The organism is Microcoleus sp. K5-D4 (assembly GCF_036704575.1).
Lineage (GTDB): Bacteria > Cyanobacteriota > Cyanobacteriia > Cyanobacteriales > Microcoleaceae > Microcoleus.
Genome location: NZ_JAUBSD010000030.1, coordinates 1 through 57,671 on the forward strand (window position 1 = coordinate 1; position 57,671 = coordinate 57,671).

Annotated in this window: 42 protein-coding genes (1 of these 42 running past the window's edge); 27 read left to right on the forward strand and 15 right to left on the reverse strand. The window is 46.4% G+C overall.

Going from position 1 to position 57,671, the window contains the following annotated elements; genetic code table 11:
* Nucleotides 1-277: 277 nt before the first annotated feature.
* The gene (locus tag QUA77_RS11995; RefSeq protein WP_333042238.1) at nucleotides 278-892 is read right to left on the reverse strand and encodes a hypothetical protein; all 615 of its coding nucleotides are present in this window, start codon (nucleotides 890-892) and stop codon (nucleotides 278-280) included.
* Nucleotides 893-1,793: 901 nt separating this feature from the next.
* Between QUA77_RS11995 and QUA77_RS12000 the strand changes: the two genes are divergently transcribed.
* From QUA77_RS12000 to QUA77_RS12025, 6 genes are all read left to right on the forward strand, one after another.
* The gene (locus QUA77_RS12000; protein ID WP_333450271.1) at nucleotides 1,794-3,365 is read left to right on the forward strand and encodes a serine/threonine-protein kinase; all 1,572 of its coding nucleotides are present in this window, start codon (nucleotides 1,794-1,796) and stop codon (nucleotides 3,363-3,365) included.
* Nucleotides 3,366-4,251: 886 nt separating this feature from the next.
* Entirely contained in the window at nucleotides 4,252-4,584 is a 333-nt protein-coding gene (locus tag QUA77_RS12005) for a DUF6825 family protein (RefSeq protein ID WP_190660406.1), read from the forward strand.
* 111 nt (nucleotides 4,585-4,695) lie between these two features.
* Nucleotides 4,696-6,462, forward strand: coding sequence for an AarF/ABC1/UbiB kinase family protein (locus QUA77_RS12010; protein ID WP_333042236.1), 1,767 nt, complete (start codon nucleotides 4,696-4,698; stop codon nucleotides 6,460-6,462).
* 415 nt (nucleotides 6,463-6,877) lie between these two features.
* A complete protein-coding gene (locus QUA77_RS12015) occupies nucleotides 6,878-7,609 on the forward strand; it encodes a PP2C family serine/threonine-protein phosphatase (protein WP_333042235.1) in 732 nt (243 codons plus the stop codon).
* 68 nt (nucleotides 7,610-7,677) lie between these two features.
* A complete protein-coding gene (locus QUA77_RS12020) occupies nucleotides 7,678-8,880 on the forward strand; it encodes an anhydro-N-acetylmuramic acid kinase (RefSeq protein ID WP_333450272.1) in 1,203 nt (400 codons plus the stop codon).
* An 80-nt stretch (nucleotides 8,881-8,960) separates the two neighbouring features.
* Nucleotides 8,961-9,410 (forward strand): hypothetical protein, encoded by a 450-nt coding sequence (locus QUA77_RS12025; protein ID WP_333042233.1) that lies wholly within the window; start codon nucleotides 8,961-8,963, stop codon nucleotides 9,408-9,410.
* A gap of 433 nt (nucleotides 9,411-9,843) precedes the next feature.
* Here QUA77_RS12025 and QUA77_RS12030 read toward each other — a convergent pair whose 3' ends face one another.
* The 8 genes from QUA77_RS12030 to grpE form a co-directional block, all read right to left on the reverse strand.
* Nucleotides 9,844-10,041, reverse strand: coding sequence for an NblA/ycf18 family protein (locus QUA77_RS12030; RefSeq protein WP_006635253.1), 198 nt, complete (start codon nucleotides 10,039-10,041; stop codon nucleotides 9,844-9,846).
* Nucleotides 10,042-10,672: 631 nt separating this feature from the next.
* Nucleotides 10,673-11,401, reverse strand: a complete 729-nt coding sequence (locus tag QUA77_RS12035) for a biopolymer transporter ExbD (protein ID WP_333450273.1) — start codon at nucleotides 11,399-11,401, stop codon at nucleotides 10,673-10,675.
* A 15-nt stretch (nucleotides 11,402-11,416) separates the two neighbouring features.
* Nucleotides 11,417-12,202: a MotA/TolQ/ExbB proton channel family protein gene (locus QUA77_RS12040; RefSeq protein ID WP_333042229.1), complete on the reverse strand. Its 786-nt coding sequence runs from the start codon at nucleotides 12,200-12,202 to the stop codon at nucleotides 11,417-11,419.
* Between the two features lie 240 nt (nucleotides 12,203-12,442).
* Nucleotides 12,443-13,693 carry a ribosome small subunit-dependent GTPase A gene (rsgA, locus tag QUA77_RS12045; protein ID WP_333450274.1) on the reverse strand — a complete coding sequence of 417 codons (1,251 nt, stop codon included), beginning with the start codon at nucleotides 13,691-13,693 and terminating at the stop codon, nucleotides 12,443-12,445.
* On the reverse strand, nucleotides 13,690-13,980 hold the full coding sequence (locus QUA77_RS12050; protein WP_333042225.1) for a sulfurtransferase TusA family protein: 291 nt from the start codon (nucleotides 13,978-13,980) through the stop codon (nucleotides 13,690-13,692). Before QUA77_RS12050 ends, rsgA begins: the two co-directional genes overlap by 4 nt.
* 291 nt (nucleotides 13,981-14,271) lie before the next feature.
* Complete coding sequence (gene dnaJ / locus QUA77_RS12055; protein WP_333042223.1) at nucleotides 14,272-15,399, reverse strand: molecular chaperone DnaJ; 1,128 nt, start codon at nucleotides 15,397-15,399, stop codon at nucleotides 14,272-14,274.
* A gap of 132 nt (nucleotides 15,400-15,531) precedes the next feature.
* On the reverse strand, nucleotides 15,532-17,685 hold the full coding sequence (gene dnaK, locus QUA77_RS12060) for a molecular chaperone DnaK (RefSeq protein WP_333450275.1): 2,154 nt from the start codon (nucleotides 17,683-17,685) through the stop codon (nucleotides 15,532-15,534).
* Between the two features lie 293 nt (nucleotides 17,686-17,978).
* On the reverse strand, nucleotides 17,979-18,773 hold the full coding sequence (grpE, locus tag QUA77_RS12065) for a nucleotide exchange factor GrpE (protein WP_333450276.1): 795 nt from the start codon (nucleotides 18,771-18,773) through the stop codon (nucleotides 17,979-17,981).
* A 1,292-nt stretch (nucleotides 18,774-20,065) separates the two neighbouring features.
* Between grpE and QUA77_RS12070 the strand changes: the two genes are divergently transcribed.
* The 3 genes from QUA77_RS12070 (at nucleotide 20,066) to QUA77_RS12080 (ending at nucleotide 24,474) form a co-directional block, all read left to right on the forward strand.
* Complete coding sequence (locus QUA77_RS12070; protein ID WP_333450277.1) at nucleotides 20,066-22,072, forward strand: GspE/PulE family protein; 2,007 nt, start codon at nucleotides 20,066-20,068, stop codon at nucleotides 22,070-22,072.
* Between the two features lie 89 nt (nucleotides 22,073-22,161).
* A complete protein-coding gene (locus QUA77_RS12075; RefSeq protein WP_333042216.1) occupies nucleotides 22,162-23,259 on the forward strand; it encodes a type IV pilus twitching motility protein PilT in 1,098 nt (365 codons plus the stop codon).
* Between the two features lie 87 nt (nucleotides 23,260-23,346).
* Nucleotides 23,347-24,474 carry a type II secretion system F family protein gene (locus tag QUA77_RS12080; protein WP_333342058.1) on the forward strand — a complete coding sequence of 376 codons (1,128 nt, stop codon included), beginning with the start codon at nucleotides 23,347-23,349 and terminating at the stop codon, nucleotides 24,472-24,474.
* 713 nt (nucleotides 24,475-25,187) lie between these two features.
* Here QUA77_RS12080 and QUA77_RS12085 read toward each other — a convergent pair.
* Nucleotides 25,188-25,457, reverse strand: a complete 270-nt coding sequence (locus QUA77_RS12085; RefSeq protein WP_333450278.1) for a transposase — start codon at nucleotides 25,455-25,457, stop codon at nucleotides 25,188-25,190.
* Between the two features lie 60 nt (nucleotides 25,458-25,517).
* Here QUA77_RS12085 and QUA77_RS12090 point away from each other — a divergent pair, with 60 nt between their 5' ends.
* Nucleotides 25,518-26,639, forward strand: coding sequence for a glycosyltransferase family 4 protein (locus QUA77_RS12090; protein WP_333450279.1), 1,122 nt, complete (start codon nucleotides 25,518-25,520; stop codon nucleotides 26,637-26,639).
* 11 nt (nucleotides 26,640-26,650) lie between these two features.
* On the forward strand, nucleotides 26,651-26,884 hold the full coding sequence (locus QUA77_RS12095) for a hypothetical protein (protein WP_333043063.1): 234 nt from the start codon (nucleotides 26,651-26,653) through the stop codon (nucleotides 26,882-26,884).
* A gap of 123 nt (nucleotides 26,885-27,007) precedes the next feature.
* Here QUA77_RS12095 and QUA77_RS12100 read toward each other — a convergent pair whose 3' ends face one another.
* Complete coding sequence (locus QUA77_RS12100) at nucleotides 27,008-27,943, reverse strand: exopolyphosphatase (RefSeq protein ID WP_333450280.1); 936 nt, start codon at nucleotides 27,941-27,943, stop codon at nucleotides 27,008-27,010.
* A gap of 66 nt (nucleotides 27,944-28,009) precedes the next feature.
* Here QUA77_RS12100 and bioF point away from each other — a divergent pair, with 66 nt between their 5' ends.
* The 6 genes from bioF to QUA77_RS12130 all read left to right on the forward strand — a co-directional run bounded on the left by bioF (nucleotide 28,010) and on the right by QUA77_RS12130 (nucleotide 37,077).
* A complete protein-coding gene (bioF, locus tag QUA77_RS12105) occupies nucleotides 28,010-29,182 on the forward strand; it encodes an 8-amino-7-oxononanoate synthase (RefSeq protein ID WP_333450281.1) in 1,173 nt (390 codons plus the stop codon).
* A gap of 288 nt (nucleotides 29,183-29,470) precedes the next feature.
* Nucleotides 29,471-29,620 (forward strand): arginine synthesis PII-interacting regulator PirA, encoded by a 150-nt coding sequence (gene pirA / locus QUA77_RS12110; protein ID WP_172185012.1) that lies wholly within the window; start codon nucleotides 29,471-29,473, stop codon nucleotides 29,618-29,620.
* A gap of 1,109 nt (nucleotides 29,621-30,729) precedes the next feature.
* Entirely contained in the window at nucleotides 30,730-33,654 is a 2,925-nt protein-coding gene (locus QUA77_RS12115; RefSeq protein WP_333450282.1) for an ATP-binding protein, read from the forward strand.
* Between the two features lie 12 nt (nucleotides 33,655-33,666).
* Nucleotides 33,667-34,038: a response regulator gene (locus QUA77_RS12120; RefSeq protein ID WP_333041608.1), complete on the forward strand. Its 372-nt coding sequence runs from the start codon at nucleotides 33,667-33,669 to the stop codon at nucleotides 34,036-34,038.
* Between the two features lie 152 nt (nucleotides 34,039-34,190).
* Nucleotides 34,191-35,528 carry a response regulator gene (locus tag QUA77_RS12125; protein ID WP_333041606.1) on the forward strand — a complete coding sequence of 446 codons (1,338 nt, stop codon included), beginning with the start codon at nucleotides 34,191-34,193 and terminating at the stop codon, nucleotides 35,526-35,528.
* A gap of 157 nt (nucleotides 35,529-35,685) precedes the next feature.
* The gene (locus tag QUA77_RS12130) at nucleotides 35,686-37,077 is read left to right on the forward strand and encodes an ATP-binding protein (protein ID WP_333450283.1); all 1,392 of its coding nucleotides are present in this window, start codon (nucleotides 35,686-35,688) and stop codon (nucleotides 37,075-37,077) included.
* A gap of 241 nt (nucleotides 37,078-37,318) precedes the next feature.
* On the opposite strand, the gene QUA77_RS12135 is transcribed toward QUA77_RS12130, so the two are convergent.
* Complete coding sequence (locus QUA77_RS12135) at nucleotides 37,319-38,686, reverse strand: TldD/PmbA family protein (protein WP_333450284.1); 1,368 nt, start codon at nucleotides 38,684-38,686, stop codon at nucleotides 37,319-37,321.
* 460 nt (nucleotides 38,687-39,146) lie between these two features.
* Between QUA77_RS12135 and QUA77_RS12140 the strand changes: the two genes are divergently transcribed.
* From QUA77_RS12140 to QUA77_RS12155, 4 genes are all read left to right on the forward strand, one after another.
* Nucleotides 39,147-43,409, forward strand: a complete 4,263-nt coding sequence (locus tag QUA77_RS12140; protein ID WP_333450285.1) for a PAS domain S-box protein — start codon at nucleotides 39,147-39,149, stop codon at nucleotides 43,407-43,409.
* A 188-nt stretch (nucleotides 43,410-43,597) separates the two neighbouring features.
* Nucleotides 43,598-44,455 (forward strand): DUF1361 domain-containing protein, encoded by an 858-nt coding sequence (locus QUA77_RS12145; protein ID WP_333041599.1) that lies wholly within the window; start codon nucleotides 43,598-43,600, stop codon nucleotides 44,453-44,455.
* Nucleotides 44,456-44,665: 210 nt separating this feature from the next.
* Nucleotides 44,666-46,630 (forward strand): ABC transporter ATP-binding protein/permease, encoded by a 1,965-nt coding sequence (locus QUA77_RS12150; protein ID WP_333450286.1) that lies wholly within the window; start codon nucleotides 44,666-44,668, stop codon nucleotides 46,628-46,630.
* A 419-nt stretch (nucleotides 46,631-47,049) separates the two neighbouring features.
* Nucleotides 47,050-48,693, forward strand: a complete 1,644-nt coding sequence (locus QUA77_RS12155; RefSeq protein ID WP_333450287.1) for an NB-ARC domain-containing protein — start codon at nucleotides 47,050-47,052, stop codon at nucleotides 48,691-48,693.
* Between the two features lie 67 nt (nucleotides 48,694-48,760).
* Here QUA77_RS12155 and QUA77_RS12160 read toward each other — a convergent pair whose 3' ends face one another.
* The 3 genes from QUA77_RS12160 to QUA77_RS12170 all read right to left on the reverse strand — a co-directional run bounded on the left by QUA77_RS12160 (nucleotide 48,761) and on the right by QUA77_RS12170 (nucleotide 52,594).
* Nucleotides 48,761-50,491 carry an NAD(P)H-quinone oxidoreductase subunit 4 gene (locus QUA77_RS12160; protein ID WP_333041595.1) on the reverse strand — a complete coding sequence of 577 codons (1,731 nt, stop codon included), beginning with the start codon at nucleotides 50,489-50,491 and terminating at the stop codon, nucleotides 48,761-48,763.
* Between the two features lie 291 nt (nucleotides 50,492-50,782).
* Nucleotides 50,783-51,562 (reverse strand): Uma2 family endonuclease, encoded by a 780-nt coding sequence (locus QUA77_RS12165; RefSeq protein WP_333041593.1) that lies wholly within the window; start codon nucleotides 51,560-51,562, stop codon nucleotides 50,783-50,785.
* A 102-nt stretch (nucleotides 51,563-51,664) separates the two neighbouring features.
* On the reverse strand, nucleotides 51,665-52,594 hold the full coding sequence (locus QUA77_RS12170; RefSeq protein ID WP_333450288.1) for an ADP-ribosylglycohydrolase family protein: 930 nt from the start codon (nucleotides 52,592-52,594) through the stop codon (nucleotides 51,665-51,667).
* A gap of 170 nt (nucleotides 52,595-52,764) precedes the next feature.
* Between QUA77_RS12170 and minC the strand changes: the two genes are divergently transcribed.
* The 6 genes from minC to QUA77_RS12200 form a co-directional block, all read left to right on the forward strand.
* Nucleotides 52,765-53,568: a septum site-determining protein MinC gene (gene minC / locus QUA77_RS12175; protein WP_333450289.1), complete on the forward strand. Its 804-nt coding sequence runs from the start codon at nucleotides 52,765-52,767 to the stop codon at nucleotides 53,566-53,568.
* 427 nt (nucleotides 53,569-53,995) lie between these two features.
* Nucleotides 53,996-54,802: a septum site-determining protein MinD gene (gene minD, locus QUA77_RS12180; RefSeq protein WP_333041590.1), complete on the forward strand. Its 807-nt coding sequence runs from the start codon at nucleotides 53,996-53,998 to the stop codon at nucleotides 54,800-54,802.
* A gap of 220 nt (nucleotides 54,803-55,022) precedes the next feature.
* Nucleotides 55,023-55,394 (forward strand): cell division topological specificity factor MinE, encoded by a 372-nt coding sequence (gene minE, locus QUA77_RS12185; protein ID WP_333041588.1) that lies wholly within the window; start codon nucleotides 55,023-55,025, stop codon nucleotides 55,392-55,394.
* A gap of 616 nt (nucleotides 55,395-56,010) precedes the next feature.
* Nucleotides 56,011-56,586 (forward strand): TerD family protein, encoded by a 576-nt coding sequence (locus tag QUA77_RS12190; protein ID WP_333041587.1) that lies wholly within the window; start codon nucleotides 56,011-56,013, stop codon nucleotides 56,584-56,586.
* 12 nt (nucleotides 56,587-56,598) lie between these two features.
* Nucleotides 56,599-57,201, forward strand: coding sequence for a TerD family protein (locus tag QUA77_RS12195; RefSeq protein WP_333041586.1), 603 nt, complete (start codon nucleotides 56,599-56,601; stop codon nucleotides 57,199-57,201).
* Nucleotides 57,202-57,324: 123 nt separating this feature from the next.
* On the forward strand, nucleotides 57,325-57,671 hold the 5' portion of the coding sequence (locus QUA77_RS12200; RefSeq protein WP_333041584.1) for a VWA domain-containing protein. The gene runs 1,018 nt beyond the window's last position; only the first 347 of its 1,365 coding nucleotides appear in the window; its start codon is at nucleotides 57,325-57,327; its stop codon lies beyond the right edge, outside the window.

A 57,671-nucleotide genomic window follows, 5' to 3' on the forward strand; every position in this document is an offset into this window, starting at 1 on the left:
ATGCTTGTTGCAGAGTTTCCTTTGTCTCGGAACTGAGGAAGTTTTTAGTAGGCATTGACTTTTTATAAATATCATTAGATTATACTATACAATATGCGTTTTAGATGCCAAACAGCTTAGCTAACCAGAATTTCGTATAACAACGCACTTAGGGCTTCACAAACATCAATATTTCTCTCTTTTCTCTTTCTCTGCGCCAAGAGCGCCCTCTGCAGTTAGTTGAAAAAAATCTACTTTATTTCAAGCAATAGGATGGCTATAGGCGATCGCACCCACCCTACAAATCAAAACTCTCTTCACCAATACTTCCCAGTTCCCCGCTACCCAGAAACTCTTCCTCCTCTACTTCTTCACTCCCCGACTCGAAACTTTCCACCACAAACGGCAAACCAGCCGCCATCAAACCCCGTTGAATCAGTTCCGGCGTTTCCTCAAACAAAACAAATAGCGGATGAACAGCCTCAGCTTCATCGCTGTAAATATGTCTGTAGCGCTGCGGCATCACCCATTCGTAACCTTTATCCAGCCAAACTTGAGACTGCCGCCAGCGGCCGAGCAACTCAGAAAACTCTTCGCCCGGACGATGAATGAAAATCAAAATTTCCACTCCAATTTTAACTTTCCATTCAGGATCGCACATCAAAATCGCCAAATCGCAGGGCAAACAAACTGCCTGTCCGGGCGATATGCTAGTGCCGCTGCTTCCGGCATACGAAACCCCGTCCCGCAAGCGCGCAATTGGCAAAGGAATTGTGATTAAACTCTCATGGGCGCGGCGAATACTCGGAATCATTTCCATGTAAACCCGATATTTTTTCAGCAGGGCGATCGCGGCCGAAGATTCGCTGTACTCTGCTAGTAAAGTTTCGTAATGTGATTGTTTAACAGACATTTTCAAACCAAAGAATAAGTAATTACTAATTGCTGCTAATTGCTAATCGATCGCTTCTCGTTACCAGGAAGACCCCATTGGTGACAACTTAAGCTCAAGTTCCCCCCTTCGGAGAACTTGAGCTTGCCTCCAGGCCTTGCTGTGTAACGCGAACAGCGATTGAAGCTTTTATGGCTCTGGGCTACCAATGTCTGGAGAATGCTTACAGCCTTTTTATTTACAAGGTTTGAGCCATTTGCAGTCTCAAGATTAAGCCCGATACGATGCCTCTTTCTCATTTTATGCCGCTCGCCTGAACTTCATCTGAGCCAAAAAGGTAATTTGGTCTGTAAGGTGTGACTCTGGGAGCAGCAGGGGAAAACGACGTATTATAAATCCAGATCATATTCGCCATCGGAATGTACCAGTTCGCCTCAACTGAAGTGATCGCAGCCAGATTGCAAAAATTGCTCTCTCCCCTAGTCTATTCAAGAATCGAGCCTCTCTTCAGACCTGAGAGTCTCAATTTCCCAAGCTCAAGAGCGCGATGCGGCAATCTTCAATCCCATAAAATTGATTATAAGTCAACATAAAACCTAAATTTTTACAAAAATCGACTAATTTTAAAGACTTGTTAAAGCAATGAGGGGTTGTACCCCCCAGAAGTTAGAGTCAGATCAGATATTTATAGATGCACCCTGATGGCTTTCCCGTTCCACAAGAGCGGGATTTTTATTATTGGAAAGCCGGAGCGTTAATTTTCACAATACCTACGACAGATAAAATGACGTGGGGATGCCAAGATTAAAGATATAGCAGAGCTAAAGCTCAAACTAGGGCGCCGATCGCTCAAACCTCACCCCTAACTCTGCGAAATAACCCAAAGGCGGTAGCATAGTTTGGGAAACGGCATCAACTGAAGATGAACTTAGCGCCAGCAACAGTCCTGCAACAGGGCAAATACAAAATTAACGCGACTTTAGGGATAGGAGGGTTCGGCATCACTTACCGAGCTATCCACACCCATTTAAACCAAACCGTCGTACTCAAAACCCTCAACGAAAGTCTGCGCCAACACCCAGAATCTGCCCAATTTCAGCAGCAGTTTATTGCCGAAGCCCAACGCCGCTCGCGGTGTCAGCATCCCAACATAGTCAGGGTAATTGACTTTTTTGAAGAAGCCGGACAGTCTTTTATTGCAATGGACTACATTCCGGGCCAAACTCTCGCCCAAATAGTCGAAACCGATCAGCCGCTGCCAGAACCCCAGGCCCTGCACTATATTCGGCAAATAGCCTCAGCCGTAAGTACAGTTCACCACAGCGGATTGCTGCACGGAGATATCAAGCCAGAAAATATTATCCGGCGAGCCGATTCTCACGTAGTAATGTTAATAGATTTCGGAATTCCCCGCGGCTTTACCGCCGGCACCAAACAAACCCACACTAACTTGCTCTCCCCCGGGTACGCGCCGATCGAACAATACCTCTATGACGGTAAATGTACACCGGCCACTGACATCTACGCGATCGCAGCCACCCTCTACTACTTACTCTCCGGCGTGGCGCCCGTAGCAGCACCCCTGCGCGATCGCATTCCCTTGACTGAGTTACGGCAATTTCAGCCCAACCTCAGCCCAGGAATCGAGCGAGCCATCCTTCAGGGACTCGAAATCGACCCCCAAAACCGCCCTCAGACAGTCGAAAATTGGCTCACCATGCTGCAAGAAACAGAGCGAGTATCAGTAAAAAGAAAAGGCAAGCAAAGTCTAAGATTGCCCGCACCTCCCCCGCCGCAGTTGACTTTTCTGGCGTTTGTGGTAACGGCTGCAATTGCAGGCTGGATGGGTTTTGACCTAGCATGGCACTACAACAGCACCAGTCTCAGCAATCGCCCCAAAATTGAATCCTTCCCATCTCTGGAAGATTTGCTCAAATCCCGCGATTTGTCAGGGCCGATGTTCGGGCAGCCGTCTGTCGAAAGCAGCCCTCTCTATCCGATCGAACTCAACAAGCGCCCCAAACCCCCCTTAGACAGCACCAACATTCCCGAACAGATCGAAGATCCCTCAGAAACTAGCGCCGTACCTTCTGAGTCTCCAAGCCAGGAAACTCCCGCCCCAGAACCCGAACCGGAACCTGAGCCATCGCCGACGCCCGAACTCGCACAGGAGCCTTCTGAGTCCCCCATTCCAGAGCCTCAAACCGAAATCGAGCCAGATCCCCAACCAGAAGCCGCACCAGTACCAGAAGTTGCGCCCCTGCCTGCAGAACCGCCCGCCGCGCCCGCCCCGCCTGCCCCTGAGAGTGCTAGCGCTGAAACCCTGCCGCCGTCGGAATCCCCGTCGCCAGTAATAGCGTCGCCGATCGAGCGATCGCCTGATCCTGCGATACCAAATCCCAGTGGCAACAATTCAGATAGTTCGATCGCACCTGATTCACCACCGCCTGTGGCAGATCCCACGATACCTTTTCCCGAACCTGCGACAAATTAGTATGGTTTTTGTTGGTTCAAAGTGCGGACAAATACTTGGTTTTATGAGTCAGCAAATATCTGCTCATTAGTTTAGATAATAAGGCCCTACCTAGCCAACCACTATCTTCCAAAAACTTCCGTCTAAGCTGAAAATCCCAACAGTCGTCCTCTGAGTTTATCGAATATTTCCTATTCCCTCTGCAATCCAAATGCCCGCCAAAAAATGCAGGACTGTTTTCTATTTGGATTTAAATTATGTTAGAATATGTGCGTGGCGCTGAGGTGGTGTGATGTCGCGTATTAATACTGCCAAGCTGCAAACATTTTGGTACAAAGCAACCCCAACCTCGAATTTGAGCCAGTGTAAGCGACGCTTTAGGGCTACGCCGTGGCGCGTTAGACTGTTCTAAATCTCAAGAATCCCATCTCCGACACTCGGGGTGGGAGTGTCAATTCCCCCAAAATTCCTTCCTTTGGGAGCAAGCATCATCGGGGACAAGCAAGTTATAATTTGTTGCGGAAGCGCACAGAGATTTTTTGTCAGGAACTCAGGGCTAAAGCCACTGAGCTTGTAAGAAATTACAAGCTGTTCTGACCAGACCCCTCTCAGGAGGAGACGTTATTCAGGTCACGACACCGGAGAGTGCGACGCCAGTTTTCCGCTCTGTCATCTGCAATTAAACAGTTTTAAAGTCACTGAAACAGTGTTGCAGGTCTAACAAGCCTTTATAACCAGGTCGAGGCGAACATTACCCCGCAAGGGAGGAAGGAGACAACTGTATCTCCATTGGAGGGGCAACCATACCCCTCTAACCCCGCAAGGGGATTCAAGGCGGTTGAAACCGCCGAGTCGTTTTCCTCTCAGGTCTAAAGACTCTGAGTTTCCCACTTACCGAATATTTTTTATGAGTAAACCCCCAGTTCATGCTTTTTTTGTAGGCAGAGCACTTGCCGAAGCACTGTACGAGCAATTAGAAAGCGCGGCCACCAACGCTTTCTCTGAACTCGGCAAATTTGACGCAGAACAAAGAGAACGCCTGCGGCAGTTCACCGATCGAGTTGTGGAACGGGCAAATCGAGCTTCGGATGAGGCGATGCAGACCAGAACTGGCACTGCAAGCACCACCACCATTCAAGACATCCATCCTGCAGATTTGCAAGCGACTATTGACGAGCTGCGCGCCGAAGTAGCTCTGGTGCGATCGGAATTGCAGCGCTACCGCAGCAGTTTGCCCTAGCGATCGATTCGACCACAACTATTATTTACTAGGTGAGCGCATTGCTTTGCGCTCCTGCGCTCCTACTTTCAATCAAAGCAACAACATAAAATAAGCAATTTGGGAACCCAAGTGTCTGCTCTCCTTGATGACTCTGTTAATCGCCAGCGCTCCCCCAAGCCCACTGGCGAAGCCGATGAGCCAAAAACTGCTAGTAAATCCTACAAAAGTAAAGCTTATCGCTGGAACCGCGAAAAATATTCCCGGAAGCGGCGCTTCTTCGACATTTGGGCCTTTGTTTTGCTCTGGCTCGCTTCCCTCTGGCTCGACAGCAAAAATTGGAGCTACTGGGGAGGCGTGACTGAAGAAAAGAAAGTTGCCAGACGCCGCTTTCAAGCTATCTGGGTTCGAGAAACACTCTTGGATTTGGGGCCAACTTTCATTAAAGTTGGGCAGTTATTTTCCACCCGCGCTGATTTGTTCCCGGCAGAGTTTGTCGAGGAACTTTCTAAGCTGCAAGATAAAGTGCCTGCTTTCAGCTACGAGCAGTTAGAGGTAATTGTCGAGCAAGATTTGGGCAAGACTGTTCAAGAACTCTACCGCAGCTTTGACCCGGTGCCCCTGGCGGCTGCAAGTCTGGGTCAGGTACACAAAGCTCAACTGCATTCGGGCCCGGAAGTGGTGGTTAAGGTGCAGCGACCGGGACTGCGGAAGCTGTTCGAGATCGATTTGCAAATTCTTAAGGGAATTGCCCGTTACTTTCAAAACCATCCTAAGTGGGGCCGCGGCCGAGATTGGATGGGGATTTATGAGGAATGCTGTCGCATTCTGTGGCTGGAAATTGACTATCTCCATGAAGGCCGCAATGCTGATACTTTTCGCCGCAATTTTAGCAACTGTGACTGGGTGCGGGTGCCGAGGGTTTATTGGCGGTATGCGGCTCCGCGAGTGCTGACTTTGGAATACCTGCCGGGGATTAAAATCAGCCACTACGAAGCTTTGGAAGCAGCCGGTATCGATCGTAAATTAATCGCTCAGTTGGGTGCAAAAGCTTATTTGCGCCAGTTGCTCAACGACGGCTTTTTCCACGCTGACCCACACCCCGGCAACATCGCTGTTAGTGCTGACGGTTGTCTGATTTTCTACGATTTTGGCATGATGGGGCAAATCCAGTCGAACGTCCGCGAAGGACTGATGGAGACGCTCTACGGCATTGCTTCCAAGGATGGACAGCGGATTATGGATTCTCTGATCAATTTGGGAGCTTTGGTGCCTACGGGTGATATGAGTCCGGTGCGCCGCAGCATCCAGTATATGCTGGACAATTTCATGGACAAGCCTTTTGAAAATCAGTCTGTGAGCGCGATTACCGACGACCTTTACGATATTGCCTACAACCAACCTTTTCGCTTCCCAGCTACTTTTACTTTTGTAATGCGAGCTTTTTCCACAATCGAAGGGGTGGGCCGCGGTTTAGATCCCGAGTTCAACTTTATGGAGGTGGCACAACCTTTTGCCATGCAGCTTATGACTAATGGAAATGGCCATGATACAAGTAGCAGCATTTTTAACGAAATCGGTCGTCAGGCGGCTCAGGTGAGTTCGAGTGCTTTGGGTTTGCCCCGCCGGATTGAGGAGACTATTGATAAACTCGAACAGGGAGATTTGCGGATTCGCGTCCGTTCTGCAGAAACAGAGCGCTTGCTCCGTCGCATGAGCAGCGCTCAAATGGGCACGAATTATGCTTTGCTGATGAGTGCTTTTACTTTGTCGGCGACAATTTTGTTTGTCAGCAATCAAGTCTGGCCTGCTGTCGCTGTGGCAGTGCTGGCGGCGGGTGCAGGGTTTGCTATGCTGCGTTTGTTCAAGCGGATCGATCGTTTAGACAGGATGTCATAATTGTGCAATTTGCGATTTGAAATTTCAGGTTTGAAATTTCTCGCCAGCCCAAATTTGACATCGAATGTTAAGTTTTGGCTGGCTGAACACAGATTGCTGAAATTTACAACACTTACGCGCTTTGAGACTAAAAACCCGGTTGCTGCCTAGATTTCTCGCCAGCAAAACCTCTAATTTTGGGTAGAAATCCAGTTTTTTTTGGCAGGTGCTGCTTAATTTACTAGATTTACGGAAATTTTAAGATGGGATTACCATCATACGATCTACAATATGAGGTCAAGGAAGTGCAATTTTTCCAAAACTCGCGATCGCGGGCTGCAGAATTTCAAGTCCGTTCGGGATTTAAGTTTTGGAATAAAAAATCGCACCCCATTAAATCAAGCTTTCAAGTTCGATGAGTCCAATCACCCAATCTATGAAACGCTCTTTCGCAGGTAAGACAGACACAGGGCTAGTTCGTTCCGTAAATCAGGATTCGTACTACATAGACTCTGACGGGCGATTTTTCATAGTGGCCGATGGAATGGGAGGACACGCCGGAGGTCAAGAAGCCAGCCGGATTGCGACTCAGGCGATTCAATCTTATTTGCTCGAACATTGGGAAGGGCCAGAGGATTCTCCGCTGTTGTTGGAAAAGGCTTTTTTAATTGCCAATCAAGCAATTTTGACGGATCAGCTCGACCACCCGGAGCGTGCTGATATGGGAACTACGGCTGTGGTTCTAATGTTTAGGGATGAGGGCCGACCCTGGTGCGCTAATATCGGTGACTCTCGCTTGTATCGGCTACACGGCTCTCGCTTGGAGCAGATTACTGAAGACCAGACTTGGGTGGCTCAGGCTGTGAAAAGAAAGGCTCTAACTCCTGACCAGGCTCGCACTCATCCTTGGCGTCACGTTTTGTCCCAGTGTTTGGGCCGCGATGATTTGCGGGAGATAGATATTTTGCCGGTGGACGTGCAGCCTGGGGATCGCCTGCTACTCTGCAGCGATGGCTTGACTGAAGAACTTTCCGATCCTTTGATTGCTTCGCCTCTGAAGTCGATTCGCGCCTGCGAGGGCGCTGCAAATGCTTTAATTCAAGCAGCTAAGGATAAAGGTGGACGCGATAATATTACTGTGGTGATCGTGACGCTCGACCTCAAATAATATTTGATCGCCCGATCGCACCCCACTATCTAAAATCTAAAAATCTAAAATCTAAAATCTAAAATTGAATGACCCGCGTTATCGGTTTGATCAGCGGCACGTCGGTGGATGGCATTGATGCTGCTTTGGTGGATGTGGTCGGTTCCCAAACAGACTTGAAAGTGCAATTGGTGGCAGGCAAGACTTTCCCTTATCCTGCTAATTTGCGATCGCAAATTCTCTCGGTTTGCAGTGGTTCAGCTTTGTCAATGGCTGAACTAGCCCAATTAGATGATGCCATTGCCCAAGAATTTGCCACGGCAGCATTGACAATTCAAGCAGAATATGATAAAGCCGAATTAATCGGCTCTCACGGTCAAACCGTCTACCACCGACCTGCTGGCAAAGCCCCCAAAGACAGCGCCGGTGCGTTAATGGGCTACAGCTTACAACTTGGGCGGGGCGCGCTAATTGCGGAATTGACAGGAATTACTACTGTCAGTAACTTTCGCTCTGCAGACATTGCTGCAGGGGGTCAAGGAGCACCCTTAGTGTCCATAGTTGATGCCTGCCTGCTGGCGGAACCCAACATCAGCCTCTGCATCCAAAATCTGGGGGGAATTGGCAATGTTACCTATCTCCCTGCCAGAGGAAAAGGGGAAAACAATGACGAGTCTGAGATTTTCAGTCTGGGGAATGGCATATCGGGCTGGGATACAGGCCCGGCGAATTCCCTGTTAGATTTGGCAGTACAGCACTTCTCAGGCGGCACTAAGACGATCGACGAAGGTGGAGCTTGGGCGGCATCGGGCACTCCCTGTCAAGCTTTAGTCGAGGATTGGCTCGCATCAGAGTTCTTCCGCCAAGCACCGCCGAAATCAACGGGGCGAGAGCTATTTGGTGTAGACTATTTTGACAGGTGTTTGGTCGAGGCCCAAGGTTACAACCTCAGTCCTGCTGACGTGCTGGCTACTCTGACAGAACTGACTGTTGCCTCGATCGTTCACAGTTACCAAACTTTTTTACCGGCTATGCCCGATCGAGTTTTACTATGTGGGGGCGGAAGCCACAATCTCTACTTAAAACGCCGATTGCAATCTCAATTGCATCCAGTGCAAGTGTTGACTACTTCTGAGGCAGGCTTGAATGTAGATTTTAAAGAGGCGCTCGCATTCGCGGTTTTAGCCGCATGGCGGGTTCGGGGCATTCCCGGCAATCTGCCTCAAGTTACTGGTGCCCGGACATCGGTACTTTTAGGAGAAATTAACTCTTGTTGGCACAGTTGGGCGTGATAGCATAGAGTCTGAGGGACAACGGCTGTGCGTTGTTGCACCAGCATTGTAGCCAGCAGGAAAAGCATAGGAACAGCACTGTGGCTCACACGTTTTTAATGGAATCTGGCCAATGGACGCTCGAAGGAAGCTGGATTGAGCGCAATGGCGTGCCAATTACGGTTAAAGGCAAAACTTTAGTGAGCTGGAACCGAACAGATTGGTTCAGTATGGTGACAAAGCTCGTATTTCCTGGAGGCGATCGCGAAGAGATTATTTTGCAGTATCGAGGACACCTCAACAGCGATGAACGGCAGTATACTTTTGTACTCCAACACAGCGAACTCGCCCGCGTCGAGGGCGAAGGTTGGATTGCTCCCCAGTCGATCGTCCAGCGTTATTGGGTATTGGGAGACGAACGCCAGCGGCGGACGGGTTTTGATACCCTTCACCGGGTTGATGACAACCGCTACTACCAATCTAGCGGCATCATGTCTGGTCATTACTTGACGAGTACAATGGAGGCGACTCTGGAACGTCAGCCGGAATAACTCTTTCTAGAGTCCACAGTTGCCAGTTCTAGGGATTGATGTGAAAACTGAAGGTTTTGCTAGTCGGAGGTCGCGCTCAGATGTCCGACTAGCGCCATTGTTGTCAAACCTCATCCGCTGCAAATAAACACAAATATATTTAATTTGTTAAAAATTTTAAGTGGTTAAAAAATTAACACTTTTTATTAATAGTTATCTAATTTTCGAGTCGAGGCGCGATAAATTGTCTTTGCGCTCTCCGGTGGTGTCGATCGACAAACTGCTTAGCTCGACTCCCACATTGAGTTAAATCCACAAAGAAATTGTCAGATTTTCCTCACCTCTGTACGGAGGTGTTCTAGCTTCTGCCTTCGAGTGACGCCCCATCACCCCCAACTCCTTTCCGCCTGAGGGAAGAGAGTAAGAGACGGAGGTCGCCGACTGCGACTCTTGGTTACTCAACACCTGGGTTAGGTTCTAAACCCCAGTGGTGTTTCAGAAAATGGCGGTACATGGTTTCCCGTAGCATCATTTGCTCGTAAAGCTTGACCAAAAACTCCTGAGCTTGTTCGCGGCTCATGTCACTTACCTGTGTTTTGAATGAACACAGGCTAAATTGCTGTTCCAAAGACAATTCTGCTGGTTGGCTCATGACTTTGACTCCTCTGTAAGTAAAGGTGACTTAAAAGTGAACACCTGGATTAACCAGATTTGTAAATTGTTTCAGCGATCGACCGTTGGTTTCGGGATGCCCGATTGCCCATTTGGCTTTAGTCTATATTACAAAAGGTAACAATCATTTGACAAAATTACCATCTGTCCTAAGAAATACCTTATTTATGGATAGAGATGGCGAGATGTCTGCAAAAGTTCCTTCCGCAGGCATATACAAGTGTATCTACTTGTCAAGAGAAAAAAGGCTCAGTACGAACCAAAAGAATTGAAGCCGTTTATACCAAATCCGGCGGAGATTCTTTCCGCGATGAGGAGAGCGGAAGAGCGGGAGAGCGGGAGATGAGGAGAGGGGGAGAGGCCCAGAGGGAGAGATTGAAAGATGAGGAGAGCGGGAGAGGGAGAGAGGCCCAGAGGGAGAGATTGAAAGATGAGGAGAGCGGGAGAGGGGGAGATGAGGAGAGCGGAAGAGCGGGAGAGCGGGAGATGAGGAGATTGGGAAAATTTCTATTTCTCTGTTCTCCCTTCTTCCTTCTCCCTTCTTCCGACGGACATCCGTTACATCCGTTACATCCGTTACACAATCCGTTGCCGAACCTTCTTCCTTCTAACTAATTCGAGGGCCCGCCATCCTGCGGTGGAGTAGCGATTCCGGGGCTCAAATTGGGAGCAGCGGGTGCAGGCGAAACAGGAGGAATACCCAAATTAGCCCCAGAGTTGCTAGGCTGCTGTGGAGCCGGGAGAGGAGATTGAAACTGATTGGGATTGAACTGCTGCTGCCCGGGAGCGGGGAGAGGAGATTGAAACTGATTGGGATTGAACTGTTGCTGCCCCGGAGGCACAGGAGACGGCAGAGGTTGACCGGAATTGCCGATCGCAGGTGCCGCAGGAATGCCCGAATTGGGAAGCGAGGTATTGGGCGATGGGGAGGAAGCCGAACTAGGAAGAGTTGCCAGGGCAACTCGATCGCCCCCTACCTCTCTCAATTTGTCTAAAACCTCCACAACTTTGGCATATCTCGCATTTTGAGGAGCGTACAGCACCATCAACCCCGTAGGATTTTTACTTTGGAAACTCTTTAAAACTCGATCGAGTTGTTGGTAATTAACAGGCAATTGGTCGATATAAGTTTGACCGAAATCGTCAATGCTGACAATCAGCATCTCTCGCATCTGTACTTGTCCTGTCTTCGCTTTAGGCAAATCAACATTAATGGCTTGCTGCCGAGTCAGTTGCAAAGCCGCCAGGAGAAAAAACGTCAGAATGCAAAAGATCACGTCAATTAAAGGCACCAGTTCAATCCGAGCCTCTTCAGCAGGAGTATCTAGATTAATCTTCATCAGTTCTCCTTGGTTCTAATTATTAGAAGGTGAATCTTCAGCCGGATCGGAACCTTTCAATTTCGGCTCCCGATTCCGTTCTCCCGATTCTTGAGAATTGAGAGAACGCCTGTTCAAACCATCTGCACCAAAAGAAGAATTGCTGTATTCTGCACCGGGTGCTCGACCCTTAGCATTAGCTGCAGGCCAGTATTGCCTGTAAAGCAATTCCAATTCATTTCCAGCTTTGCGAAATATTTTTGCCTGGTTGAACAAAAAAGCTTGAAAGATCCGATAAAACGCCAAGCTAAAAATTGCTACTATCATTCCAGTAGCAGTCGTGATCAGCGCCTCGCTAATCCCCAAAGTTACGCCAGTTGTTGCCGACGTGCCGATGTCGCCCAGACGGATGGAACTGAGCGAGTTAATCAAGCCCAAAACTGTTCCCAGCAAGCCCAGCAAAGGGGCTAGAGCGATCGTAGCTTCTAAGATTTTGTCACCGCGACGCATCGAAGCCAACTCTTCATCGGCTGCTGCTTCGAGTGCGAGTCGAAATAAATCTGGTTCGGGATTGTAGAGCCGCAGAGGTGCAGAAAGAAATCGCCCGATCGGCTGTCGGTTAGCTTGTCTGGCAATCTCGTTAGCCGCCCCCCAATCGCTGCGAGCCGCTTCCAGAATGCGGTTAACTATCTGCTTTTCTTTGCTCAGGAGGCTCGCCCAAAACCACAAGCGCTCGATAATGGTACTCAAAGATAGAATCGATAACAGCAACAGGGGCCACATGGCGGGGCCGCCTTTTTCAAACAGTTCTTGAATATTCACAATATTTTTGCTCCTGCAGTACCCGCTAACTTTTGCTTCTGTTCTACTTTTTTTAACAAATCTAAGGCCATTTAATTTTAGCTATTAATGTACTCAGGACTTACGCACTCGCGACTAAAGAACGCCGGTTTTGCGAAGGGGCATCCGGGTACAACGAAGTATTTTCGTCGAGGAAACCCGGTTTCTGGGTAAGTCTTGGTACTGTTTTCTAGTGCCTACGGGCGATGGGCGGCGACTTCCTCACAATTCCTCTAAGTCTTGACACATATCTTGGAGTGACTGGTGTTGAAGGCGGCGGGAAGAACGGCGATATTTTTTAGTTTGCAGCTTCGGTTCGTAATGCTGCGTACCATCAGACTTGGTTTGCTGCTTCAAACTCGATTCGGCGCTACTAGAGTTTTGCTCTTGTTGCTGGCGGACGATCGCCTCTTCGAGAAAATTCAAGTAATACTCGTAGCGCTCCCAAGAGCCCCGCACGACACAGTTAGGTTCGTCTCGGTGCGAACAGTCGCTAAACTGGCAGCTACCCAAAGACAGCCTCTGGCGCGCTTCTGGAAAATATTCCGCTAACTCTGAGGGTTCGCATTCGAGAGCCGGCTGATTAAAGCCCGGAGTATCGGCCAAAAGTCCGCCGCCGGGGAGTTCAAATAGTTCGACGTGGCGAGTCGTATGGCGCCCGCGGCCGAGTTTGCCGGAAACAGCGTTCACTCGTAGGTTCAGCGCCGGGATCAGTTGGTTGATCAAGCTGGACTTGCCAACCCCAGAAGGGCCACAAATTACCGTTATTTTCCCTTGCAGGTGGTCTAGAAGCAAGTTCGGCAACGGGCTATGTACGGGGTTTAACGGATGTAACGCCTTGACCGAATTTGGAACTTGGGGGTTGTCCTCATAACTCATCAGAGATGGCTCTATTTCTTCCACTAAGTCATGGGAACAGGGTTCTAACGGAGAAATTTCATTTTTAGCATTAGCGGGGGCTTCCTGAACTCCTGCACCGCTGCGGACGCTAATAAACATTGGTTCGTAGCCCCAGCCTGAAAGTCGATCGCGCCACTGTTGCAACTCTTGGGGCGTGACCAAATCGCATTTGTTCAGGCACAAACTCACCTCTAAACCTGTAGATTCGGCCTTGACTAAAAACCGAGTTAATGATGCGGGATCTAAGTCGGGTTCGGCGAGGGCAAAAACGAGGAGAATGCGATCGGCATTAGCTACAGGCGGGCGGTTGAGTTCTGTTTGGCGCGGGAAGACTTCAGAAATTGCACCCCGGCGGTCAGTCCAGTCCGGTTCGTCTACCACCACGCGATCGCCCACCATCACCTGTTGGCCAATTTTTTTCAGTCGAGTGCGACGAGTGCACAGGAGAACCGGAGAATCAGCGAGGGGAGCCTTTTTCCCGTCAATGGAGACTTCGGGATCTAACCTCACTTGGTAGAAGTTAGCCTGAACAGCAATTACAGTACCCACGATCGAGGGTGAATTCAGGCTCATCCTGCTTCCTTGTCTTCTGGGCGCTGCACTTTCATTGAAAAAAAGCCCGACTCCGGCTCATCCGCGACAAATTGCGTTTCAAGTATCTGGTAGCCTTCCATTTTGAGACTATCGGGCACTTGTTCGATCGGCTCCCCAGCATCCAGCCATACCTCCAAAACAGCACCCGGTGCCATTTGCTCCAAGCGCAGTTTAGTGCGGACAAAATTCAGAGGACACGGAGTACCCCGCAGATCGATTTTGGCATCTGGGGATTTGGGATTTTCAATTTTCGATGTTGAATTCATAATGCTTTTTGCAATCTCAAATCCTGAAAGCCTTACTTTTTTAAACAAGTTGCCTGGAAACTGGAGAATCTAAAATTTTCTTTCCAATTGGACACAGACTATTATTCTTTCTGAAAAAAGTGAGCGCAATTGCGCTCACTTTTTTGAGCGCTGCTGAGACGCAATGCCCAGGAAGCGTCCCACCTGAGATTTTTGTGAGCAATTGCACACAATTTTTTGACCGATACTGAAACAAATTGCCTGGGAATCCTCAAACAGGAAAATTTGACACCAATTGGTGTCAAAAATTGCTTATTTCTGAAACAAATTACCCAGAAATCCTTCCAAGCCGCCTTTACCGGTACGATCGCCCTTCAGCTTAGCAAGCTGCATCAGCAATTCCCGTTCCTCAGCCGTCACCTTAGTCGGAATGTCAATAGACACCGTAATCAAATGATCGCCGCGACTGACTGGATTTCCCAACCGAGGCACCCCTTTTTTCTCAAGAGTCAGAACAGTATTTGCCTGAGTTCCGCTAGGAATCAACAATTCCGTCGGCCCGTCTACGGTTTCCACTTCCAACCGGCATCCCAAAATTGCTTGCAAATAACTAATCTTAACTTCCGAGCTAACGTTAGTCCCGTCGCGCTTAAATAGCGGGTCTTCATTCACCGCCAAGAACACGTAAAGATCCCCAGGTGGCCCGCCCAGTTTGCCGGCATCCCCTTCATTGGAAACCCGCAAGCGAGTACCGTTGTCAACCCCAGCCGGAATTGTGATTTTCAGCTTTTTCATCACTTCTTTCTGGCCTCGGCCGCCGCAAGTTTCGCACTTATCCTCAATCACTTGCCCGGTGCCGTTGCAAGTGGGGCAAACTGAAACTTGAGTAAAGCTGCCGAAAGGAGTGCGGGTAGCGCGTCGGACTTGACCGCTACCGGTACAAGTCGAGCAGGTTTGGGGTCGGGTTCCCGGTTTCGCGCCAGTCCCGGTGCAAGTTTCGCAGGTTTCTAGATGCTTGATGCGGAGTTCTTTTTCCCCACCAAACACTGCTTCCCGAAAATCCAGCCGCAAATCGAGGCGCAAATCGTCTCCGCGCACCGGCCCGCTGCGCCTGCGACCTTGCTGTTGTTGGCCGACACCTCCCTGAAAGCCCTGAAAGAAGCTTTCAAAAATATCGGCAAAGCTGTCACCAAAGTCTTGGAACCCAGGTGCGCCTGCACCGCTGACGCCTGCTTCACCGAAACGGTCGAAACGGGCGCGAGTTTCGGGTTCTGAGAGTACCTCGTAGGCGCGGTTAATTTCTTTAAACCGCTCCTCGGCACCGGATTCTTTGTTGACATCTGGATGGTACTTGCGAGCTAGGCGGCGGTAAGCACGCTTAATTTCTTCTTTGTCTGCGCTGCGAGAAACGCCTAATATTTCATAGTAATCACCGGCCATAGAGCTGCTTGCCTGGAGGTAAATAACAAAAAGTGTACGAAAAAGAAACGGGCGACCTTTCCTGAAATTACAGATTAAAAATCAAAAATTCTCATTGTTAATTTTTAACTTTTAATTTTTAGCTTTTCCGTTTTAAAGGAAAGGATTCATATCATCAACTTCTGGTTCGGGAACCTTCTGTTTTTGTTTTGACTGTGGATTTGACTGTGGACTGGACTGTGGATTTGGCTGTGGATTTGACTGTCGTTTTGACTGTCGTTCCGGCTTGGGCTCCGACTTTGATTCCGGCTTTGATTCCGGCTTTGGTTCCGGCTTTGGTTCCGGCTTTGGTGTCGGCGGAGCTTGGGGCGCCACCAGCAGCTCTTCTTTCAGCAAAATACTGTCGTCGTCCGCTTTAACCTCTTCTGGTTCTGATGATTCTACTTCTGACATCATCTCGCTTTCAACAACAGCTCCTGACGGGGCTACCCCGCTGCGGGCTTGGTCGTAGACTGCTGTCCCCAGCGAGTATAGCAGTTGCTTGAAAGATTCGATTGCGGGCGTTAGTTCCTCGATTGTGATGTCGGGGTTAGTCATCGCTGCCCGCAAGGCTGCTGTGGCTGTTTCCGCTTCGGCCTTGAGCTCGTCACTCAACAGTTGCGCGTTGGTTTTTAAAGTTACACCACAATTATAGACGAGGGAGTCAGCTTGATTTTTGAGTTCGACGAGTAGAGCGCGCTTGATGTCCTCGTCGGCGTAAAGTTCGGCTTCTTGTCGCATCCGCTCGACTTCGGTTTCGCTCAATCCCCCTGTATTGGAAATTTGGATGCTTTGTTCTTTTCCGGTGCCTTTGTCTTCAGCAGCCACTTTGAGAATCCCGTTGGCATCGATTTCAAAGGTAACTTCGATTTGAGGTACGCCGCGGGGAGCTGGGGGAATGCCTTTGAGCAAGAACTTGCCGAGACTTTTATTGTCTTTAACCAATGCCCGCTCGCCTTGGAGCACGTGAATTTCTACCGAGGTTTGCCCGTCTGCCGCCGTGCTGTACATTTGCGATCGACTGGTGGGAATAGTTGTATTGCGCTCGATTACTTTGGTGAATACCCCGCCCAAGGTTTCGAGTCCCAAGGAGAGCGGCGTCACATCGAGCAGCAGCAAGTCTTTGACTTCACCACCCAACACCCCGGCTTGAATTGCCGCGCCTACGGCTACAGCTTCGTCGGGATTGACGGATTTATCGGGAGAAACCCCCCCAAAATACTTGCTAATTGCCTTTTGAACTGCCGGAATCCGGGTTGAGCCTCCCACTAAAATAATTCTGTCTATGTCTTTGGGGGTCAAACTTGCGTCTTTGAGGGCTTGAGTCACCGGATCGATCGTGGCTTGCACCAAATGAGCCACCAGTTTTTCAAACTGAGCTTTGGAGAGTTCCATTTCCAAATGCTTCGGCCCTTTTTCGTCAGAGGAGATGAAGGGCAGATTGATTGAGGTGGATTCCCGGTTGGAGAGTTCGATTTTCGCTTTTTCGGCAGCTTCTCGGAGGCGCTGCAAAGCCATTTTGTCTTGTGAGAGGTCACTGCCTTCTTGAGTCCGGAAAGCTTCTACGAGCCACTGGACTATGCAGTCGTCAAAGTCATCTCCTCCGAGATGGTTGTTACCGGATGTAGCGTTTACTTCAAAAATTCCGTCTCCCAGTTGCAGGATCGAAACGTCAAACGTACCGCCGCCCAGGTCAAAGACCAAGATTTTCTGTTCTATATTTTGCTTGTCCAGCCCGTATGAAAGGGCTGCCGCCGTCGGTTCGTTGACGATCCGCAGGACTTCTAGGCCCGCGATCGTACCGGCGTCTTTAGTAGCTTGCCGTTGCGCGTCTGTGAAGTAGGCTGGCACTGTAATCACGGCTTGGGTAACAGTTTGTCCCAAATAAGCTTCAGCATCTTGCTTGAGCTTTTGGAGTACCATTGCCGAGATTTCTTGGGGAGTGTGAACCTTGTTCCGAATTTGGACGTTAACGGTATCGTCTTTGCCTTTTATGCAGGTATAGGGAGTTCGGGCTCGTTCTTCTTCCGTGTCGTCCCACCGCCGTCCGATAAATCGTTTGATACTGTATACAGTATTTACAGCATTAGTTACAGCTTGCCGCTTGGCTAGTTGACCTACTAAGCGATCGCCCGCCTTGCCAAATCCTACTATACTCGGAGTTGTGCGGCCGCCCTCGGAATTGGCGATCACGACGGGTTTACCGCCCTCTAACACAGCTACGCAACTGTTAGTTGTGCCTAAGTCAATTCCAATAATTTTTCCCATAGCGCCTCATAAAACTTTGTGGGATGTTTGGAAATCTCCAACTACAGGTTGGGAGATGAAAAACGACTCAGCTTGTTTAAACAAGCATTCCCAGACTAGATTTGTAGGAAATAAACTTGATGTCCTAAAGCAGTATCAAAGACTGCTAAAAACATTTTTCAGAATTTTTGGATAAAGCGCTGACCTGCTTTTAGTCATCTTTAATGAAGAAGTTGGTGAGTCTGCCACCTGGGAACCCCCGAATAGAATTCGGGGGTCAGTGACTTTGAGGAATGCAGTAGCTTGTATCCCGATTAACCTTCCGAACTATCGGGATTTTCATCTGAGGCTACCACAGATAGCCCAGCCGCTGCAACTTTCACTTTGGCGTGCCGCAAGACGCGATCGCCCAGAATGTAGCCGCGTTCTAGTTCTTGGATAATTGTTCCTTCCTCGTGTTCGTCAGTTGGCTCGCTCAGTAGAGCTTCGTGGAGGTTGGGGTCAAACTGTTCACCTTCGGGGCGCATCGGAGAAACCCCGATTTGCTTGAGGCCGTCTACCATTTGCTTGTAAACGCTTTGGTAGCTTTTGTGAATGTTCATTTCGCCATCGGTTTGCGGCTTGATGTGCGATCGAGCGCGCTCAAAATTGTCAATTACCGGCAACAGGGGTTTGATCGTGAGACACCTTGCCTGTAAATCTAGCTCTTCTTTTTCCTTTTGGGTACGCCTGCGGAAGTTTTCAAAATCTGCTGCTAAGCGGAGATTTTGATTTTTCAGTTCCTCTAGTTGAGCGGATGCGACTTGCAACTGAGTTTTTAAAGCCTCTTTTTCCTCCGTTACCTGCGCCAGTTCATTCTTCCAAGGCTCCGCCACGTCTGCAGTCGGACTGTTGGTTGAACTGCTGGTGACGGTAGGCCCGGATGCGTTTGCTGGGGTGCGATCGCCCTGAGCACTTTGATAAGCTCGAGCAAGTTCGAGCTCCCAATCCGCCGATTCGTTCGAGTTTCCTGATGCCGCCGGATTTTCGCTTGCCATTGGCGAACCCTCTGGGGTGGTTTCCCCAGTTGAGTTAGGATCTTGATCTTGCTGTTTTTCCTCGTCAATCATAAAAGCTGCGCGACAGAACCCTATCAATTCTAGCAGATACAGTTAATCCGGTAAATCTAGAGGACTCGAATTGACTGTGTATGGCACAATGTGAAAAGAGGAAAACTCGCCATCTCTGGAGAGATTGCTCAAAGCTTTCCATAAAATATTCAAAGGCCCGTTTAGATATTTACGTATAATATGGCAGCAATGAGGGCAACCCAACTTTTTTGGGGTTCTCATTTTTAATTAAAGCGATCGCATTTACAACAATTTTTATAAGTATATTTTTCTGTTACATCTACTACAATGTTTCCCACCTATAAGGCTTGATGTTTCAAGCTTTACTTAAAACGATAGTGACTTAAAGTTATCATCTGTCAGGCTGTTTTAGTCGCAAGCTGAGGCTGGCATTTTTTACGATTTGCTGAGTTTCCCAAGTATGGAGAAAAAGGAATTTGTATTGAGTGACTAAGTAGTTAGCTGTGTGCTTGTGTAACTCAAATACTAGGTTGTTAATTTTGATGCGAATTGGGGCTGTTTTTTTTCGGATTCAATAGCGCCGAAGTCGCTTGAAGTCTCGAATTTTTGCCAGCCAAATGAGAGAAATTAGTTTGTCTCGCTGAGGTGATCATGTGTAAATACGGTTGATATCTAATTTGCCTCTTCCCAAGATTTTTGAACCGTCAAGCTTACGTCACAAAGGTTTGGACACCAGGGTATAATCAAAGTAATATTTACTGACCCAAAACTAGAGTTGCTCAAAATTTGCCCTGGGGGCTCATGCAGCCGACGATCGGGCAGTGACCGATCGCAGATAATTAATCAAAATATATTTCAAAAGGGCGATCGAGGCTTTCGTAAAAGCTATCATCACAGAACATAGCTCATCTTTAATTTAGTACAGCTAACCGCGCCACCACGGGCGCTGTAATTTGAGCAAACAATTTGGGAAAATAGAATTAGCCTGGGAGGGGGACACACCCCGCCCCGCTTTTCTCTCCCGCTACGGGGAACCCCCAAGTGATGTGCCCTGACGCTATAACGAGAGTATCCCGCAAGTTAATCAGGTAAGTAAGCAACTTAGCACTCAAGGAACAAGATTTGATTGCAAGCACCGGCAAATCCCTCCAACATCTCGTCAATTTGTGGACGAAGCTTAGAGGGGACTTCGAGCTTACACTTGAGAGATAGGGATTGAGCAAGAAAATGATAGCTGATCCATAAGCAAAGAATACGGGGGTTTTAACCCCGCCTTGGTTTTCCTCTCAGCACTCTTTGTGACTGAGTTTCCCACCTATTGAGTGTTTTTTATGACTAGCACATCCCCGCTTCGCTCCACATCCCTAGTTTCTGTGAGCCAATTTCCTCCGGCTCTCACCAAGATGATTCTGTCGGGTTACGTCAACGGCGAGCAAGTGAAGCAAGCTCAAATTGAAAGCCAGAAGTCGGGCAAGCGTTTGACGGAGGTATTAGAAGCACTTACCGGGCAGCCGTTACCCCCAGAATTGCTGCGACTTTACAAGAAGCAGCAGATGTTTGAACGGAAGATAGTCTACGGCGTTGAAGCATTTGACCCGGAGATGAGCGAAATGTCTAACGAGCAACTGGGACTTATGCTCGATGCGTTGAAGATTTCGATCGACATTTGTCACCAAGGTCGGTTTTTACCCGTAGCGAAGACTGAAACTGAGCCGGCGGCAGTTTTAGTGGCAATGGTAGATCCCGACAACCTCAACGCCATAGAAGATTTGCGGCGGATTTTACAGCCTCACGGCTTGGCTTTGCAGCGACGGGTGATTACGCCAGACGACTATCAGGACATAACTTCTGCCTATCAAGACGAACAAGTTAAGAGGGAAGCTAAAAAAGCTGAAATCGAAAAGCAGAGAAAGATGGATTTAGGGGAGGGAGATTTTGGCGAGCTCTCGCTAGAAGAGGAGAGTAGCGACCAAGAAGACCTCGCTAACACATTGGACGATGCTGAGGCGGCTCCCGTAATTAAGGCAGTCAATATCATTTTGGCTAAAGCTTTGTCGGAAAAGGTGTCTGACATCCACGTAGAACCTCAAGAAGAGTTCATGCGGATTCGGATGCGGAAAGACGGGGTGCTGCAAGAGTATTTCCGGTTTCCCAAGCAGGTAGTCGCATCGATTACGGCTCGTTTCAAGATTATTGCCAACCTGGATATTGCCGAACGCCGACAAGCTCAAGACGGCCGCATCCGCCGGGTATTTGAGGGACGCACGGTGGATTTCCGGGTGAACAGCTTGCCTTCCCGGTACGGCGAAAAAATCGTGCTGCGGATTTTGGACAGTTCCAGCACTCAGTTGGGTTTGGGTTTGTTAATCTCCGACGAAGAAACTCTGGCTTTAGTGCGAGAGAGTGCTAGCCGTCCGTTCGGACTGATTTTGGTGACGGGGCCGACGGGTTCGGGCAAGTCAACTACTCTGTACTCGATTCTGGCAGAACGGAACGATCCGGGGGTCAATATCAGTACGGCGGAAGACCCGATCGAATATGCTTTGCCAGGAATTACCCAATGTCAAGTAATTCGGGAAAAAGACTTGACTTTTTCCAACATTCTGCGGGCATTTTTGCGGCAAGACCCTGACGTGATGCTGGTGGGGGAAACGCGGGACAAGGAAACGGCCAAAACGGCTCTGGAAGCTGCTTTGACTGGACACTTGGTGCTGACGACGCTGCACACCAACGACGCGGCCGGAGCGGTCGCGCGTTTGGCCGAAATGGGCGTAGAACCGTTCATGGTTTCGGCCGCTCTGTTGGGCGTGTTGGCTCAGCGTCTGATGCGGCGCGTTTGCGACAAATGCTGCATTCCTTACCAGCCTACTGCCGCAGAACTCGGCAAGTACGGTCTGTCGGCTTCTCAAGAAATTGATCTGACTATTTACAAAGCCAACACCATACCGGTGGAGGAAAGGAAGGAACTGGCAGAACGCGAGCAACTTTGTCGGAAGTGTGGCGGCCTAGGCTACAAAGGACGGGTAGGGGTTTACGAGTTCCTGAAAAATACTGAGCGGCTTCAAACTCTGATCACTCAAGGAGCTCCCACAGAGCAAATTAAGGAAGCAGCAGTAGAAGAAGGGATGAAAACGCTGTTGGCTTACAGCTTGCAATTGGTGCGGGAAGGCGCGACTACCTTTGAAGAAGTCGAGCGTGTGACGTTTACAGACTCTGGCCTGGAGGCTGAAATGAAAGCCAAACGCAAGCAGGGACTTACCTGCAAAACTTGTCAGGCGGAATTGAAGCCGGAGATGCTGGATTGTCCGTACTGCTTGACGCCACGCTTTTTGGATTGATTCAGCAGTTAACAGTTGACTATTAACTGTTGACTCTTAACTGAGCTAGATTGGTCAATAACTATCAATTTGATCGAGGAGAGGTATCTATGGGTCTGATGATTGAAGACGTACTGGAGTCCCTGGTAGAGCAAGGGGGTTCGGACATACACATCCAAGCGGGCGCGCCTATATTCTTCCGAGTCAGCGGGAAACTAACTCCTCAGACTCAATACGGCGACATTCTGTCTGCTGAGGAAGTGCAGATCCTAATTTTCCAAATGCTCAACAATATGCAGCGCAAGCAGTTGGAAATGGAGTGGGAACTCGACTGCGCTTACGGCGTTCGGGGATTGGCTCGGTTCCGTGTCAATGTCTACCGCGAGCGGGGTGCTTGGGCTGCTTGTATGCGGGCTCTGGCTTCTAAGATTCCTAACGCAGATGCTTTAGGCGTGCCGCAGATTTTGCGGGATCTGACGGAAAGACCCAGGGGTATGCTGTTGGTGACGGGACAAACGGGTTCTGGGAAAACAACTACGATGGCGGCTTTGTTGGATCTGATCAACCGGACGCGGGCGGAACATATTCTAACAGTTGAAGACCCAATCGAATACGTGTTTCCTAATATCAAGAGTTTGTTTCACCAGCGCCAAAAGGGCGAAGATACTAAGAGCTTTGCTAATGCGCTCAGAGCAGCTTTGCGCGAAGATCCAGATGTGATTCTGGTGGGGGAAATGCGGGACTTGGAAACCATCGGTCTGGCAATTTCGGCGGCAGAAACGGGTCACATGGTGATGGGAACGTTGCACACTAATTCTGCGGGTGCAACGATTGATCGGATTTTGGACGTGTTCCCGCCCATTCAACAACCCCAGGTTCGCGCCCAGGTGTCTAACTCTTTGGTGGGAATTTGCAGCCAAAATTTGGTTGTGAAAGTTGGGGGCGGCCGCTGCTGCGCTATGGAAATCATGGTGAATACTCCAGCTATGGCTAACTTGATCCGGGAGGGCAAAACTCCAATGATTTACTCCCAAATCCAAATGGGGGCGAAATTGGGCATGAGGACGATGGAAATGGCTCTCGCTGAACTTTACAAGAGCGGTAAAGTCACTTGGGAAGCGGCAATGGGCAAGGCTTCTAAGGCTGACGAACTCGAACGCTTGATCGGCCCGGCACCTGTTGGTGGCGCCCCGGTAAAAGCTCATTAGTTCAGTCAGCAGTCATTAGTCAGAAGTCTGCCGACTGAATTAATGACTGATGAGTCATAAATTTTAATAAATTTTCAGAGGTGAGCTGTGGCTACCAACGTTATCCGCGAAAAACCGAAAGGTGGCTTTGATTTCAGTAAAATTCAGGAGCAAATCGAGTATAACCTTACCAGTCTTACTGTTAAGGATATGGCTATTTTTGCTCGTCAGTTTGCGGCTATGTTTAATGCAGGGGTGGCGATCGTGAGATGCCTTTCCGTGCTGCACGAGCAGTGTTCTAATGCTAAACTGAAGCGAGCGCTCAGAAGCATGAATGCTGATGTGCAGGAGGGGATAAACTTAGCAGAGGCGATGGCTAAGTTTCCTGATGTTTTTGACCAACTGTTTATCAGTATGGTGGCGGCGGGAGAAGTCGGGGGGGTGCTAGATGAAACCCTAGACCGTCTGGCGGTGATGATGGAAAAAAATCACAAGACGGAGGCTGAAATTAATTCGGCGATGTCTTATCCGAAGACTGTGTTCTTTATTGCGATCGTGATTTTTTTCGCAATGACCATATTCTTGCTACCAACTTTCGCTAAAATATTTAAGGATATTGGTGCAGATTTGCCAGCTTTTACGGTGTTTATGTTGGCAATTAGTGCATTTTGTACCGCTTGGCCTCCGATCCAACAGATAACAGTTATTGGGGTAATTATAGCACTCAAAATTGCCTTCGATATGTACTACAAAACTCCAATAGGTCGCCTACAAATTGATAGGATTGCGATGAAGTTGCCGATTTTTGGAGATTTGATCGAAAAATCTGCGGTGGCTCGGTTTTGCGTGATATTTGGGTCGCTGACGCGATCGGGCGTGCCGATTCTCAATTCTTTGGAAATTGTGCGAGATGTGGCGGGGAATCAGGCGATATCTAATGCGATCGAATATGCGAGACAGGAAATTCAAAGCGGCGGCATGATCAGTATTGCTTTGCAAGAACAAGCTGTTTTTCCGTCTTTGGCCATTCAAATGATGGCAATTGGCGAGGAGACCGGGGAACTTGACAAGATGCTAATGAAAGTTGGCGCTTTCTACGAAACGGAAGTCGAAGAAGCAGTAAAAGGACTTACCAGTATGCTAGAACCTCTGATGATTGTTGTCGTCGGTGCTATCGTAGGTTCGATTTTGCTGTCGATGTATCTGCCGATGTTTGCAGTGTTCCAGAAGCTGTAAAAAAGAGCTAATTAGTTATTAGTTATTAGTTATTAGTTAGTAGCAATTAACGCATAACCAATGACTATTTCAATCGTCCCCAGGCTCTGCCTGGGCAGACTTTTGGAGGAGGTAAATCCTCGATTAAAAGGAGAAAACAATTTGGAGGCAGAGCCTCCAAATCTTCATTACCAGGGTCTTCCCATTGGTGACAACTTACGAAAATATCACAAAAGTCAAGTAGGATAGGCAGACAGATTTAACTGCTGCCTAATCCTGGCTTTCTGCTCCAGGGTAAACGCATCTTAATTTGAACCCAAAATATGCTACAGTTAAATGCGAATAAATTTCAAGGTAGTTATTGTAGTTTATGGGTGCTATCAATGGCAAAAGGTTTTACTCAAACTTTAAACACCAACCAAAACAAACAGATTCCTTGCCTGTGGTGAATATATTAAATCCCAGTTTTTTAGAATATTTGACCAATTTGAACTACCCCAGAATAGAAAGAATAAAAAAATTTACTCAAAGATGTTACACCGGAATCGCATCTTAATTAAGGTAGAATGGTGAGGAAAATTTTTAAAACATTTGACAGCATAATTCAAGTGCAGCTCCTAAACTAAGGAATGAAAATTGAGTGTGATGCTGATAGCCAGCTAAGCACGCTCGCTGGGGTTCCACCTAGTTGATTTATCTCCATCACGTGTTCTTGCCTAGGGCGTGTTTTCAAACTATAACCACAACCAAATGCAGGCGATCGTAATCAGGGCTGTATAATTGGTATCCAGCTTATCATCTCGAATAGCGATCGGACTCCATTGCTTGAGTCGGTGGATAGCACGTTCAACAATGTTCCGTTGCCGGTAGATTTCACGGCAGTTTTTTTCCATCTGCCTCAGTGAGGGATACCTGCCGGGAGTCCATTCCCAGTTTAACTGTTTGTTGATCGCCGATCGCGTCTCCACCGCAGCCCTGCCTCTGGCGGGTGCATTTTCTGTCATTTGTCAAGTACAATTTATACCAAATTAGATGCGATCACCCTGCACTAATAACCAATAAATATGGTTCACTTTAACGTTGCCTTTCAACACTTTAACTCCTTCACCGACATTACCCTATCCCTGGCGAAAACTTTACACCAAATGGGCATTCCTATTTCGGTCGAACCTTCAACAATAGCCTCTCATCTCAGCCGCCATTCCACAGCAGAAGAAAACGACCTGCTAGAGAAGTGGATGAACACCACACCCTCAGATTTATTTCAGATCAAATGGTCTCATTATTGGAAACCTTATTTTTTCAAAGAACTCAACGGACATCTAAACTTAGAACTTTTTGCTATCAATTACGAATTCGCCAAAAACAATGATGATTATGATTACTGGATTTACGATGCTGTTAACACTTCATCCCACAAACTAGCCGTCAGTCAATATTCTAAAAACGTTTTAATAAAAGCTGGATGTCCGGCGGCCAACGTCTCAGTCATGCCTCTAGGTTTCAATCCTTTAATCTCGCAACTCTATTTGCCCCGACCGCAACAAAACCAAAAAGATGTAAAACATATTCTGCACATGACCAATTCTTTTGATTTGTATAGATTTGGAACGGATCTCGCCATTCAAGCTTTTTGGGAAGAGTTTAAGTATGATTCTAACATAGAGTTAATAATCAAAGATGGAGGCAAAAATTCAGATGTTATAGTGAAACATCTCGCCCATATCGAAAAGCAGCTCGGCAAGTTAAAGGCCAAAATTCTGATAATCCCTAAATTTTGTAATAAAGCAGAACTAGCTGATTTATACTTGTCAGCCGATGCTTTTTTAGCTCCGTTTCGCGGCGAGGGTTTTGCGATTAAAATTTTGGATGCCTTTGCAGCAGGTTTGCCCGTTGCTATGACTATGTACGGCGGCCCGACTGAGTACGCCAATCCTCATAACTGCTATCCCATTGCTTACGATCTAATTCCCGTAGGAAAGTGTTACGATACTCAGTATCTAGAAATCAGAAATGCTCCTCATTGGGCAGAACCAAATGTTCAGTCTGTTCGCGAACAGTTGCGAAAAATTGTTGAAGACCCGATGCGTTTTCACGTAGCTCAAAAAGCTAGAGAGACGGCGGATTTATTTAATTGGGAAGCTGCCGCTCAAAAATTGTTAAGATTAATGCGAAAGTTGTTTTAGGAGCCGAAATTATGGGACTCGAACGCAAAATGTTTAGGGGAATGTTTTCGCCCGGGGAAGTGGTACGATTGAAACAGCCTTGTTTTACTCCCGGGCGATTGTTTGAGCCAGGAAAATATAACGCTGATGAGTTGCCGGATATCGCTTTTGATATGGGTTTGGTAGACCATTTGCCACCAGTCAAAGGCAACAGTTCAGAAAATCTCAATGTTCAGAACCAGCCCGCTCAAAATCTTGAGGACTAAACTCTCGTTTGCAGTAAGGACTTCAGCCCTAAAAATCCCCCTTTGTAGTAAGGACTTTAGTGCTGAAAATTAAAATAAATAATCAAAGACTAAAGTCCTGACTGCAAAAAAGATAAAGCCAATTTAACCATTTTCTTCTATCTGGGCAATTAACTCTTTCAAAACTTGACTAGCTTTGTCGTTCTCAATCTGACAAGTTCCGGCATTCTGGTGCCCACCGCCGCCATATCTTAACATTAACTCCCCAATATTAGTTTGAGAAGTTTTGTTAAAGATTGACTTGCCAACTGCGAGAACAGTATTTTGTTGTTTCAGTCCCCAAAGTACGTGAATTGATATATTGCAGTGAGGAAATAAAGCATAAATTACAAAACGATTCCCCGCATAAATCACCTCTTCGTTACGCAAATCCAAAACAACTAAATTATTATAAACTTTGGCGCATCGCTGTATTTGCTCTTTAAATTTTTCTTCTTGCTCGAAGTAGAGGTCTACTCTTTCTTTTACATCAGGAAGCTGCAATATTTCATCAATGGTATGATTTTTGCAGTAATCGATTAACTGCATCATTAACTGATAATTGGAAACGGTAAATTCTTTAAACCTTCCCAACCCCGTTCTGGCATCCATTATGAAATTTAACAGCACCCATTCTTGCGGGTGCAGAACCTCTTCTTTGGCAAATTGAGCGGAATCTGATTTGTCAACGGCAGCCATCATAGCCTCAGAAATATCAGGAAACTTTGCTTGACCTCCATAATATTTGTACAGTACCCTCGCTGCTGAAGCTGCATAGGGATCGATGATGTGGTTAATTTTGATTTTCTCGTGTCTAAGAGTTTCGCTGAAATGGTGATCGAAAGCTAGATGAACTCCATCAACATAGGGTAAATTGGTGCTAATATCGTTATTTGTTATTTCGATTTTCCCATCCTGCATATCTTTAGGATGCACGAATTTAATCTCGTCGATCATATCGAGTTCTTTGAGCAAAACGGCACAGACAAGACCGTCAAAATCGCTGCGGGTGACTAATCTGTATTTTTTAGTGAGTGGCATATGCTTCTGTGATAGGGAGGAACTGATCACCAGCTAATATAACGTATTACCCGATCGCTTTCCAATATGAACGCAGACCCTTACGCTTGGATAGAGAAGGCCCTGGACACAGTTCGCCGTGCCGATTGGTATCGATCGCCAGAATCGATCGAAAGTTCCCCCGGGGCGGTGGTAAAATTAGCAGGCCGTCGGCTGATTAACTTTGCCAGCAACGATTATCTCGGGCTTGCGGGCCATGACAGGTTAATTCAAGCTGCTATGGCTGCAACTAAGGAATTTGGTACGGGTGCGACAGGTTCAAGGTTGGTTAGCGGACACCGCGATTTGCACCGACAGCTAGAACAAGCTATTGCTAATTTAAAACAAACTGAAGATGCTTTAGTATTCAGTTCGGGATATTTGGCGAATCTAGGGGCGATCGCATCCGTTGTCGGCAAGCGCGATTTGATATTATCTGACAAGTACAACCATTCGAGCCTGAAAAACGGAGCTATACTCAGTGGTGCAACTGCCCTAGAGTACAGTCACTGCAATCTTGAGGATTTAACGGCAAAGTTAGAGAAAAATCGCGCAAGATACCGCAAGTGTTTAATTATTACCGATAGCGTCTTTAGCATGGATGGGGACTTGTGTCCGCTACCGCAGTTGTTGGCTGTGGCCGAAACCTTTAACTGCATGGTATTAGTAGATGAAGCTCACGCTACAGGAGTTTTCGGTGCTAGCGGTGCAGGTTGTGCAGAACATTTCGGGTGTACGGGAACACCGCTGATTCAAGTGGGGACACTCAGCAAAGCTTTGGGAAGTTTAGGTGGTTACGTTGCGGGCTCTGCTGCTTTAATTGATTTTCTGCGTAATCGAGCTCCGAGTTGGATTTATACTACAGCATTGACGCCTGCTGACGCGGCGGCTGCTTTGGAAGCTGTGAGGATTGTACACCAAGAACCAGAACGCCGAGTTCGGTTGCGACAAAATATCGAAACTTTCAAATATTGCGCGATTACCAATCACCAATTACCAATTAGTAATTCCCTCTCCCCTATTTTCAGTCTTCCGTTAAAAAATGCAGCCTCCGCTTTAACAGTCGGCAGCAAACTCAAGGAGATGGGTATTTTTGCTCCGGCGATTCGGCCTCCGACTGTAAGCGTCAGTCGAATTCGGATTTCGCTGATGGCAACTCACGAGCTCGCACACCTTCAGCAGTTGGTAGAGGCGCTGGAGGAAGTTTTGAGTTTTGAGTAAATGTTGGGTACGTCATAAGTACCTTACCCTTTGAGTAAATGTTGTGAGATGGGGAGAATTTCTACTTCTGCCTTCTGCAGCTCTAGCTTTCTGCCTTCTGCAGCTCTAGCGTTCTGCCTTTTTTTTTATTGTCAAGATATCGCTATTGACTTATGGCCAATCTTATACAGGAGTTTGGTCGATCGGTCAACAACTGTAAATTTTTTGTAAATTTAGATACTTTTTGAAATTTAGCGCTATATTAGAGAAGTAGCAGGTACACCAAATTTAATATAAGGAACGTCCACCATGAACACAAATCGTCAAAACGTAAAAAAAGTAGCTGAAACCCACCGCGCTAACATTCACAAGCAACTGATGCACCGCATAGAAGTAGCGAGATCCAGTGGGAACCAAGATTTGGTTCGGGTGCTGGAAGAGGAAATGAGACAGCTTTAAAGAAGCTGCAACTAGAATTTGCCGTAGTTTGGTTTAGAGGGTTGTGCGAGAAATGCAGAATTCCGGCAACCGCTACCTGTGAACTTTTGACTCCTCTCTTAGTTGGTAGGAAAAACCCCGGTTTCTTGAAGAAACCGGGATTTTTTATTGAGAAGGAAGAAGAAAGAAGGAAGAGGGAACACTCCTGCACGCACAAACTCTATCTTTAGGGTGCGCCTCAGCCCAAAGAGTCTGTACCAATAGCGGATTGAACCATTCATTTTTTGCGTAAGTTCTGAAGTCAGAACGAAGAAGCAACAGGGAAGAACAAGACTTACGCTGCATTTCTTCTATTTTGACACTATCTTTAGTAGTAAGGTGCGCCGAGGCCCACTCTACTAATTAACTACAGGAGTTACGCAATTGGCACATGGTGAGGGAGTGATCACCGCCTCACCCATCACTTTAAGCAGTCTGGGGCACTGACAAGTGGACAGTCGCGACTAACAACCAAACTCAATCCAGCACGAATAACGTACACTCATATGTGTGCTATTCCTTGGAAAATTGAGCAATTTCCTAGGGAAATCAAGCACCTAAGGGGAGAGAATATTGCCAGTGCCGTCAAGCTATAATTCCCAGAAATCATATTGCTTGCCATGAACTTGCGTGGGGTAGGCGCTCAAAATTTTAGCCCATAAAACTCGTCAAACAATATATCAAATTAAACACGGCTGCTATCAAATTATTTAATTGAGCAACTAAAACTTGCCGAAGTTCCGATATTTATTGTCTAGTTTTTTGGTGCTGGCACACAAAGGTGTGACAGTTGCGTAAATCCTACCCAATTTCTCTGTAATGCCTGAAGTCCCTAAATACCCAACGGGTTAGGCGAAGCCATCAACGGCATGGCTAAAAAAACACAAAATTAGCAACACTCAGAAGTTAGAAATAAAATGTAATAAGATAATATTGAAGATGGATTGAGATAGATTTTCATGATTGACTGGGAAAGGCAGCTTAGCCAAAATTTAAGGCTAGCAACCATTATTAACAGAAACAAGTTTAGATATATAAACCTGAACATCGGGTAGCGACTGCAATATCCAAAAAATATATAGGTAAAATTGATGGCGACAGACATCCGACACCAGCCGGAAAACGGCTACCATTCAGAACCAACTCAGCCTTCCCCAACAGAAAATTTTAGTAGGCGATCGCCCATGCGCCTCCAGAGAAGCCTGAGTTCTATTGAAACCTGGGGCTTTGGCCTGAGCGGTCATATCGCATGGGTAACAATTGCACCACCAATGTACGCGGCTCTGGGCCCAAATGCAATTTTCGTCTGGCTGCCCGCGGTGCTGTTGGGGGTAATGCTGAACCTGCAAGTGAAACGCTTAGGGGAACATTGGCCAGAGATGTCAGGGGGAACACCCAACTATATCACCAGGCTACTGAGGAACTATCCCTCTCTGGGTCGCTATGCGGCGTTCGGTTACTTTCTGAGTTGGGTAGTATATCCATCAGTGAATGCGATCGTCATCACAGATCTCATCCAAGCTAACCTGGAACCCTTGGGCATTCCCTGTCCCAGAACAATTCTCATAGTTGGATTCACGCTGATCGCTTATATTGTGGCATTTAGCGGCACTCGCGCTCTAGGAATACTGCACGCATTTTTCGTGTTCCCAGCAATTGGATTTCTACTGGTGTTTGGCATTCAAGGAATGGGATGGTTAGCTTTATCTCCAGAGAGTCCCGGACTTTTCCCCAGCAGTTGGCCAACCTTAACCTTTGTGGACTGGGCTAAGTGGTCATGCTTCGCGATCTACGCTACTTGCGCCTGCGAAACCGCTTCTTCCTTTGTCGCCGACAGCCGTCGTCCCAGTGAAACTTTGCGGTTTCTGAACTTAGCTGCCGCGCTAATTGTGCCGATATTTCTAGCCAACTCCTGGGTACTAATGCGCTTAGCCACCGCTGAAGGACTGGGGGAAGACTCGTTTAAGAATTTATCAGCAGCCGCCGTACCATTTTGGGGCCCGTCAGCTTCATTAATCGTGACACTATTGCTGGCTTCAAGCTGTTTTCTAGCTTGCGCCACTGCGGTTTCTAACTCTCCCCGAATTTTGTACCAACTCGCTCTAGATGGATATGTTGCACCCGTTTTTGCGATCGTTTCCCGCCGAGGTGTTCTGCAACCGGGCTTGATATTTTGCGTTTTAATTAATTTGATCGGTTTATTTTGGATAGATATAACTCGGCTATTGGTGATTGGTTGTGTTGCCTTCATCGTAATGTTGATGTCACTCTATCTCGGACTCTGGCTGCGGCGAGGATCTCCAGAAGTGCGATGGCCTTGGTGGGCATTAGGCTTCTTTATTTTAAATGGTGTGGTGTTGCTGGTTGGAGGCTTAGCTTGGAGTCGGGAAGATGTGCTGATTGGGTTGCTGTTTCCTGTGGTTATTTTCGTAGTCGATGCGGCTATCCGTCGCATTCCCTTTGCACCGTTTCATCCAGAATGGTGGATTCAGCGTTATCGGCAAGATCGCAAGAGCTTGATACCAGATTTTGTGGCGTTTCAGGTTGTAGTCGCGATTTTACTGATTTGTAGCGCCGTTACTGTCGGCTGGTTGTTTGGTATTCCCTTAGAGGCTAACTCAACTCTTGCCTCTAATCTTTTGGTAGTGCTAGTCTTGAGTATCACCTTTGTCGGGGTAGCCGTTGCCTGTTGGACGAGCATATCCCAGGTTGTCTTAATGGACGAGGCACGAGAGGGAGCAGAACAGCTTTTTACCATTGCCCTAGATGCTATTGTAGTGCTGGATGAAAAAGGTGTAATTCGTCAGACTAATCCCGCTGCTGAAAGCGTCTTCGGAATAGATATTACAAGGCTAATTGGGTCTTACCTGAACAAATTACTACCCGGATTAGCGGCTCAGCCAGAGCAGTGGCTCAGTCGCAGCGAACAAACCCTCAACTTACCCGATGGAAACTCGCGAATCCTCGAAGTTGCCATCTCAAACCGATTCTCTCAACAAGCTTCTCTTTCCAATCAGGATCTCCAAGAATATGTGGCGATCGTGCGCGATATCACCGATCGCAAGCAAGCTCAAGAAGCACTGCAAAAAGCTAATGAGGAACTAGAAATCAAAGTCGAGGAGCGTACATCTGAACTCACCCATACTGTGCAGCAATTGCAAAATGAGATTGAAGAGCGCCAGCGGATAGAAGCAAATCTCAGAGCTATGCAAAATCAAATTGTTGTCCAAGAAAAACTAGCTTCTCTGGGCAGTTTAACCGCAGGGATTGCCCACGAAATCAGAAACCCCTTAAACTTTGTCAACAATTTCTCAGAACTTTCTGCTGAATTAACAGAAGAACTGTTTGAAAAAATTGAAAATCAAGCAGAACGTTTAGATCCCGAAACCAGTGAGGATATTGCCGAGCTATTAACAGATCTCACAGCTAATCTTAAAAAAATCAATCAACACGGTCAAAGAGCAGATAAAATCGTTGGCAATATGCTTTTGCATTCGAGGGGACAAAGCGGTCACTGGGAAGCTACAGATATAAATAGTTTATTAGCCGAATATATCAATCTAGCCTATCACGGGATGCGAGCGAAGGAAGCTGCTTTTAACATTACCATAGAAACCGACTATGACAAAGACATTGGCGAAGTAGAGGTCGTGCCACAAGATATCGGTAGGGTTTTTCTTAACATTATTAGCAATGCTTGCTATGCAGCCTATAAAAAGCAGCAAGAAATCGGACAAGAATTTTCACCGCTGCTTGACGTGAGAACTCGAAATCTTGGTGACGCGATTGAAATCCGCATTCGCGATAATGGCTCAGGTATAAAACCCGAGGTACTCGATAAAATTTTCAATCCCTTTTTTACTACAAAACCACCAGCCGAAGGTACTGGTCTAGGTCTGTCTATAAGTCAGGATGTTATCGTCCAGCAACACCGAGGAGAACTCAAAGTCGAAACAGAAGTTGGAAATTACACAGAGTTTATAATCATATTGCCCCAAAAAAGTAGCAGAAATTAAGGAGTTCAAAAAATGAAAGTAATGGTTGTAGACGACGAAGAAGATATCCAGTCACTGTTCAAGCAGAAATTTAGGAAAGAAATCAAAGCCGGGCAAATTCAATTTCATTTTTGTCTGTCCGCAGAGGCAGCTTTGAACTACTTAGGAAATCAGGATGAAGCGTCTATTGTATTGATTTTATCGGATATTAATATGCCAGGAATGAATGGGCTAGAACTGCTCAGGATTCTCAAAGAAAAGTTTCCCGATTTAAAAGTTTTTATGATTACGGCTTATGGAGATGAGAAAAATTACCAAACCGCAATGGCTTATGGAGCTGATGACTATATTACTAAGCCTGTTAATTTTGATACACTAAAAAATAAAATACTCAACTTGGAGTAAATTCACAAGGAAACATATTTAGTAATTCGTAATGAGTAATTGGTAATTAAAAGGAGTATCTCAGTCGAGTTGAAATTGCTCGATTGCATTTTCCTTCGGTTCTTCTGGAACGCTAAGTCTTTATAAGTTTTAAGAGTCACTAAAAAATTAATATGTCAGCAAAAATAATGTTTGTGGATGATGAAACCGATTTAGAATCTCTAGTTTCCCAGAGATTTAGAAAAAAAATCCGCGCCGAAAAATGGCAGCTTTTTTTTGCCCACAATGGCGTACAAGCGCTGGAAAAATTGAAAGAATACCCGGATGTAGATATAGTAGTGACCGACCTTAATATGCCTGAAATGGATGGCATGACTTTACTCTCTAAACTTAATCAGATAAACCTCCCTTTCAAAACAATAGTTATATCAGCCTATGGCGACCTGAAAAATATAAGAAATGCGATGAACTTCGGTGCTTTTGACTTTCTAACCAAGCCGATAGATTTTCAGGATTTAGAAATTACCCTCAACAAAACGCTGCGCGAGGTGCAACAGTTAAAAGAAAATCTGCGCTTGCGGGAGTCAGAAGCTCGCGCTAGAGAAGAAGCTCAGCATTTACAGAGCTGTATGCAAGACCTAAAAAAGACCCAAGCTCAACTGATTCAGACTGCAAAAATGTCTTCTTTGGGTCAAGTGGTTGCGGGGATTGCCCATGAAATCAATAACCCCGTCAACTTTATCTACGGCAATATCAGCCACGTCAGTGATTATATCCAAGACCTACTCCACCTGCTGCATCTCTATCAGCAGCATTACACTCCTCCCAGTTCGGAGATTAAAACTGAAATCGAAGCCATAGATTTGGAATTTCTGATAGCAGATTTACCCGCAATTCTGGCTTCGATGAAAGGGGGTGTTGACCGCATTCAGAAGATTGTTTTGTCTTTGCGTAACTTCTCAAGGTTGGATGAAGCTCATATAAAGCCTGTTGACATTCACGAGGGGATAAAAAGCAGCCTGATGATTTTGCACAATCGACTTCACACAAGGGCAGCGCGTCCTGAGATTCAAGTGATCGAGGACTACAGCGCTCTGCCTTTAGTCGAATGCTATGCTGCAGAAGTAAACCAGGTGTTTATCAACATCCTTTCTAATGCGATTGATGCTTTGAAGGAGTACAACAAACAACGGTCACTAGAGGACATCCGCGCTTGCCCGCTGGCCATTACTATTCGCACTTTTCTGCTAGAGGAAAAATCCCGTGTCGTCATTCAAATTCTGGACAATGGGCCGGGAATGACCGCCCTGGTGAAAGACCGTATTTTTGAACCATTTTTTACTACTAAGCCTGTAGGTGAGGGTACTGGTTTGGGTCTCTATATCAGCTACCAAATTGTACAGGAGAAGCATGGGGGCGCATTGAAGTGTTTTTCAGAGGTGGGGCAGGGAACAGAGTTCTGGATTGAAATTCCAATCAGACAAACGAGGACGACACTCAACCTTAGCTAATCCATCGACTTTTACCAAACTCAGAGCCTATTCTAGCCATCCGGTTTGCCATTGCAGAAACCAGCCTTTTCATTACTCCTGAAATAATCTATAATAGGACGTAAAGTAGATAAAAATTACTCGTTGGATAAGTTAATGAACCCTAGGAGTTCAAAAAATGTCGCCTACAACCGAAATGGCTCTCAAGATGCCAGCTAAAATATTATTTGTGGATGACGAGCCAGATTTAGAATGTTTAATTTCCCAGAAATTTAGAACTAAGATCCGCACAGGAGAATACCAAGTTTTTTTTGCACATAATGGCGTAGAAGCGCTTTCCAAGTTGCTAGAACAGCCGGATATAGATATTGTACTGACAGACATTAATATGCCAGTGATGGATGGTATGGCTTTGCTCGCGAAACTTAACGAGCTAGTTACTCTGGTCCAAACAGTAGTTATATCTGCCTATGGCGACTTGGGAAATATCAGAAAGGCGATGAACGGTGGGGCCTTTGATTTTTTGACGAAGCCTATAGATTTTCAGGATTTAGAAATTACAATTAACAAAACATTGTCCCATGTGCAACAACTAAAGGAAAACGAGCGCTCCCGCCAAGAAAGAGAGGAGAAATTGCGGCAATCCGAAGCGCGAGAGCGAGAAAAAGCCATCCAACTAGAACTGGCACTGCAAAATTTACAGCGCACCCAGTCTCAGCTTATTCAGACTGAGAAAATGTCGAGCTTAGGACAACTAATTGCAGGTATTGCCCACGAAATTAATAATCCTGTTAACTTCATCTATGGCAACTTAACTTATGTCGCCGATTACACTCATCAGCTATTGAGTTTAATCACACTTTACCAACAGCACGATGCCGATAAATACCCTGAAATCGAAGCTTTGATTGAGCAAATAGAGCTGGAATTTATCAAAGAGGATATGCCTAAAATGCTGTCTTCGATGCAATTGGGGGCAGAACGTATCCGTCAGATTGTGGTGACGTTGCGGAACTTCTCGCGCCTAGACGAAGCTGAGATGAAACCCGTTAATATTCATGAGGGAATCGATAGCTCTCTAGTAATTTTGCAGAGTCAGCTCAAGGCTAAGCCGAATTCTTCGTCTATTCAAGTTATTAAAGAATACGGAGATTTGCCACAAATAGAATGTTATGCCTGTCAGTTGAATCAGGTATTTATGAATTTGCTAAGCAATGCCATTTATGCCTTGAATCACTATGATAAAAAACTCTGCCCTGAGCAAATTAAAAACGAGCTTAGGACGATTACGATTGCTACTTCTATGCTGAATCGCGAGTGGGTAAGAATCAGTTTTAAAGACAATGGCCCGGGGATGACAAGTGATGTAATAAATCGGCTGTTTAATCCTTTTTTTACAACTAAACCTCTGGGTGATGGCACGGGCTTGGGATTATCGATCAGCTATCAGATTGTGGTGGAGAAGCACGGCGGAGATTTGAAATGTTTTTCGCAGCCAGAGCGAGGTTCAGAATTTGTGATTGAGATTCCGATTAGGCAGAATAATCGGATAGAGATGAAGGCGAGTTAAGGGGAATTAAACAAAAAATCAGCAAAGTCTGGTAAAGTCTATAATCCCGATCGCACTTCCCCAATTTCTCTGTAATTTCTGAAGTCCCCCAAACACCGAACGACCTAGCTGAAGCCCTCAATAGTAGATTTTGAGTGGTTTGTCAACTTGTCAGTGTCCCGGACTGGTTAAGGTGAGGCGTGAGGGCGCCCTCACCTTAACCAGTTGCGTAACTCTTGAACTAATAACTAATGACTAATGATTACCTTCCTCCGACTACAACATTTTTAATCCGCAAATGGGGGCCGCCGACGCTTACGGGTAGACCGCTCTGACCGCCTTTACCACAACCGCCGTAGGCATAAACCGAGTCGTTTCCTATCGACTCAATATCCTTTAACGTCTGAAATACATTGCCGCTTAAAGTGACATCGCTGACCGGTTCGGCCAATTTGCCGTCGCGAATCATGAACCCTTGAGCCGCCGCAAAGGTAAACATTTCGCCGTTGGTTTGTCCTCCCAACATCCGCACTGCATAAACTCCTTCGTCAATGTCCGCAACCATTTCGTCAAAAGAATGTTCGCCAGACTCGATCGCAGTATTAGTCATCCGCACCAAAGGCATAAAAGTAGCACTCAGAGCCCGGGCATTTCCCGTCGGACTTTCGCCCATTTTTCCCGCAGTCTCGCGATTGTGCATCCGAGCCGCTAAAACTCCATTTTTAATTAAATGCTTGCACTGAGCCGGCACGCCTTCGTCGTCGTATTTCAAAGTTCCCGGCAATCCCGGCACAGTTGCGTCGTCTATTACATTCAATTGTTTGATCGCCACAGGCTTGCCCAAAGTCAACAATTCCTGCATTTTCGGGTTTTCGTAAATGCCGTCTGCTTCCGACAAATGACCGAAAGCTTCGTGAATAAACACCCCCGACAAATAAGGGTCTAAAATCACCGGATACTGACCGCCTTTCACCGATTTTGCCTCTAGTTGGCCCACAGCTCGAACGGCCGCACTCTTAACACGATCTTCAATATTTGTCAAAACATCGTAATCCGATCGCGAGTGAATCGACTCAAACCCTTGGCGGACTACACCACCCTCGCCGCGGGCGATCGCTCCGAAACGGCCGGTCACGTCCAAGCGCTCTTGAGCGATGCAAGTACCTTGAGAATTCACAAAATAAGTAATCCCAAATCTGTCGCTGTAACCTGCCATTGTCGTCTGAATTCGCGGGTCATAATCTAACAGCAACTGATTGTAAGATTCGAGCAATTTCCGCTTTTCGGCTAGAGTAATAGAGCGCGGGTCGCGGCCCAATTCCACCGCTACATAATCTTGAATCGGGGTGACATCTGCTAGTATAGTTTTTTCGCTGCCAACCAAACGAGACTGCACTACAGCTTCTTCAATGCGGTCTTTTAACTCATCTAAACCGTTAAAAGTTACAAAACTCCAGCCACCTTTGTGACAGGCCCGGATGCCGCCGGCGAGACTAAAACTGCGGTTGACAGCATCTAACTGAGGGCCGCGAAAACTAATCGCAGTTGACTCGCTTTGTTCGAGGCGAACTTCCAGATAATCCACGCGATCGCGGTAAGGTGCGATCGCTTCCATCAACTGTTCTTGCATCAAATTGCCCCTATGAATGATTAGCCGTAGCGCTGAAAAAAATTATTGCTAACCTTATTTTAGCTAATAACTCCCGTCTTTCGGGTACGCGCTGCCCCACCGCTGTGGTGCGGGAGCATGGCGCGCCCTACCCGATTAAGGGGGAGTCAGTCGATTTGAGATTTGAGATTTGAGATTGACCCGTCGTGAGTCTGCGAAGGAATGAATCCGGGGGCTTATGACCACATTACTTTCGGTCAGTCGATTTGAGATTTAAAACTTTTTCCATAGAATTGATGATGAGAGGCTTGGCGATCGCCGACGTTCGGCAGGCGTCCTAGAACACAAAAAACTCGCGCCCGCTTGCGAAAAGCCCGGTATGCCGAAAATCTTGCATTTGCCTAGAGAAATCAAACTAAACTAAATCTATCTAAAGATCTAAAAAATATATCTTAACCGCCGGCAGATGGAATACTTGAAGGTGAAAAAAATTCAAATTTCACCGTATTTAGCAGCAATTTCGGCATCAATAGCAATTTTGGTCGGAGTTAGCATTTTAGATCGATCGGAACAGCGGCGGTTTTTTCACTACAACCGCGCTAGCACCCTCGATCGGCTCAGCACAGTCCGTTCTAAGCTCGAAGGCTCTTTGAATTCCCGCCTGTTTTTGATGCGGGGTTTGGGGGCCTACCTTTCCAACAACCCCAACATCACCGAAGCCGAGTTTACAGCGACGGCGAGAATTCTGGTGGCACAGCAACCGGGAATCCGCGCCATAACTTTAGTTAAAGGCACGACGGTCGCTTACATTTACCCACGGGAGGGAAATGAAGGGGTGATCGGGGTTGACTTGACGGCGCTACCCGAACAGCGGCAAATGGTCAAAGAGGTCATCCGAACCAGAAAAACTTTGCTAGCCGGGCCCGTGAAATTATTGGAGGGGGACGAGACTTTCATCAGCCGATCGCCGATTTTTCTCACACCCTCCGGCGCCGAGCCTGAAACAGGAGTTTACTGGGGCTTGACAGGTCTAATCATCGACAAAAATTCCCTGATTGAGGAAGCAGGACTCAACGACTCCTCAGCAAAGCTCCAATACGCTCTGCGGGGCAAAGACGGGAAGGGAGCATCCGGCCCTGTGTTTTTCGGTGACGGGTCAATTTTTCAGCACAATCCCGTGCTGCTGGAAGTAACTTTGCCCAACGGTTCCTGGCAGTTGGCAGCAATTCCGGCGGGAGGATGGCCTGCGAGTTCGCCGTTTCGGGGCTGGCTGCTTTTTGGAGGTGGCTTGCTGGCACTTTTGAGCGGGGCGGTGGTTTTTAGCTGGGTGTACGGTCGTGCGAAACTGCGTGCGAGCGAAGTTAAGTATCGGCAATTAGTTGAGAATGCTAACAGCATGATTGTGCAGTTAGACAGTGAAGGCAAGATTACTTTTTTTAACGAGTGTGCTGAAACTTTTTTCGGGTATTCAGAAGCAGAAATCATTGGCAAAAGTGCGATCGGCACAATTATACCGAAAACAGATTTATCCGAAAGTGACCTGGCGGCAATGATTCGAGACTGTTTGACACAGCCGGAAAAATACTTCCAAAACGAAAATGAAAACATCCGCAGCAATGGAGAAAGGGTGTGGATAGCGTGGACAAATAAACCTTTACTAGATGCGAAGGGAAATGTGGCAGGACTGCTTTGTATCGGGACGGATATTAGCGATCGCAAACAAGCTGAAATCGCCCTCCAAGCTTCTGAATCGGAACTTCGAGCTTTGTTCGCTGCCATGAACGACGTAATTTTTGTGATTGATATTGAGGGACGTTATCTAAAAATTGCGCCCACAAATCCAGAACTTTTATACAAACCGTCGGCGGAACTTATAAACAAAACTCTGCACGATATCCTGCCACAAGAAACAGCAGATTTTTTCCTCAGTCAAATTCAACTTACCGCCGACACAAAACAGACCCGTTCCATAGAATACAGCCTGCAAATAGACCACCAAGAAGTTTGGTTTGTCGCTAACATTTCTCCAATGCAGGAAAACACTTTTATTTGGATAGCCCGCGACATTACGGAGCGCAAGCAAGCTGAAAGTTGGTTGATCGGTCAAAAACAAATTTTAGAAATGATTGCTAAGGGCACAAATCTTGGCGCTACTTTAAATACTTTAGTTGAAATTATCGAACAACAATCTAGAGATGTCATGGGTTCAATATTGCTTCTCGCTCCAGACGGCAAACATTTGCTGCACGGAGCAGCGCCCAGTTTGCCCGACAGTTACAATGCTGCTATTCATGGCATAGCCATCGGCCCGGATGTCGGTTCCTGTGGCACTGCTGCCTTTAGCCGCCAACAGGTGATCGTTACAGATATTGCCAGCGATCCTTTGTGGGAAAATTTTCGAGATTTAGCCTTGAGTTTTGGACTGAGAGCTTGCTTGTCTACTCCTATTTTTTCATCTCAGGGTCAGGTTTTGGGAACTTTTGGAATGTATTATTCCCAACCGCGCCACCCCCATCTTTTTGAGCTGCAATTGATAGAGGCGATCGTAAACTTAGCAGGAATTGCGATCGAACGCAAACAAGCAGAAGAAAGTCTCAAACAACTCAACCAAGAACTAGAAGATAGAGTCAAACAGAGAACTGCTCAATTGATGCAAACTGAAGAACGCTGGCAGTTAGCACTCAAAGGCAACAATGACGGCATTTGGGACTGGAACTTGCAAACAGGTGAACTTTTTGTGTCAGAGCGTTTTAAGGAAATCACTGGTTACGAAGATAGTGATATTAGCGATTACAATAACAAATGGAATAAGAGTTTACATCCCGATGATTTAGCGATTTCTCAGCAACTTCTTCAAGAACACTTGGAGAGAAAAACGCCGCATTACATCACCGAATACCGATTGTGGTGCTACAACAGCGCCTACAAATGGATATTGAGTCGGGGACAAGCTTTGTGGGACGCATCTGGAAAAGCAGTCCGCATGGTTGGTTCAATTACTGACATTACGGAGCGCAAACAAGCAGAGGAAGCACTGCAGGAAAGCGAGGCAAAATTCCAAAAGCTGTCTGCTAATTTGCCTGGAATCATTTATCAATTTTTGTTATGTCCCGATGGCTCTTTTAGTTTTCCTTACATAAGTGCTGCTTGCCGAGAAATTTTTGAGTTAGAACCAGAAGATGTTCTGAAAAATGCGGCTTTGGTCACAGATTTGATTTATCCCGAAGACCGCCAAAATTATGACGAATCTGTTGCTATTTCAGCCCTAAATCTGCAACCGTCGCAGTGGGAAGGACGGATGCTGCTACCTTCCGGCAAAATTCATTGGTTTCAGATAAATTCGCGTCCTGAAGCTAAAGAAAACGGCGATCTTCTTTGGGACGGCATCGCCGTTGATGTTACAGATCGCAAACAAGCTGAATTAGCTTTGCAAGAAAGCCAGCAGTTTATTCAAAAAGTAGCATCAGCTACTCCCGGTATTTTGTATCTCTACGACTTAGAAGAAGAGCGAAACATCTACGCTAATACTTCAGTGTTCGGGCTTTTGGGCTATACATTTGATGAGATTACAGCGATGGATTCGTCATTGATGCCTCAGTTAGTACACCCCGAAGATTTGCCTAAAATTATCAAACATCACGCGAGCTTTGTAGGAGTTGAAGATGGCGAAATTAGGGAAATTGAGTACCGGATGCGGGCCGCAGATGGTGAATTCTTATGGCTGCAAAGTCGGGATACTATTTTTAGCAGGAATGTTGACGGTCAGGCTAAGGTAATAATTGGATTTTGCCAGGATATTACGACTCGCAAGCAAGCAGAGGAAGCACTGCGACAAAGCGAGGCGCGAGAAAGAGAAAAAGCTCGAGATTTAGAGTCAGCGCTGCAGGAATTGCGCTCTACTCAAACTCAGCTCATCCAAACTGAAAAAATGTCTTCTTTGGGGCAATTAGTGGCTGGGATTGCACACGAGATTAATAATCCCGTTAACTTCATTTACGCTAATATTGATTATCTAAACCAGTATACAAAACAGTTGCTTGATCTGGTGAGTCTTTACGAACATGAGTATCCCGAACATAATTCAAAAATTGTGGAGCGCATTCAAGAGATAGATTTGGATTTCATGGCTGAGGATTTAAGAAAACTTGTGGGTTCAATGCAGGTAGGAACCGAGCGCATCCGGCAAATTGTGTTGTCCCTCAGAAATTTCTCACGACTGGATGAATCCGCAATGAAGCCGGTCGATATTCACGTGGGGATTGAAAGCACTTTGTTAATTTTGCAGCACCGCTTGAAGAGTCGGGACAGCCGCCCGGAAATTGAAGTAATTAAGGAGTTTGGAAACCTGCCACTGGTGGAGTGCTATGCGAGCCAACTGAATCAGGTGTTTATGAATATTATTGCTAATGCAATTGATGCTATTGAAGAACGATATCACCAGTTATCGGTTCCACAATTAGAGACCAAGAGTGGCCGCCTTACTATTTCCACTGATGTAACCACCCAGAACACTGTGAGGGTAGAAATTTCGGACAACGGTACGGGGATTCCCGATGGGATAGTTGAACGAATTTTTAACCCATTTTTTACTACGAAAGCTGTGGGGAAAGGTACGGGGTTGGGAATGTCTATCGCGCACTCGATTGTGGTGGAAAAGCACAAGGGCAAGATTGACTGTATTTCGTCCATAGGATGCGGAACAACTTTTAAGATTGAGATTCCGATCCACCAAGTGTATAAATAGTCTGGTGCGTCACTCGATCTTAAATTTTAGATTAGAGATTGACTCCACAGTGGTAGGGGGGGTTAGCAATTCTTAATTTTCAGGCGCGGAGCGATAAGCTGACGCACCCTACAAGTTAACGACTAAAATAGACTGAAGCTGCTAAGGCAGCGGTGCTGCATCAAACCTTTAATTGTATAAAAATTGACATGATGGGATTAATCCTGGAAGCGCTGCAAGCAATGGGACACAATGTCCGTTGGATGTCTTGGAATTTGTTTTTGAGTTTAGTACCGCTGGGCCTGAGTTTTTGGCTGTTCCGCAAACCTCGATCGCGCTGGCTGCTGTGGGGTACGGGCATTCTCCTGGGCGCTACTTTTTTGCCCAGTACGCGCCATGTTTTTAACTATCTGAAGCACATTGTGCAAGATGTAGGAAAAACTTACCTTTTGGGCGCGATCGCGATTACGCTGGCACTGATGGCTTTAGACATCTGGGTACTGCGGCAGCGCGGAGTTCGCTCTCTCCGCTGGTGGGGCGGTTTTTTCTGGTTTATCGCATTTTTGCCCAATGCGCCCTACGTTTTAACTGATATCATTCACCTGATTGAGCAGATTAAAGAGGGGAACTCGGTATGGACTGTGACTCTAGCTTTGATCCCGCAGTATCTGGCGTTTATGCTGGTCGGGTTTGGGGCTTACGTCCTGTCGGTGATGAATTTGGGTTACTATTTGAAGCAACAGGGTTGGAGTAAATTTATCCTGGCAACAGAGATAACTATACACGCACTTTCGGCGATCGGAATTTATTTAGGGCGATTTATCCGCTTCAACACTTGGGATATTCTTACTAACCCCGATGCGCTAGTTAACACAGTAATGAACGATTTGATAGGTAAGCGTCCGGTTTTAGTAATGGCTGTAACTTTTGTAGTAATTGCTGTTTTGTATTGGGTAATGAAACAAGTAATTTTAGGAATTAGCCAGCGATTTTACAGCAGTAAATTGCAGTCGGCGTTGTCCGGCGAAAGCGCCACTGCTTCTGATCCCATCGATTGGAGATTTTAGATTTGAGATTAAAGGATTGACTCCACAGATGAATCTAAGAGCTTGAACTAAGATCCCAACTTTTTTATCTCCACCAGTTAACTCGGAAAAAAAGTTTCCGCCTGGGGGTGAGACAAATTTTTTCGCAAAACTCCGAAATAAATTACTGCTGCGGTTTGTCACAAGACTTGATATGTTAAAAAAGTCAAAGTAGTTTTGTAAACAGCAAAGATGAATCGATTTGACCGTCAGTTGTGGCAGAGATTTATTGCGATCGCTCAACCTTACTTTTATCCTTTAGAGCCTGGGGGAGGCAGAATCTTTTTAGGATTAGTAGCGCTGTTGTTGATATTTCTCTTCGCTGCGATGTTTGTACTCGTCAGCGCTGTATGTTTGGGTGCTCAAGTCTTATTTCCAGAGGCTTTTAATGGAGTTGCGGCTGGTTTAGCTACTTTAATCAAAGGAATTATCTACTCACCGAAAATTGCGATCGTTGGTTTAATGCTAATCCTCCCGCTAGCTGCTTTTGTCTTTTTTAGAAGCAAGTTGATACCGCGCTGGAAACAGTGGGCAATGTTAGCTCTCCTGCTATTTTTGTCACTATCTGTTAGTGGAATTAACGTAGTGATTAGCTATATTAGTAATTTTTTCACGACAGCACTGGCTGAAAAAGATCAGATTACTTTTTGGCGGTTTATGTGGGTTTATGCTGGAGTTTTTATTATCGGTACCCCGATAGTTGTTATTTACGGCTATACCCAAGATAAACTGGGATTGTACTGGCGAGAGTGGATGAGTGAGAGTTTCCTGGGTAGTTATTTTCAAAACCGCGCTTATTACGAAATCAATTCTCAGAAGGAAATCGACAATCCCGACCAGCGGATTGCTGAAGATATCAAATCTTTCACTAGCACAAGTTTAGAGTTTTTGCTGCTGATATTGGGGGCAGTGATCGATATTATTTTTTTTACAGGCATTCTGTGGTCTATTTCCAAAGGTCTTTCGATCGGACTAATTATTTATGCTGTCTTTGGCACGACAGTTATGGTAATTTTTGGCAAAAGGTTGATATTTTTGAACTTCAATCAGCTCTCCAAAGAGGCTGACTTTCGCTATGGATTGGTTCACATTCGGGACAATGCAGAATTAATTGCTTTTTACCGAGGAGAAGCACAGGAATCTGTTCAGGTGAAACACCGATTTTTAAAAGCAGTTAGGAATTTTCATTTACTAATTGGTTGGCAGCGTAATTTGGGATATTTTAGAGTTGGCTATAGATATGCAACTTATATTATTCCCTCCTTATTCCTGGCTTCTATCTACTTTGCAGGTGAGATCAGATACGGCGATATTACTCAATCTGAATTTGCTTTTCGTCAGGTTTCAGAAGCCTTTTCTTTGGTTGTATATAGGATTGAAAGCTTGAGTTTATTTGCAGCGGGAATTAATCGTTTAGCCACGTTTAATGAGTTTTTAATAGATAAAAAAAGTGCTGTTAAACTAGAATTAAGAACAATCGATACAGTTATAAGTTCGCAATTGACACTGGAACACGTTACTTTAGATACTCCGCAGCATCAAAAAACTTTAATTAGAGATTTGTCGGTAGCCGTGTCGCCCGGTGAAGGACTGTTAATTGTCGGTCAAAGCGGTGCTGGGAAGAGTTCTTTGCTGCGGGCAATTGCGGGCTTGTGGCAATCGGGAACCGGCCGTTTGGCGCGGCCGGAATTGGAGGAAATGCTGTTTTTGCCGCAGCGTCCTTATATGATTTTGGGTAGTTTGCGATCGCAACTTCTCTATCCCAACAGCAGCAGCGAGGTTGATGAGGAAAAATTGCGCCGCGTTTTGGCATCAGTAAACTTAGCCGATTTGCCGGACAGATTGGGCGGTTTTGATGCGGATTTAGATTGGGGTGAGATTTTGTCACTGGGAGAACAGCAACGTTTAGGTTTTGCTAGATTGTTATTGACTGAACCGAGATACACTATTTTGGATGAGGCGACAAGTGCTTTGGATTTGAAGAACGAGCAACATTTATACGAGCAGTTGCAAGCCACTAAAACTACGTTTGTGAGTGTCGGCCACCGATTGAGTTTAGTGAAATATCACCAGCAGGTTTTGGAACTTCTGGGCGATGGGAGTTGGCGGCTGCTTTCAGCCCAAGAATACCGCGCTAGTGCGACAAATTTTGGCTGATACAGCGCTGCTTTCAAAAATTGTAAATTTACCCGGTTTTTGGTTCGCCGTGGGTTGTGGTGCGGTTGGAGATTTATGGTTTGGTGCCATAAATTAAGCGCCGCGCCTCCACTCTACAATAGGTTTTACGGGTAAGAAATAGCAACAATTAATGCAGATTAACTCCCAGTTTCTCATACCATATTAGATTAAAGAATTAAAGAATTGGGAATGACTGATTGTGTATTGGTTTGGAGTATGGGCCTAGAGTTGCATTTTTTTAAACTGGTATCACAATCGATAATTGGGTATAAATATCTAAAACTGCCCAAACAACAAAAAGCAAGCTGAACTTTGGTAGATTCGATTCAATTGCTCGCCCGCGAGAACTCACACAATATAATAGAAGATAGATTTTTAGTATAGACGAGATTCCTACCTTGACTACTCCGATTCCTCAAAACTTTGTGCAAACGATCGCCAAACAGCGCGGTGTCACAGATGCCGAGTTAGAAACTGTGTTTATGGCTCTCGACGGTCAATCTACAGCGACGATCGCCACAAAGCTTGGCATTAGCGACATCGCCGTTCGCAAAAGACTTGGCGAAGTTTACAAAAAGTTTCAGATCGGGGGGAACGGCCCTGGAAAGCTTTCGGAATTGAGGCATCAGTTGCTGTTTTCATACCACATCGATCAGGGAACGAGCGATTTTAGTGGAGGTAAAGGCTCTCTATTGAAGATGGCGATTGGACACCGACAGGAAGATTGGGGTCAAGCACCGGATGTTTCGGTTTTTTACGGACGGACTGAAGAATTAACTACTTTAAAGCAGTGGATTGTATCAGATAATTGTCGCCTAATAGCGCTGCTTGGTTTGGCTGGTAGCGGCAAAACAACTCTGTCGGTGCAGTTGGCAAAACAAGTACAGAATGAGTTTGATTTTGTGATTTGGCGATCGCTGCGATCGACACCCGCACCATCCGACTTCCTAGGGAGCTTAATTCAACTTTTTTCTAACCAACAAAAACCCGATGTGCCGTTAGCGGAACCCTCGAAGAGGATCGACCTCAACAGCAAAATTTCGCGTTTGGTCGAGTATTTGCGAAAACACCGCTGTCTGGTAATTTTAGACGATTTTGAAGCGGTTCTCCGACCCGAAGAATTAGCGGGACACTACCGCGAAGGCTACGAAGGATATCGAGACTTAATTGTGCGGCTCTGTGAGGTCAATCATAATAGCTGTTTACTGCTAGTTAGTTCGGAAGAGCCTACGGAACTGGCTTTGCTGGCGGGAGAAAAAGTGCGGTCTTTAAAACCTGCTATTTCCGAGGAAATAGCGCGGGAAATTTTTCAAGAAAAAGGTTTGTCGGCTCAAGATCAAGAGTTGAAAATCTTGTTATCTCGGTACGGAGGCAATCTGTTAGCATTAAAGATTGTAGCGACAACAATTAACGAGTTTTTCGAGGGAAATGTTTTAAAGCTTTTGGAAGCAACGGCGTTATTTATTGAAGAACATATCAGCAATTTGCTGGCGCAGCAGTTCGATAGAATGTCGAGTTCAGAACAAGAGATTGCCTACTGGATTGCTATTGCTCAAACCCCGATTTCCCTGGCGACTTTGCGAGAGCAGATGTTGGTCAATTCATCGCTTTCAGATTTGCTGAAAAATCTCGATTCTCTGGGTCGTCGCTCGCTGATTGACAAAATTAGTGAGGGCGGGGAAACTGTTTTTATTCTTCAGCCTTTGATCGTGCAATATGTGACCGACCGATTAGTCGATCAGATTCGAGCGGAGGTTTTGGAGACGGTTAAGACGCAAGGAATAGAAAGAATGGGGCTATTGAAAACTCACAAATTGAGCATCAATATTGCTAAACGGAAAGGGGATAAAGGCGAGGGAAGTCGCTCTATTTTAGCATTAGTAAAAACTCGGTTGCAAGTGTTGTTTGTGAAGACGACAGGCTCTGAAGAACCGCTAAATATCTTGAATAAAGTTGCCTCTGAGCTGGAGGATAAATCCATTCTTGAGGTGGGATATGCTAGGGAGAATCTGGCGCAGATTATTTCAGAAATTCAGCGATAAGAAAAAAGCGATCGCCCTTTGACAAAAGCGATCGCCCAATTTTCAACACAAACAGAGTTCGATAAAATTATTTGACAATGCCAAAAACCGATGCAGATTCAGACCGTGTAATTTTGTCCAAAGCAGGCGATTTTTGAGCTTGGGCAATCTTGGGAACCAAAAGTTGATTCGCATAAATCCGAGGATTTTGTTGAGCAATTTGGATGTAAGATTGGCGGACTTCTGCGTTGACTGCGACAGTCTTGGCATCGTAGACTTGCATCGCCATGTTGGGATAAAAACCAATGCCGACAATCGGTATCAAAAAGCAAAATGCGATCGCCACTTCCCGAGGTTTAGCATCAATAAACGGTGCATCACCCGGCAAAACGCAACTATTACCGAAACAAACCGCTTCATCCAGATTGTTTCTCTGATTCTGCAAATTTAGATCCTCAAGGTCGCAAGCCGCTAGTGTCCCACAGTTGTAAAATAACTGTCGCAGCATCGACAGCAAATAAATCGGCGTCAAAATCAGTCCTACTGCCGCCAGGAACACTGTCACCGCGCGGAAAGAACCGCTGTACATATCGCTAGTTGCGACGCCCACAAACACTGAGAGTTCGCTAGCAAAACCGCTCATTCCGGGGAGTGCCAAGGATGCCATCGCGCCTGCGGTAAACAAGGCAAATACTTTCGGCATGACTTTTCCAATCTCGCCCATCTCGTCCATGATCATTGTATGGGTGCGATCGTAAGTAACGCCAGCCAGGAAAAACAATACTGAGGCGATTAAACCGTGGGAAATCATTTGCAACAGCGCCCCGTTGATTCCCAAATCCGTGAATGAAGCAATACCCAACAACACGAATCCCATGTGAGAAATCGACGAATTCGCTAGGCGGCGCTTCATGTTCGATTGGCCGAAGGAATTCAGCGCGCCGTAGATAATGTTGACCACGCCGAGCACCGCCATAATCGGTGCAAAGTAAACGTGTGCTTGGGGAAGAAGTTCCAAATTCAGGCGAATCAGTCCGTATCCGCCCATTTTCAGCAATACGCCGGCCAGAATCATCGACACGGGAGAAGATGCTTCACCGTGGGCATCAGGTAGCCAAGTGTGGAAGGGGAAAATCGCCAGTTTCACACCGAAGGCAATCAGCAATCCCGCATAAAGCAGTAATTCTAAACCGAGTGGGTAATCCTTCAAGCCTAGTTCTACCATGTCGAAGGTGGGGGTGCCTCCGCCGTAGAATGCCATTGCTAAGGCAGCTATCAAAATAAAGATGGAAGCGCCTGCGGTGTAAATCAAGAATTTGGTAGCTGCGTAGCGACGGTTTTGTCCGCCCCAAATCGAGATGAGGAGGTACACCGGAATTAGTTCTAGTTCCCAGACAATGAACAGTAGCATGATGTCTTGGGCGACGAACACTCCTATTTGTGCGGAGTACATCACCAGCATCAGGAAGTAGAAGAGTCGTGGCTTGCGATCGACTTCCCAGGCTGCAAAGATTGATAGTGTCGTCACCAATCCCGCCAACAGTACCAACGGAACAGACAGTCCGTCAACCGACACAGACCAGTTGAGGCCTAAAGAAGGTATCCAGGAATATTGCTCTACGATTTGGAAAGTAGAGATGCTTGGATCGTAATGAGTCCAAAACACCCAGCACATTAATACAAAATCTGCGATACCTACGCCTAGGGCATACCAGCGAATGGTTTTGCCGTCTGTATCCGGCAGAAAAGGGATGGCGATGGAAGCTAGCAGGGGTAGGATGACTATTGCGGTCAGCCAAGGAAATTGATCCGCTATCATAGTGAGAATAAATACTTAGTTGGAAGTTACCAAAATTATAATACTAAATTTAATTAAAACTTAAGATTTATTCATAAATATTTTTTATATCGAGACAAATGCGGAGAATATTATCACGAATTGCTACACACGTCAATTGATTTTCGATTTTTGATTTTCGATTCAGGACTTACGCACAAAAAAATATAGCGTTTTGTAGGCGCAATCTGCCTGTGGTTGCGCCTATTCTGGTAGATGGTTGGGCAAGTCTTGTGTATTAAGGGCGATCGAAAATGAGCTTTCAATCAGCCTTCAATCTGGATCAACTCCCAATTCGCGCAACTTAGCCGCCAATCGTTCAGCCCTTTGCCTTTCCTGGTCAGCCCTTTGCCTTTCTTGTTCAGCCCTTTGCCTTTCTTGTTCAGCCCTTTGCCTTTCTTGCTCAGCTTGTTCTGAACTCCACAGCAACAAATTACCTCCATTATCCCACCAGCGCAGCCAGTTCATGGTTTGTCCCAACCTTTCCCCCGACCAAATTCCCAGATATAGTTCCAATTGTGGAATCCAGACACGCCCCTGCTCATTGGCTGAATGTAAAACATATCGCCCATCTTGCAAATACCGCACTTCTAAAATACCTTCGTAGGGATCGTAAGTGACATAAGTAGGTACTTGAAGAATCTGTTCGTAAAAGTGAAGTTTGCCATAGGGAGGAGTTGCTCTGACTGATAGTTCTCCTCCCTCTGCTTCCGAGAGAAATTCCATCACGATCGCCACATTAGCACCCTCAGTATTAGGAGTATAACTACGACGAATTACTCCCTCTGCTAGAGGATTCACTTGAGGCACATAAAACCAGTCTGGAGCTTTGATAACAATCTTTTTATTGACTGTGGCCACTAACCCCAAATTAGAGGCAATCAGCATTTCTGGCTGGATACATCCTGCTGCTCCCAGTGCATCGGTGAGAGCAGCCGCGAGAGAAGGTTGTTGAGTATTTTCCACCGGATCGTCGGGTAATATGTAGTTAGCTGGTAGGGGTTCCCAGGTGACGGTTGGTTGGGCTTTGATAGACGGGGCTTCGAGTACCATTGTATTAACCCTCAACCAGAAATGTTTGTGTAAATTGGTTTATTTTAACTTAAGTTGCTAGTTATTGTAAAAACAAAGAAGGTTGAAAACTGATGTAAATATTCAGAGCGATCGCGAGCGAGTAAAAAGCCGATCGCCAAAAGATTCAATTAAAGTGCGATGGACTAATTGCGATCGCCATTTTTCCGATATACCAGATTCTCCGTAAAAAGCCCCCGCCAACTGTCCGTAAACCGCACCAGTTGTATCCGCGTCGTCGCCCAAATTCACAGCCAACAAACAGCCTTCAGCAAAAGAAGAACTATTGTAAAACGCCCAAAGTGCCGCCTCCAAAGACTTGACAACATAACCCGTACCTTTAATTTCAGGAGGTTGTCGCCGTTTAAAAGAACCCGCCGCAATCTCATCAATCTCTGCTACCAGCGGATTAGCTGCCCAATATCCAGAAATCGGACAATATCTTTCCGAAAGCAACACATCTTTAGCAACTCCATTCACAGCCCCCGCAATTAAAGCACCAAAATAGCGGCAAGCATCCACACAAGTAGCAGCACCGTGAGTAGTTCTCGAACTTTGTCCAGATTTTTCTATTACTTCTAAAGGATTATTCGCATAAAACAAAGGCACGGGAGCCAAGCGCATAATCGAACCATTGCCAGCAGTCTGAGCATCGGTAAAACCGCAGTAAGGTTTTCTTGTATCTTCAAACTTCCAAAGTGCTTGTTGAACCGTATTGCCAATATCAAAACATTCACCAGTGCTGCTCAAATGTCCCTCTCGCCACCACCGCACATAAGTTTCTAACTGATGGACAGGATCGAAACCTTGTTTCTCAATCAAACTTTCAGCCAAACAAAGTGCCATCGAAGTATCGTCCGTCCACTCGCCCGGTTGCAGTCGAAACGGGCCGCCGCCAACCATATCGTTAATAGGTGTAAATGTTCCGGGGCGACAGAACTCTAAAGTTGTTCCCAAAGCATCGCCAACTGCTAAACCTAGAAGACTGCCGCGATAACGTTCTATTAGGTGCATAAAATGGTAATGGGAATTGGGAATTGGGAATTGAGAATTGGAAATTGGGAATTGGTAACAAATAACAATAGTGAACAGTTAACCGTCAACAGTGAACAGTCAACAGTGAACAGTCTACAATCGAGCTAATATTGATGTTAACCTGTCCCTACCCGAGATCAAACTGTCCCATGACACCCGATGCCTCCCCCGGAGCCGCTGCTGCCGCCACTCAATCAACACCCGAAGTCAGCTTGGAGCTGCAAGTCCGACTCAAAACCGAAGATGGACAGCTACTGTTGCTACTCCCCCCAGAAACCAATAGCGAACCCGCAACAGCCTCCGCCTCGACTTGGACTGAACTTTGGCAGCAGCTAAAAGTCAGGCTGAATGCAGGAGAACGCTTTTGGCAGCCAAACGCAGAAGTACAATTGATGGGGAGCGATCGACTTTTAGATATCCGCCAACTGCAAGAAATCGCCGATGCCCTCTCCGAAGTAGAACTGCAACTCAAACGAGTCCACACCAGTCGCCGCCAAACCGCCGTAGCAGCAGCTACGGCAGGTTATTGTGTAGAACAGCAGCCTCCGGTTTCTTCCCTGAATAAAGCCGCCTCTGAAAAACCGCAATCGCTGGCGGAACCTTTATATTTGCAGATGACAGTGCGATCGGGCGTAGAAATTCGCCATCCGGGCACCGTCGTACTTTTGGGAGACGTAAATCCAGGCGGATCAGTCATCGCCGGAGGCGATATCCTAGTTTGGGGCCGTTTGCGGGGAGTCGTTCACGCCGGTGCCGGTGGCAATACCAAAAGCGTGATTATGACCTTGCAGATGGAACCGATGGTGATTAGGATTGCTAAGTATGTTGCCAGAGGCCCAGAAACCTCACCCGCTCAGTTTTTCCCGGAAGTCGCCTATGTGACGCCTCAAGGGATTCGGATCGGTAGAGCCTCTGATTTTGACAAATCGCAGTTAGTCGGGGGTAATGAGTAATCGATAATGGGTAATTGGTAATGGGTAATTAGGAATTAGTAATGAGTAATTGGTAATACTATTTCTCTTTAAGCCTGCACGTGATAATTTTGGCCTAGGCTAAATCAGTCACTAAAAGACGATTTAAAATTTAAGTGCAAATTCATAGAGAATTAGTAAAACAAGGAGAGTTGTGAGTTTGTGAAGTAGGGGCAAAGGCTTTCGCCGTGCCACTACGGCGGGGGAGCGATAAGCGGGTGTCCTTCATAAACGTGGAATCTGCTGTTATTCAGTGAATTACAGATTGCTCTGCCAAATTACCAAAGAATAATTGCTAATTATCAACCAAGAATAAAATCAATTACCCATTACCAATTACCCCTTACCAATTCCCAATTACCAATTACTAATTCCCAATCACCAATTCCCAATAAATCTAAAATCGCTTATGGCTCGCATTATTGTTGTTACATCAGGGAAAGGCGGGGTAGGAAAAACCACCTCCACAGCCAATCTCGGCATGGCTTTAGCTAAGCGGGGGCGGAACGTTGCCGTAATTGATGCCGATTTCGGTCTCAGAAATTTAGACTTGCTGCTGGGCTTAGAAAATCGGATTGTTTACACGGCATTAGAAGTTCTCGCAGGAGAGTGCCGGTTAGAGCAAGCTTTGGTGAAAGATAAGCGCCAGCCGCGCTTGGTACTGTTGCCTGCTGCCCAAACTCGGATGAAAGATGCCATCAGCGCCGAGCAAATGAAGCAGCTTGTGGGGATGTTGGGACCAAAATATGACTATATTTTGATCGACTCTCCTGCTGGAATTGAACAAGGTTTTCAAAATGCGATCGCGCCGGCTCAAGAAGGGATAATTGTCACCACTCCCGAAATCGCTGCTGTCCGCGATGCCGATCGAGTCATCGGTCTGCTGGAAGCCAACAACGTCAAGAAAATCAACCTAATCGTCAACCGGATCAGACCCGCAATGGTGCTGGCAAATGATATGATGTCGGTGCAAGACGTGCGGGAAATCCTCGCCATTTCGCTGTTAGGCGTCGTTCCCGACGACGAGCGCGTCATCGTTTCCACCAACCGAGGCGAACCATTAGTATTGTCGGAAACGGCCTCTTTAGCTGGAACTGCCTTCGACAATATTGCCCGCCGCTTAGAAGGCGAAAAAGTTGATTTTCTAGATCTCAATCCCCGTCGGGAAAACTTCTTTACTCGCCTCCGCAAGTTCTTAAATACTAAAATTATGTGATGTGCTGCAATATTGGCGATCTATCTTTAACAGCAGCGACCGCATCACAAAAACTACCCCAAATTTTCCCCCAGTGACACCAGTTCCCAAAAAGAATGAAACTGTAGGCCCACTCCCAACCAAACGGGAATCAGTGGTTCCCCAATCGAAAATCGAAAATCGAAAATCGAAAATGGTATGACCTTTTCTATGCCTAACCCTTGACAAACCAGCCGTACCCATGATATATACACTTCTCGAACGACTTTTCCCGCGCACCCCTGACAACAGCCGCGACGAGGTAAAACGGCGCCTCAAACTGGTTCTAGCCCACGACCGCTCAGAACTCAGCCCCGAAATGGTTGAGTCGATGCGCCGAGAAATTCTAGAGGTGGTATCTCGCTACGTGGAAATCGATACCACCGGGTCTGAGTTCTCGCTGGAGAGCGACCAGCGGGCCACAGCACTAATTGCAAATCTCCCGATCCGGCGAGTCAGGCACGAACATCCACCGGAGAAGGTGTCCCAGAATGTGCCCCCGAATCGGTCTGAAAATCGACCCGAATATGTACCGGAGTATGTAGTCGAAATTCTCCCCGACACTAGAGAGTGATAGGGATTGAGATTTTATTGTCAGGCAAAGAATTCGATTCGAGCCGATCGCCATTTAAATTAAACTATAGCAACCGCTTTCCTTGGTTAGAAAATAGACTACAATTAGTCGCCAGTTTTGCAGATCGATCGCGCCGACTTTTGGCTCCAAACTGTACATTTATACCTCCTTCATCAGGTCATCCCAGCGATCGAGTTAAATGGCATGAAGAAAATCGAAGTTGCTCAAGTGTTGGGAATCCGTCGCACCACCATCGACGCCACAAGTCGATGGTATTGCAACACAGGAGACTTCCAAGCGGAGGGCCTTGTGGAAAGGCCCTGGTAAGGGTCACTTGCATCACAAAACACGGTCAAGTTCCGAGAGTTTGTCAAAATACACAAGCACAATAACCCAAGCTGAGATTACACAACTGTGGGAGGCAGGGCATGATTGCTTTGTACTCACACCCAAAAAATAATTAAGAGTTGTAATCCCTATTGACATCGGCACAGTTAGCTAATATTCTTTTATTTAAGATTAAAAATTCTACAACTATTTCCAGCAAAAACTTAATAAAGTTTTCCAGTCCGCGCCTCCCTCCATAACCACTTCTAATAAAGAGGAAGATTGAATCATGGCCGTATCTCTGACCAAAGGACAACGGGTATCGCTTGAGAAAGTTTCACCCGGTCTCTCAGAAGTATTCATAGGACTGGGATGGGACGTTAAAGCTACAGACACGGGTTCTGACTTTGACCTAGACTCATCATTGTTCCTATTAGGTGGTAATGAAAAATTAATTTCTGACAATCACTTCATTTTTTATAACAATCTCACAAGTCCAGATCCAGACAAATCCGTGCAGCACATGGGAGATAATCTCACGGGGGCCGGCGAGGGGGATGATGAAGTTATCAAAATCAACCTCACAAAAGTGCCTAATGATGTCCAAAAAATTCTTGTAACTGTAACCATCCATGAAGCACAGCAACGCCGTCAAAATTTTGGTCAGGTGCAAAATGCCTTCGTGCGGATCGTTAATGCCCAAACACAACAGGAAGCTGTTCGCTATGACCTTGTAGAAGATTATTCCATAGAGACAGCACTGATCATGGCTGAACTTTACCGGAAAGACGGTGAGTGGCGTCTCAATGCAGTGGGAGCCGGCTATCAAGGTGGTTTACAAGCATTACTCGATCGCTATAGCTAAAAGGTAAAACGCATGGGAATTAACCTACAAAAAGGACAGCGCATCTCGCTTTCCAAAGAAGCGCCAGGGCTAACAAAACTGATCTGCGGATTAGGCTGGGATGTGGCGAAACGCTCCGGTGGAGGTTTGTTTGGGGCTTTTAGCAGTGCTCCAGATTATGACTTGGATGCCTCAGTGATTTGTTTAGATCGAAATGACAAAGTGAATGATATGACCAATATCGTTTATTTTGGCAATCTCTCCCACCGTTCAGGAGCTATTACGCATCTAGGTGATAATCTGACTGGAGCGGGAGAGGGAGATGACGAGCAAATTCTCGTCGATTTATCTCGAATTCCCTCGCAAATTGTCAAACTGGTTTTTACAGTTAACATTTACGATTGCATTGCACGCAAGCAAGACTTCGGACAAGTTCAAAATGCGTTTGTGCGTTTGGTTAATACGTCTAATAATCAAGAACTCGCAAAATATAACCTATCAGGTTCTGAATACAAAGGCATGACGGGGATGCTCATGGCAGAAATCTACAAGCATAATGATGAGTGGAAAATGGCGGCGATCGGTAACGGTGTGAAGGTTAATGGGTTGCAGGAACTTGTGAAAACCTATGCTTAACAACTCCTTCGGTACATAGATGCTCCTTACTTCCTGGAATCCGAAGTGGGCTACAACGATCGAAACCTTTTTTTGTTGAGAATAGCTAATCAGCCGAATTTACATTGAAGGAAAACCAATAGAATGGGAATCCAATTAACCAAAGGTGAAAGATTAAGTCTTTCTAAAGCTGCTCCCGATTTAAAACAGGTGGCGATTGGCTTAGGTTGGGAGGTGAGCCAGGTTGGTCAGAGCTATGATATTGATGCTTCTGTGTTTATGTTAGGCGCTGCCGGCAAAATAATTCATGAAAAATACTTTGTATTCTATAATAATCTGAAATCACTGGATGGTTCTTTAAGACATTCAGGAGATAACAGAACTGGGCAAGGCGAAGATGATGATGAGACGATCTACGTAGATTTGACAAAAGTCAAGATTGCTATTGAGCAAATAGTTTTTGTTGTCACTATTCACGAAGGGCTGGAAAA

Excerpts from the sequence above, each read along its gene's own strand:
- QUA77_RS11995 (WP_333042238.1), bottom strand. The coding sequence starts at position 892 with ATGTCTGTTAAACAATCACATTACGAAACTTTACTAGCAGAGTACAGC.
- QUA77_RS12000 (WP_333450271.1), top strand. The coding sequence starts at position 1,794 with ATGAACTTAGCGCCAGCAACAGTCCTGCAACAGGGCAAATACAAAATT.
- QUA77_RS12005 (WP_190660406.1), top strand. The coding sequence starts at position 4,252 with ATGAGTAAACCCCCAGTTCATGCTTTTTTTGTAGGCAGAGCACTTGCC.
- QUA77_RS12015 (WP_333042235.1), top strand. The coding sequence starts at position 6,878 with ATGAAACGCTCTTTCGCAGGTAAGACAGACACAGGGCTAGTTCGTTCC.
- QUA77_RS12020 (WP_333450272.1), top strand. The coding sequence starts at position 7,678 with ATGACCCGCGTTATCGGTTTGATCAGCGGCACGTCGGTGGATGGCATT.
- QUA77_RS12030 (WP_006635253.1), bottom strand. The coding sequence starts at position 10,041 with ATGAGCCAACCAGCAGAATTGTCTTTGGAACAGCAATTTAGCCTGTGT.
- QUA77_RS12035 (WP_333450273.1), bottom strand. The coding sequence starts at position 11,401 with ATGAAGATTAATCTAGATACTCCTGCTGAAGAGGCTCGGATTGAACTG.
- rsgA (WP_333450274.1), bottom strand. The coding sequence starts at position 13,693 with ATGAGCCTGAATTCACCCTCGATCGTGGGTACTGTAATTGCTGTTCAG.
- QUA77_RS12050 (WP_333042225.1), bottom strand. The coding sequence starts at position 13,980 with ATGAATTCAACATCGAAAATTGAAAATCCCAAATCCCCAGATGCCAAA.
- dnaJ (WP_333042223.1), bottom strand. The coding sequence starts at position 15,399 with ATGGCCGGTGATTACTATGAAATATTAGGCGTTTCTCGCAGCGCAGAC.
- dnaK (WP_333450275.1), bottom strand. The coding sequence starts at position 17,685 with ATGGGAAAAATTATTGGAATTGACTTAGGCACAACTAACAGTTGCGTA.
- grpE (WP_333450276.1), bottom strand. The coding sequence starts at position 18,773 with ATGATTGACGAGGAAAAACAGCAAGATCAAGATCCTAACTCAACTGGG.
- QUA77_RS12070 (WP_333450277.1), top strand. The coding sequence starts at position 20,066 with ATGACTAGCACATCCCCGCTTCGCTCCACATCCCTAGTTTCTGTGAGC.
- QUA77_RS12075 (WP_333042216.1), top strand. The coding sequence starts at position 22,162 with ATGGGTCTGATGATTGAAGACGTACTGGAGTCCCTGGTAGAGCAAGGG.
- QUA77_RS12085 (WP_333450278.1), bottom strand. The coding sequence starts at position 25,457 with ATGACAGAAAATGCACCCGCCAGAGGCAGGGCTGCGGTGGAGACGCGA.
- QUA77_RS12090 (WP_333450279.1), top strand. The coding sequence starts at position 25,518 with ATGGTTCACTTTAACGTTGCCTTTCAACACTTTAACTCCTTCACCGAC.
- QUA77_RS12095 (WP_333043063.1), top strand. The coding sequence starts at position 26,651 with ATGGGACTCGAACGCAAAATGTTTAGGGGAATGTTTTCGCCCGGGGAA.
- QUA77_RS12100 (WP_333450280.1), bottom strand. The coding sequence starts at position 27,943 with ATGCCACTCACTAAAAAATACAGATTAGTCACCCGCAGCGATTTTGAC.
- bioF (WP_333450281.1), top strand. The coding sequence starts at position 28,010 with ATGAACGCAGACCCTTACGCTTGGATAGAGAAGGCCCTGGACACAGTT.
- pirA (WP_172185012.1), top strand. The coding sequence starts at position 29,471 with ATGAACACAAATCGTCAAAACGTAAAAAAAGTAGCTGAAACCCACCGC.
- QUA77_RS12115 (WP_333450282.1), top strand. The coding sequence starts at position 30,730 with ATGGCGACAGACATCCGACACCAGCCGGAAAACGGCTACCATTCAGAA.
- QUA77_RS12120 (WP_333041608.1), top strand. The coding sequence starts at position 33,667 with ATGAAAGTAATGGTTGTAGACGACGAAGAAGATATCCAGTCACTGTTC.
- QUA77_RS12125 (WP_333041606.1), top strand. The coding sequence starts at position 34,191 with ATGTCAGCAAAAATAATGTTTGTGGATGATGAAACCGATTTAGAATCT.
- QUA77_RS12130 (WP_333450283.1), top strand. The coding sequence starts at position 35,686 with ATGTCGCCTACAACCGAAATGGCTCTCAAGATGCCAGCTAAAATATTA.
- QUA77_RS12135 (WP_333450284.1), bottom strand. The coding sequence starts at position 38,686 with ATGCAAGAACAGTTGATGGAAGCGATCGCACCTTACCGCGATCGCGTG.
- QUA77_RS12145 (WP_333041599.1), top strand. The coding sequence starts at position 43,598 with ATGATGGGATTAATCCTGGAAGCGCTGCAAGCAATGGGACACAATGTC.
- QUA77_RS12150 (WP_333450286.1), top strand. The coding sequence starts at position 44,666 with ATGAATCGATTTGACCGTCAGTTGTGGCAGAGATTTATTGCGATCGCT.
- QUA77_RS12160 (WP_333041595.1), bottom strand. The coding sequence starts at position 50,491 with ATGATAGCGGATCAATTTCCTTGGCTGACCGCAATAGTCATCCTACCC.
- QUA77_RS12165 (WP_333041593.1), bottom strand. The coding sequence starts at position 51,562 with ATGGTACTCGAAGCCCCGTCTATCAAAGCCCAACCAACCGTCACCTGG.
- QUA77_RS12170 (WP_333450288.1), bottom strand. The coding sequence starts at position 52,594 with ATGCACCTAATAGAACGTTATCGCGGCAGTCTTCTAGGTTTAGCAGTT.
- minC (WP_333450289.1), top strand. The coding sequence starts at position 52,765 with ATGACACCCGATGCCTCCCCCGGAGCCGCTGCTGCCGCCACTCAATCA.
- minD (WP_333041590.1), top strand. The coding sequence starts at position 53,996 with ATGGCTCGCATTATTGTTGTTACATCAGGGAAAGGCGGGGTAGGAAAA.
- minE (WP_333041588.1), top strand. The coding sequence starts at position 55,023 with ATGATATATACACTTCTCGAACGACTTTTCCCGCGCACCCCTGACAAC.
- QUA77_RS12190 (WP_333041587.1), top strand. The coding sequence starts at position 56,011 with ATGGCCGTATCTCTGACCAAAGGACAACGGGTATCGCTTGAGAAAGTT.
- QUA77_RS12195 (WP_333041586.1), top strand. The coding sequence starts at position 56,599 with ATGGGAATTAACCTACAAAAAGGACAGCGCATCTCGCTTTCCAAAGAA.